Annotated in this window: 24 protein-coding genes; 14 read left to right on the plus strand and 10 right to left on the minus strand. The window is 71.6% G+C overall.

What is annotated here, in order from left to right:
* Nucleotides 1–117 precede the first annotated feature (117 nt).
* Nucleotides 118–777: a peroxiredoxin-like family protein gene (locus AB0I91_RS09960; RefSeq protein ID WP_499636340.1), complete on the minus strand. Its 660-nt coding sequence runs from the start codon at nt 775–777 to the stop codon at nt 118–120.
* A 214-nt stretch (nt 778–991) separates the two neighbouring features.
* Between AB0I91_RS09960 and AB0I91_RS09965 the strand changes: the two genes are divergently transcribed.
* From AB0I91_RS09965 to yhjD, 4 genes are all read left to right on the plus strand, one after another.
* The gene (locus tag AB0I91_RS09965; RefSeq protein WP_499636342.1) at nt 992–3,511 is read left to right on the plus strand and encodes a bifunctional FO biosynthesis protein CofGH; all 2,520 of its coding nucleotides are present in this window, start codon (nt 992–994) and stop codon (nt 3,509–3,511) included.
* 161 nt (nt 3,512–3,672) lie between these two features.
* On the plus strand, nt 3,673–3,960 hold the full coding sequence (locus AB0I91_RS09970) for a hypothetical protein (protein WP_498782028.1): 288 nt from the start codon (nt 3,673–3,675) through the stop codon (nt 3,958–3,960).
* A 63-nt stretch (nt 3,961–4,023) separates the two neighbouring features.
* Nucleotides 4,024–5,052 carry a tryptophan--tRNA ligase gene (gene trpS / locus AB0I91_RS09975; RefSeq protein WP_498782096.1) on the plus strand — a complete coding sequence of 343 codons (1,029 nt, stop codon included), beginning with the start codon at nt 4,024–4,026 and terminating at the stop codon, nt 5,050–5,052.
* A 25-nt stretch (nt 5,053–5,077) separates the two neighbouring features.
* Nucleotides 5,078–6,088, plus strand: a complete 1,011-nt coding sequence (yhjD, locus tag AB0I91_RS09980; RefSeq protein ID WP_498782026.1) for an inner membrane protein YhjD — start codon at nt 5,078–5,080, stop codon at nt 6,086–6,088.
* Between the two features lie 9 nt (nt 6,089–6,097).
* Here the strand turns inward: yhjD and AB0I91_RS09985 are convergent, their stop codons facing one another.
* Nucleotides 6,098–6,442, minus strand: a complete 345-nt coding sequence (locus tag AB0I91_RS09985) for a hypothetical protein (protein ID WP_498782024.1) — start codon at nt 6,440–6,442, stop codon at nt 6,098–6,100.
* A gap of 25 nt (nt 6,443–6,467) precedes the next feature.
* On the minus strand, nt 6,468–6,704 hold the full coding sequence (locus AB0I91_RS09990) for an SCO4848 family membrane protein (RefSeq protein WP_498782022.1): 237 nt from the start codon (nt 6,702–6,704) through the stop codon (nt 6,468–6,470).
* 300 nt (nt 6,705–7,004) lie between these two features.
* On the opposite strand from AB0I91_RS09990, the gene AB0I91_RS09995 reads away from it, so the two are divergent.
* Nucleotides 7,005–8,057 carry a D-alanyl-D-alanine carboxypeptidase family protein gene (locus tag AB0I91_RS09995; protein ID WP_499636344.1) on the plus strand — a complete coding sequence of 351 codons (1,053 nt, stop codon included), beginning with the start codon at nt 7,005–7,007 and terminating at the stop codon, nt 8,055–8,057.
* 189 nt (nt 8,058–8,246) lie between these two features.
* Here the strand turns inward: AB0I91_RS09995 and AB0I91_RS10000 are convergent, their stop codons facing one another.
* The 5 genes from AB0I91_RS10000 to AB0I91_RS10020 form a co-directional block, all read right to left on the minus strand.
* Nucleotides 8,247–9,029, minus strand: coding sequence for a succinate dehydrogenase iron-sulfur subunit (locus AB0I91_RS10000; protein ID WP_498782018.1), 783 nt, complete (start codon nt 9,027–9,029; stop codon nt 8,247–8,249).
* Nucleotides 9,029–10,780: a succinate dehydrogenase flavoprotein subunit gene (sdhA, locus tag AB0I91_RS10005; protein ID WP_498782016.1), complete on the minus strand. Its 1,752-nt coding sequence runs from the start codon at nt 10,778–10,780 to the stop codon at nt 9,029–9,031. The genes AB0I91_RS10000 and sdhA overlap by 1 nt, the downstream gene beginning before the upstream one ends.
* Nucleotides 10,781–10,805: 25 nt before the next feature.
* The gene (locus AB0I91_RS10010) at nt 10,806–11,216 is read right to left on the minus strand and encodes a succinate dehydrogenase hydrophobic membrane anchor subunit (RefSeq protein ID WP_123745404.1); all 411 of its coding nucleotides are present in this window, start codon (nt 11,214–11,216) and stop codon (nt 10,806–10,808) included.
* 2 nt (nt 11,217–11,218) lie between these two features.
* A complete protein-coding gene (gene sdhC, locus AB0I91_RS10015) occupies nt 11,219–11,644 on the minus strand; it encodes a succinate dehydrogenase, cytochrome b556 subunit (RefSeq protein ID WP_230570370.1) in 426 nt (141 codons plus the stop codon).
* Between the two features lie 239 nt (nt 11,645–11,883).
* Nucleotides 11,884–28,995 (minus strand): hypothetical protein, encoded by a 17,112-nt coding sequence (locus tag AB0I91_RS10020; protein WP_499636346.1) that lies wholly within the window; start codon nt 28,993–28,995, stop codon nt 11,884–11,886.
* A 652-nt stretch (nt 28,996–29,647) separates the two neighbouring features.
* Between AB0I91_RS10020 and AB0I91_RS10025 the strand changes: the two genes are divergently transcribed.
* From AB0I91_RS10025 to AB0I91_RS10035, 3 genes are all read left to right on the plus strand, one after another.
* Nucleotides 29,648–30,028 (plus strand): hypothetical protein, encoded by a 381-nt coding sequence (locus tag AB0I91_RS10025; RefSeq protein WP_499636348.1) that lies wholly within the window; start codon nt 29,648–29,650, stop codon nt 30,026–30,028.
* A gap of 12 nt (nt 30,029–30,040) precedes the next feature.
* Nucleotides 30,041–31,516 carry a hypothetical protein gene (locus AB0I91_RS10030; RefSeq protein ID WP_499636350.1) on the plus strand — a complete coding sequence of 492 codons (1,476 nt, stop codon included), beginning with the start codon at nt 30,041–30,043 and terminating at the stop codon, nt 31,514–31,516.
* 297 nt (nt 31,517–31,813) lie between these two features.
* Complete coding sequence (locus tag AB0I91_RS10035; protein WP_498782008.1) at nt 31,814–32,500, plus strand: hypothetical protein; 687 nt, start codon at nt 31,814–31,816, stop codon at nt 32,498–32,500.
* On the opposite strand, the gene AB0I91_RS10040 is transcribed toward AB0I91_RS10035, so the two are convergent.
* Entirely contained in the window at nt 32,497–34,128 is a 1,632-nt protein-coding gene (locus tag AB0I91_RS10040; protein ID WP_498782006.1) for a WXG100 family type VII secretion target, read from the minus strand. The two genes, AB0I91_RS10035 and AB0I91_RS10040, sit on opposite strands and share 4 nt — an antisense overlap.
* A gap of 17 nt (nt 34,129–34,145) precedes the next feature.
* Complete coding sequence (locus AB0I91_RS10045) at nt 34,146–34,673, minus strand: YbaB/EbfC family nucleoid-associated protein (RefSeq protein ID WP_498782004.1); 528 nt, start codon at nt 34,671–34,673, stop codon at nt 34,146–34,148.
* A gap of 372 nt (nt 34,674–35,045) precedes the next feature.
* On the opposite strand from AB0I91_RS10045, the gene AB0I91_RS10050 reads away from it, so the two are divergent.
* From AB0I91_RS10050 to AB0I91_RS10075, 6 genes are all read left to right on the plus strand, one after another.
* Nucleotides 35,046–36,176, plus strand: a complete 1,131-nt coding sequence (locus AB0I91_RS10050; RefSeq protein ID WP_498782094.1) for a BMP family lipoprotein — start codon at nt 35,046–35,048, stop codon at nt 36,174–36,176.
* Between the two features lie 98 nt (nt 36,177–36,274).
* Nucleotides 36,275–37,834 carry an ABC transporter ATP-binding protein gene (locus AB0I91_RS10055; RefSeq protein ID WP_499636352.1) on the plus strand — a complete coding sequence of 520 codons (1,560 nt, stop codon included), beginning with the start codon at nt 36,275–36,277 and terminating at the stop codon, nt 37,832–37,834.
* Nucleotides 37,834–38,904 (plus strand): ABC transporter permease, encoded by a 1,071-nt coding sequence (locus AB0I91_RS10060; protein WP_498782000.1) that lies wholly within the window; start codon nt 37,834–37,836, stop codon nt 38,902–38,904. The genes AB0I91_RS10055 and AB0I91_RS10060 overlap by 1 nt, the downstream gene beginning before the upstream one ends.
* Nucleotides 38,901–40,166 (plus strand): ABC transporter permease, encoded by a 1,266-nt coding sequence (locus AB0I91_RS10065; RefSeq protein WP_498781998.1) that lies wholly within the window; start codon nt 38,901–38,903, stop codon nt 40,164–40,166. The genes AB0I91_RS10060 and AB0I91_RS10065 overlap by 4 nt, the downstream gene beginning before the upstream one ends.
* Nucleotides 40,159–40,548, plus strand: a complete 390-nt coding sequence (locus AB0I91_RS10070) for a cytidine deaminase (protein WP_499636354.1) — start codon at nt 40,159–40,161, stop codon at nt 40,546–40,548. Before AB0I91_RS10065 ends, AB0I91_RS10070 begins: the two co-directional genes overlap by 8 nt.
* Nucleotides 40,549–40,627: 79 nt before the next feature.
* Nucleotides 40,628–41,902, plus strand: a complete 1,275-nt coding sequence (locus tag AB0I91_RS10075; RefSeq protein WP_498786927.1) for a thymidine phosphorylase — start codon at nt 40,628–40,630, stop codon at nt 41,900–41,902.
* Nucleotides 41,903–41,993: the final 91 nt, after the last annotated feature.

The following is a 41,993-nucleotide window of genomic DNA, read 5'->3' on the forward strand; positions in this document are numbered from 1 at the left end:
ATCACACCCTCAACGGTGCGGTATTTCGTATTCGTCGAAATCTTTTCCGGTAATTCGGGCATGCCGAATCCACGCCCTCCCGGAAATCGGAAGGCGTGGATTCGGTGTGAGTTCTCGTCAGTCGAGGGTGCCGAGCGCCGCCAGGATGTCGGTGGTCTCGGTGCGGGTGGTGTAGTCGGGCTGGATGTCGATCCACCGCAGCACGTGGTCGCGGTCGACCAGGAGCACCGCGGGCATCGGCAGGTTGGTGGAGCCGTCGCTGTTCAGCTTCGTCACGTCGTTGCCGAGCCGGACCAGGGTCGCCAGCGCGTCGGCGGTCGGCGTGGTGGCGAAGCCCAGCTCGGTGGCCAGCTTGTTGCCCGGGTCGGACAGCACGGGGAACGTCAGCGAGTTCTTGTCCCGCGTCGCGGCGGTGCCCTCGGGCTTCTGCGGGCTGAGGCCGATCAGGGCGATCCCCCGCTCGGCGAGCACCGGCAGCAACTCGGCCTGGTAGGCGTTCAGCGCCATGTTGCAGTACGGGCCCCAGGCGCCGCGGAACGTGACGATCACGGCGGGGCGGCCGTCGGCCACCTCGTACAGCGACGTCGCTTCCCCGTCCGCGTCCAGCAGTGCCACGTCGGGCACCTTCGCGCCCGGCTTCGCGGCCCCTGCCGGCACGCCCGCGGCCCTGAGCTGGGCCTGTTCGGCTTCGAACGGGGTGAGCAGGCCTTCCGGCGCCTGGCTGGTCATGGAGGCCGTCAGCGCTGCGCTCCGGGCGACGAGCGACTGGGTGTTCATGTGGTTCTCCTCGGTTCGGGTCCATCGGAGGCCCTGGCGGCACGGCCCGAGTCGGTCCGGGCACCGCCGGGGCGCTCCGATCTAGAGACCCGGTGCCGGGCGCAAAGGGATCGCTTGTGGCGAGCACGACGTGGACACGCCGATTCCTGTCCGGCCTCGCCGGGGTCATAGGTGACGACGGAGCGACCGTCCGAGACCGACGAGGGGTGCCTGTATGACCGTGGACATCTCGATCGCCCCGCCGGATCCGACGCCCAGTGGGTCGTCGATGCGACGTGCGTTGCGCCGTGCCGCCGATGGTGCGGTGTTGGACGTGACCGAGGCCGCGGTGCTGTTGCACGCGCGTGGTGAGGACCTGGAGGCGTTGCTGCGGGCGGCGGGTCGGGTGCGCGACGCGCATCTGGTGGCGGAGGGTCGGCCGGGGGTGGTGACCTACAGCCGCAACGCGTTCATCCCGCTGACGCGGTTGTGTCGGGACCGGTGTCATTACTGCACGTTCGCCACGGTGCCGCACAAGCTGCCGGCGGCGTTCCTGGAGCGCGACGAGGTGTTGGAGATCGCGCGTGCGGCGGCGGCGCAGGGCTGCAAGGAGGCTCTGTTCACGTTGGGCGACCGGCCGGAGGAGCGGTGGCCGCAGGCCAAGGAGTGGCTGGAGGCCCGCGGCTACTCCTCCACCCTGGACTACGTGCGGGCGTGTGCGATCGCGGTGTTGGAGGAGACCGGGCTGCTGCCGCACCTCAACCCGGGCGTGCTGAGCTGGGAGGAGTTGCAGCGGCTGCGTCCGGTGGCGGCGAGCATGGGCATGATGCTGGAGACCACGGCGGAGCGGTTGTGGTCGGAGAAGGGCGGCCCGCACTACGGCAGCCCGGACAAGGAGCCCGCGGTCCGGTTGCGGGTGCTCACGGACGCGGGTCGGGTGAACGTGCCGTTCACCACGGGGATTCTGATCGGGATCGGTGAGACGATCACCGAGCGCGCGGAGTCGTTGTTGGCGATGCGGGGGATCGCGCGGCAGTACGGGCACATCCAGGAAGTGATCATCCAGAACTTCCGGGCGAAGCCGGACACCGCGATGCGCGGCATGCCGGATGCGGACCTGCACGAACTGGCCGCCACGATCGCGGTCGCCCGACTGGTCATGCCCTCGTCGACGAGTGTGCAGGCCCCGCCGAACCTGGTCGGCGAGGAGTTCGCCCTCATGCTCCGCGCCGGTATCGACGACTGGGGTGGTGTGTCGCCGGTGACCCCGGACCACGTCAACCCCGAACGCCCGTGGCCCCACGTGGACGTCCTCGCCGAGCACACCCGCGCAGCGGGCTTCGACCTCCAGGAACGCCTCGCCGTCTACCCCCGCTACGTGACCGCGACGGCCGGTCAGTGGATCGACACCCGGCTCACCGCGCACGTCTCCGCCCTGTCCCGCGCGGACGGTCTGGCCGATCCGGACGCCCCGGTGGTGGGTCGTGAGTGGCAGGAACCCGATGGTGGTCTGGACACCTACGGCCGCGCGGACCTCAACACCGCCATCGACACCGAGGGTCGTACCGAGGACCGGCGTGGCGACTTCGACAGCGTCTACGGCGACTGGGCGTCACTCACCGTCCCCAAGGCGATCGAACGACTGCCGGAGGACACCGCCCGCGCGTTGCGGCTCGCCGCGGACAACCCGGCCGGGATCCTCGACGACACCGAGGCCGCGATGGCGCTGCTCACCGCCGACGGTGCGGCGTTGGAGACCATGACGAGGCTCGCGGACGAGTTGCGTGCCGAGGTGGTCGGCGACGATGTCACCTATGTGGTGAACCGGAACATCAACTTCTCGAATGTCTGTTATGTCGGGTGCCGGTTCTGTGCGTTCGCGCAGCGTGAGCGGGACGCGGACGCGTTCCGGCTCTCGATCGCCGAGGTCGCCGACCGGGCGCAGGAGGCGTGGGACGCGGGCGCGACCGAGGTCTGCATGCAGGGCGGCATCGACCCGAAACTCCCGGTCACCTACTACGCCGACGTCGTCCGCGCGATCAAGACCCGCGTCCCCGGCATGCACGTGCACGCGTTCAGCCCGATGGAGATCGTCGCCGCCGCCACCAAAGCCGGCGTCAGCGTCCGCGAATGGCTCACCGAACTGCGCGCCGCCGGCCTGGACACCATCCCCGGCACCGCCGCCGAGATCCTCGACGACGACGTCCGCTGGGTGCTGACCAAGGGCAAACTCCCCGCCGCCACCTGGCTCGACGTCGTCGCCACCGCGCACGAGGTCGGCATCCGGTCGTCCTCGACGATGATGTACGGCCATGTGGACCATCCCGGGCACTGGCTGGGGCATTTCCGGGCGTTGGCGGCGTTGCAGGACCGCGCCGGCGGCCTGACCGAGTTCGTCGGGTTGCCGTTCGTGCACCGCAACGCCCCCATCTACCTCGCCGGCGTCGCCCGCCCCGGCCCCACCCGGCGCGACAACCGGGCCGTGCACGCCTTCGCCCGCCTCGCCCTGCACGGCCGCGTCGACAACGTCCAGTGCTCCTGGGTCAAGCTCGGCGACGACGGCACCGCCGAAGTCCTCCGGGGCGGCGCCAACGACCTCGGCGGCACCCTCATGGAAGAGACCATCAGCCGCATGGCCGGCTCCGAACACGGCTCCGCCCGGACGGCCGTGGAGCTGCACGCGACGGCGGCGTTGGCCGGTCGCCCGGCCCGGCAGCGGACTACGACATATGGCCGAGTCGACGTCGTGAGGTAACCCCTGCGGGGACGGGTGAGGGCGGCTGTGGTTAGTCTGCCGCCGGTCGTGTTTACCTGAACCGAACACCCGAGCCCCACAGCTTCGGTAGGTTCGCGGCCGTCCGTCAACAAGGTTCACTCCTCGGTGGAGTGGCACGGTGTTGGTGAGGAGGCTGGGCGGTGCGCGGTCGCGGTGCGGTCCTGGGTCTGGTCCTGGGCGCGGCGTCTTCCCTGGTCGTCGAAGGTGTCGCGGTGGCGGCCGACGGCGCGGTGGCGGACCCCGTCTCCCTCGAAGCACCGGTCGGCATCGCCGCGGTGGCGCTCGGCGGGATCGGCCTCGTGGCCGGTCTGGTCCGGCGGCGGAGAACCGCGGTGGTCCGCACGGCGGCGAACCAGCCCGTCGCCACCACCCCGGCGGTCGACGGCGGGGACCCGGCCGAGGTGCGGCCCGCCACCACGGGGGTCTGATCGGCCTGGGAGAATCCTCCCGTGGCCGTCGAAAACTCTACGGAGAACGCCGCAGGCGAGGCCGTGGGCCAGCCTGTCGAGAACCCGGCTCCGGTGAGCCGCCCCCGCGTGCTGTCCGGCATCCAGCCGACCGCGGGCTCCTTCCACCTCGGCAACTACCTCGGCGCGCTCCGCCAGTGGGTGGCGCTGCAGGAGACGCACGACGCGTTCTACTGCGTCGTCGACCTGCACGCGATCACCGTCGAGCAGGACCCCAAGGTGCTCCGCCAGAACACCCGCGTGTCGGCCGCGCAGCTGCTCGCGCTCGGCATCGACCCGGACCGCTCGGCGCTGTTCGTGCAGTCGCACGTGCCGGAGCACGCCCAGCTCGGCTGGGTGCTGCAGTGCCTGACCGGTTTCGGCGAGGCCAGCCGGATGACCCAGTTCAAGGACAAGTCCGCGCGGCAGGAGTCGGCCATCGGCGTCGGCCTGTTCACGTACCCGATCCTGCAGGCCGCGGACATCCTGCTCTACCAGGCGCACCACGTGCCGGTCGGCGAGGACCAGCGGCAGCACCTCGAGCTGACCCGCGACCTGGCGCAGCGGTTCAACACCCGCTACGGCAAGACGTTCCGGCTGCCCGAGCCCTTCATCGTCAAGGACACCGCGAAGATCTACGACCTCCAGGACCCGACGTCGAAGATGTCGAAGTCCGTGCCGGCGGGCGTGGTGGAGCTGCTGGAGGACCCGAAGCGGTCGGCCAAGAAGATCAGGTCGGCGGTCACGGACACCGGCCGCGAGATCGTGTACGACCCCGAGCACAAGGCCGGCGTGAGCAACCTGCTGGTGATCTACTCGGCGTTGACCGGGCGGTCGATCGAGTCCCTGGTCGCGGACTACGACGGCAAGGGCTACGGGGACCTGAAGAAGGACCTCGGCGAGGTGTTCACCGAGTTCGTCACGCCGGTCCGGGCGCGGGTGGCCGAGTACCTGGACGACACCGCCGAGCTGGACAAGGTGCTGGCGCGCGGCGCGGAACGGGCGCGCGGCGTGGCCGCGAAGACGCTGGCGCGGGCCTACGACCGGATCGGCTTCCTGTCGAGTGGCGTGTGATCACCTGACGCATTAACTTTTCCGTGTGGCGGAAAAGGGTGGGACCGAGTCGAAGCTCGACCGGATGCGTCGTCAGCGGCCCTGGCTCGACCACCTGTTCCGGGCCGCCGAGCGGTACAGCGAGCAGTACGGGGCGCACTACGCGGCGGCGGTGACGTACTTCAGCGTGCTGTCGCTCGTGCCCATGCTGATGATCGGCTTCGCCGTCGCCGGTTTCGTGCTCGCCTCGGAGCCGGGCCTGCTCGACGAGCTGAAGGCCTCCATCGCGGAGGCGGTGCCGGGCACGCTCGGCAACACCATCAACGAGGTGGTCGAGCAGGCCATCGAGTCCAAGGGCACGGTCGGCGTGCTCGGCCTGCTGGCCGCCGCCTACTCCGGCCTCGGCTGGATGAGCAACCTGCGTGACGCGCTGACCGCGCAGTGGGGCCACGCGAAGGCCGACCGACCGTTCCTGAAGACGATCGCGAAGGACTTCCTGGCGCTGATCAGCCTCGGGCTGGCGCTGGTGGTGTCGTTCGGCCTGACGGCCGCGGGCAGCGGGTTCGCCGAGCTGGTGCTGCGGTGGGTCGGCCTGGACGGCGTCGGGTGGGCCGAGGCGATGCTGAAGATCGGCACGATCGCGCTGGCGCTGGTCGCGAACTGGCTGGTGTTCCTCTGGGTGCTGGCCAAGCTGCCGCGCGAGCCCGTCGGCTGGCGCAGCGCGGTCAAGGGCGCCGCGGCGGCGGCGATCGGGTTCGAGACCCTCAAGCAGGTCGCGACGATCTACCTGAGCAGCGTCACGAGCTCGCCGGCCGGTGCGGCGTTCGGGCCGGTCATCGGTGTGCTGGTGTTCGCGAACCTGGTGGCGCAGTTCCTGCTGTTCATCACCGCGTGGACGGCCACGGCGCGGGAGAACGCGGTCAAGGAGCCGCCGGCGGCGCCACCGCCGGCCGTGATCCGGCCCGTGGTGGAGGTGCGGTCCGGGCCCAGCCCCCGCGCCGCCGTCGGGCTGGTCGGCGCGGGGCTGCTGCTGGGTGCGTTGTTCCGGCGGCGTTGAGGTCCGCGCCTACGTCCAGAAGACGGCGATGCCGACGTTCACCACGACGAGGCCGGCCAGCACGGGCGTGAGCCAGGCGGCGGGCTTCTTCTTCAGGTTGAGCGCGACCAGCGCCGCGATGACGACCAGGACCAGCAGCTTCACGCCGATCTTGATGTCGTTGTAGTCCTGGTCGGTCACCGGGGCCAGGCCCATCAGCGCCAGGCCGGTGAGCAGCTGCAACGCGCTGCCGTGCAGCCAGCCGTTGTTCAGCGGGGCGTCGGCCCCGGACCGGCGCTGGACGAAGAACATCGCGATCAGCATGCCCATGCCGAGCAGGTGCAGGAACACCAGCAGTAGGCGCACGAACTCCACGGCGGAGCCTCCAGGTGTGGTGGGTTTACTCGCTCTTGGCGCTTCTGGCCGCCCGCAGCCCGCGCACGCCCAGCACACCGATGACCGTGCCGAATGTGAGCGACGCGACAACGAGCAGCAGGTGGACGGTGAAGAACGTGGTCGGGCCGCCGTCCCACGAACGGGGGTCCTTCCAGATGTTGCGCAGGAAGGTCGGCCAGATCACCCAGGACCACACCCCGAAGGCAAGCAGGAACACGGACATGCCGCGGGAGAGCTTCACCGGAGCAGTATCGGACGTGGCGGGTGCAGGTCACTCATCCGGGGTGGATAGCCTGGGCGGGTGCGTTCCTCCGCGTTCCGACGGCCCGTTGCCCTGGTCCTGGCTGCTTGTGCGCTGATGGCCGGCGCGTCGTTCGTGGCCGCACCGGTCGCGGCCGCACAGCCGGCCTGCGAGAACAAGGTGTCACCGCCCCCACCGGTCGACACCTCCGAACAGGTGGCGCCAGGCGAGAAGCCTCCACCACCGATCGAGGTACCGGAGAGCCCGATCGGGGGACAGCGCCTCGGTGAGTGCGGTCTCGTGCTGCCACCGAACGCGCCCGTGCCGCCGGACGGCATCACGGCCAAGAGCTGGCTGCTCGCCGACATGAACAACGGCGCCGTGCTCGCGGCCCTCGACCCGCACGGCCGGCAGCGGCCCGCGTCGGTGATCAAGGTGCTGCTGGCGATGGTGGTGGCCAAGGAGCTGGCGCCCGACGCCACGGTGGCGGCGACGCCGGAGGACCTCGCGCAGGAGTGCACCTGCATCGGGCTGCGCAACGGCGCCGAGTACAGCGTCGAGCAGATGCTCCAGGCGCTGGTCATGGCGTCGGGCAACGACGTGGCGCACGCGCTGGCCCGTCGGCTCGGCGGGGTGCCGTCCGCGATCCGGAAGATGAACGCCCTGGCGGCCGAGCTGGGCGCGCTGGACACGCGGGCCGTGACGCCGTCCGGGCTGGACGCGCCGGGCACGTCGACGTCGGCCTATGACGTGGCGTTGATCTACCGCGAGGCGATGAAGTACCCGGACTTCGTCAAGGCCGTGATGACGCAGCGGATCGACTTCCCGGCGGCCAACGGCAACGGGACCGTGCCGATCGTCAACGACAACCGGCTGCTGACCACGTACCAGGGTGCGTTGGGCGGCAAGTCCGGGTTCACCGACGACGCGCAGCACACCTACGTGGGTGCGGCCGAGCGCAACGGCAAGCGGCTCGTGGTCGTGCTGCTGCGGGGCCAGCAGCAGCCGGTCCGGATGACCGACCAGGCCGCCCGCCTGCTCGACTACGGCTTCGCCCTGGAACCCGCCGCGTCGGGCAACCCGGTCGGCAGGCTGGTCGAGGGCGCGCCCCAGGCGAAGAAGAAGACCACCGAGCCTCGGCCGACGCCGACCAGCGCCGGTGTCGGCGAGGTCGCCAACTCCAGCCCGGACGGCACCCAGCCCTCCGCCATGCAGACGGCGTTCGGCAACGTGGGCGGCCCGATCACCGCCGTCGCCGGCCTCGGCCTGCTCCTGGGCCTGGTGATGTACCTGCGCAACCGCCGCGCCAAAGCCGCCCGCGCCGCCCGCGCGGCCGCCCAGAACCAACCCTGACCGCGAGTCGAACGTTCCGGTCCCGCCTGTCGAACCTCCAGGACCGGTGAGTTCGACGCCCAGGACGGCACCAGGGCCGAAGTCCGCGCCGGGTGCCCGTCCTCGGCGTTGAACTCGGGGTACCCGGCCCACGGACGAGAGAAGGGCCCCCGAGGTGCTCGGGGGCCCTTCGCGTCGGGTGCGGTGGGGTCAGGTGCGCTTGAAGAGGAGGGCGCGCTTGACCTCCTGGATGGCCTTCGTGACCTGGATGCCGCGCGGGCACGCGTCGGTGCAGTTGAAGGTGGTCCGGCAGCGCCACACGCCGTCGACGTCGTTGAGGATGTCCAAGCGCTCCTCGGCGCCCTCGTCACGGCTGTCGAAGATGAACCGGTGCGCGTTCACGATCGCCGCCGGGCCGAAGTACGAGCCCTCGGTCCAGTACACGGGGCACGACGTGGTGCACGCCGCGCACAGGATGCACTTGGTGGTGTCGTCGAACCGCTCGCGGTCGGCGATGGACTGGACCCGCTCGCGCGTCGGCTCGTTGCCGTACGTGATGAGGTACGGCTTGACCGCCTTGAACGCCTCGAAGAACGGCTCCATGTCGACCAGCAGGTCCTTGTGGACCGGCAGCCCCTTGATGGGCTCGATGGTGATCGTGGTCGGCTTGCCGCCGCTCGCCAGCAGGTCCTTCAGCAGCACCTTGCACGCCAGCCGGTTCACGCCGTTGATGCGCATCGCGTCCGAGCCGCAGATGCCGTGCGCGCACGACCGGCGGAACGTCAGCGTCCCGTCGAGGTACCACTTCACGTAGTGCAGCAGGTTCAGCACGCGGTCCGACGGCAGGGCCGGGATCTCGAACGAGTCCCAGCGCGGCTCGTCGTCGAACTCCGGGTTGAACCGGCGCACCTTCAGGGTGACGGTGATCGCGCCGTCCGGCACGGGGGGCTGGTTCCCGCGCGAGCCGGTGGACACTTCAGCGGTAGCGGTCATCAGTACTTGCGCTCCATCGGCTGGTACCGGGTGAACGTCACGGGCTTGTAGTCGAGCCGGATGTCGGCCGCCAAGCCGTCGCCCTGCTTGTAGTACATGCTGTGGCGCATGAAGTTCGTGTCGTCGCGGTTCGGGTAGTCCTCGCGCGCGTGACCGCCGCGGGACTCCTTGCGCGCCAGCGCGCCCACGACGAGAACCTCGGCCAGCTCCAGGAGGAAGCCCAGCTCGACGGCTTCCAGGAGGTCGGTGTTGAACCGCTTCCCCTTGTCCTGCACGGTGATCCGCTGGTAGCGCTCCTTCAACGCCTGCACGTCGTGCAGCGCCGTCTTGAGCGTGTCCTCGGTGCGGTACACCGACGCGTTGGCGTCCATGGTGGCCTGCAGCTCGGTGCGGATGTCCGCCACCCGCTCCTCGCCGTGCTCGGACAGCACCAGCGCCACCTGCGCCTCGACCTGGGCCGCCGGGTTCTCGGGCAGCTCGACGTGGTCGTGCGCCAGCGCGTACTCGGCGGCGGCGATGCCCGCGCGGCGGCCGAACACGTTGATGTCCAGCAACGAGTTCGTGCCGAGCCGGTTCGCGCCGTGCACGGACACGCACGCGCACTCGCCGGCGGCGTAGAGGCCGGGCACGACGTTGTCGTTGTCCCGCAACACCTCGCCGTGCACGTTGGTCGGGATGCCACCCATCGCGTAGTGCGCGGTCGGGTAGACCGGCACCGGCTCCGTCACCGGGTCGACCGCGAGGTACGTGCGGGCGAACTCGGTGATGTCGGGGAGCTTCGTCTCCAGCACCTCGGCGCCCAGGTGGGTGCAGTCGAGGAGGACGTAGTCCTTGTTCGGGCCGGCGCCGCGGCCCTCCAGCACCTCCAGGGCCATCGAGCGGGCGACGATGTCGCGCGGCGCGAGGTCCTTGATGGTGGGGGCGTAGCGCTCCATGAACCGCTCGCCGGACGCGTTGCGCAGGATCGCGCCCTCGCCCCGGGCACCCTCGGTGAGGAGGATGCCGAGGCCCGCCAGACCGGTCGGGTGGAACTGGTAGAACTCCATGTCCTCCAGCGGCAGGCCCTTGCGGAACACGATGCCCATGCCGTCGCCGGTCAGCGTGTGCGCGTTGGAGGTGGTCTTGAAGACCTTGCCGAAGCCGCCGGTGGCGAACACCACGGACTTGGCCTGGAAGACGTGGATCTCGCCGGTCGCCAGCTCGTAGGCCACCGCGCCGGTGCACACCGGGCCGTCGGCGGTCTCGGTCATGCAGATGTCGAGCACGTAGAACTCGTTGAAGAACTCGATGCCGTGCTTGACGCAGTTCTGGTACAGCGTCTGCAGGATCATGTGGCCGGTGCGGTCGGCCGCGTAGCACGCCCGGCGCACGGCCGCCTCGCCGTGGTTGCGGGTGTGGCCGCCGAACCGCCGCTGGTCGATCTTGCCCTCGGGCGTGCGGTTGAACGGCAGGCCCATCTTCTCCAGGTCGAGGACCGCGTCGATGGCCTCCTTCGCCATGATCTCGGCGGCGTCCTGGTCGACCAGGTAGTCACCGCCCTTGATCGTGTCGAAGGTGTGCCACTCCCAGTTGTCCTCCTCCACGTTCGCCAGCGCGGCGCACATGCCGCCCTGCGCGGCGCCCGTGTGGGAACGCGTGGGGTAGAGCTTGGTGAGCACGGCCGTGCGGGCGCGCTGGCCGGACTCGATCGCCGCGCGCATCCCGGCGCCACCCGCGCCGATGATGACGACGTCGTACTTGTGGAACTGCATGGCTCTGAGCACTCCCCGCAGCGGGTCAGTCGGTGATGTTCGGGTCGAAGGTGAAGATCACGTACGTCCCGAGGGCGATGATCAGCACCATCGAGACGTAGAGCAGCACCTTGAGCCAGAACCGGGTCGCGTCCTTGCGGGCGTAGTCGTTGATCACGGTGCGCAGGCCGTTGCCGCCGTGGATCTGGGCCAGCCACAGCATGGCCAGGTCCCACATCTGCCAGAACGGCGAGGCCCAGCGGCCGGCGACGAAGCCGAAGTTGATGCGGTGCACGCCGCCGTCGAGGATGTTCATGATGAACAGGTGCCCGAGCACCAGCACCACCAGCGCGACACCCGAGATGCGCATGAACAGCCAGCTGTACAGCTCGAAGTTGCTGCGGCGGGCGGCGGGGCGGCGCGGTGCGCGCGGCTTGGCCAGGGTCAGTTCGCTCATGATCAGTGACCCCCACCGAGCAGGTCGGTAACCGTGCGGACCATCATGTAGTAGGTGCCGGGGATCATCACCAGCACCCAGATGCCGAGCACCACCCACAACATCTGCTTCTGGTAGCGCGCGCCCTTCTCCCAGAAGTCGACGAGCATCACGCGGATGCCGTTGAGCGCGTGGTAGAGGACCGCGCCGACCAGGCCGACCTCGAACAGGTTGACGATCGGGTTCTTGTAGGTCTCGATGACCTTGTCGTACGCGTCCGGCGACACCCGCACCAGCGCGGTGTCCAGGACGTGCGCGAACAGGAAGAAGAACGTCAACACACCGGTGATGCGGTGCGCGACCCAGGACCACATCCCCAGGTCGCCGCGGTAGAGCGTTCCGCCCCCTTTAGAGGTGCCCGCCCGCTCGGGTGCGGTGGTGCCGGCCATGCGCAACGGCCTCCAGCGTCAGTGGTGGACTGGTCTCCGGTACGTGCGTACGCGGACCTTGACCCCCGGATGCTAGACCCGCTCGAGCCACCCGACCCAACAGCCCGACCCGTCTGTGAGCGACGAGACACCCGACGGCTGCTGTATCGATTCGCCTCACGCCTCCAGGCACCCCGCTGTGCGGTGCAGGCCACTCGGAAGAGTGACCTGCGTCGTCCATTGCGGACCTTCAGTCCTGGTCAGCGGGGTCGGTAGGTAGCCACCCCGCCCACCACGACGAGGTCGACGTGCACCTCGGGCTGGACCGGGCCGGTGAATGGCGGCAGCCGCAGCGGCTGCGGCACACCGGGCAGGTGGATGACCAGGTTGACGCCCAACCGGGTTGCGATGAGCCGACCCGCGAGGTCGCGGGCATGACCCGCCCGGACGTTCTCCGCCGGATCCCTGAGCGCCCAGTTCACGTTCTCGACCAGCGCGCTGTACAGCTGGCTCTTGCGCATCGAGTGGGTGGCGGTGTAGTCCGCCACCTGCTCGACCTGGCCGATCGACGTGCTCACCACGTCGCGCCGGAGCGTCGCCGGTGGGATGGCGGTGACGTGACCGACCGCCGCGTACAGGCCGCCGGGAGTCGGCGGCGGCGCCGTCGCCAGGTCGTCGGCGGTGAACCGCAAGTGCCGCAGCGCCTCCTCGACGTGTCCGGACGTGACCGGCCCGTGCTCCGGCTGCCCGCCGCCCGTACCGTCGTGGAACGGCGTGGGTTCCGGGAGCGCCGGGTTCGGCGGGTTGCCGGGGACGGGGTCGCCCGACGTGCGGGCGGTGTCCGGAATGGACGGTGCGCTGCCGGTCGTCCGGAAGTCCGGGGAACCGTCGACCGGCGGCGCGGGCGGCGCCGGCCGGGTGGAGGTCGGGGTCGTCGTCGGGGGCACCGAGGACCGGGCGGTGGCGGACGCGTGGTCGGCAGGTGCTGGAACCGGCCGGGCTGCCGGTGGTGCGGCGTTGAAGGCGTCGACCCGCTGGTCCACCACGCTCTTGGCGTCCCACCAGGTCTGCTGCTTGGCGTCCGCCTCGCCGCGCTTGGCGTTCAGCTCCACCTCGGCTGCCGTGATGCGGGCCTCCTGCGCGTCACGGGCGGCGACCAGGGCGTCGTGCCGCTGCTGCGCGTCGGAGCGCGCCTTGGCCCCGTCGTGCACGATCTTCTTCTGCTCGCGCAGGTTGTGCTGGGCCTCGGTGAGGTTGTCGTTCGCGGTGGTGTAGCCGTCCTGCGCCAGGCGCAGGGCCTCGGTCGCCGCGTCCAGGGCCTCCTTGGCGCTGGTGGCGGCTTCCTTGGCGTCCTGCTGGTCCTCCAGGTCCTTCTTGTGCTGCTCGTGCGCCTCACCGAGTTCCTCGGCCAGCCTCTTGGCCTCGGTCTTGAGGCCGTCGCGGGCGGTGCGGGCCGAGTCGACCGCGCTCCGCAGGCCCTGCTCGACCGCGGGGTCCACCGGCGGCGCGTCCTCGGCGGGTGGCGTGGTCCAGTGCTGGGACAGGGCCTGCTCGGCGGTCAGCAGGGCGTCGTTCGCCGTGGTCAGCCGGTCACGGGTCGTCTTCAGTCGTTCTTTCAGGTCGGCGACGGCATCGGCGCTGTCGATGACGTCGCCGTTCCGGTCGCGGAGGACGTTGTTCGCCGTCAGCACCGCGTCCTGCAGCCCGGGAATCTTGCCGCTCAGGTCCTTGACCCGCTCCTCCGCCTTCGCCACGGCCTCGCGGGAGTCCTCGACGTCGGTCGTCAGGTCACCGACCTTGCCGGACGCGGTGAGGCCGGTCTCGATCGCGGTGTTGAGCTCGAGTTCGAGGTCGGTGAGCGTGCTGTCGGTCTTGGCGAGTTCGGCCGCCACCTCGTTGATGGTGTCCTGCGCGTCGTGACGGGCCTTGTCGACCGCGATCTCCGCGTCCCGCCACGCCTTCGCCGCGCTCTTCACGTCGTCCTGGGCGGCGCTGAGTTCCGGGTCGAACGCGTGACCGAGCACGGCCTCCGCCTCCGGGGCGGGCATCCGCACCGCGGCCGAGGCGGGCACCGCCAGGTCCACCACGCCGGTCTTGCCGCCGATGGTGGCGACCACCCGGTACTCGACGTCGAACTCGACGAGCCCGGACCGGCCCTGCGGCTTGAGGTTGTTGACCTTGTTGTCGGTCGCGCCGCCGGAGACGGCCTGCGAGTCCTCGCTCGCGTGCCGGACCTCCACACCGCCGGTGGTGAAGTTGAGGGTGTCGGCCGGGTCGTCGTTCCGCTTCACGGCGACGCTGCCCGTCGCCAGGCCCAGCGACACGTCGGCGTTCTGGCTGACCTTCGCCTCGCCGCTGGTCGTGCTCACGGTGGAGCGCGGGTTCTCCAGGTTCACGCCGTCGCTCAGCGCGCCGAGCCGCGGGTTGACGAGCTTCGCGTAGACCTTGACGTCGGCGTGCTGCCCGAACGTCAGCGCCGCCTCGTGCAGGCCGGGCACGTCCAGCGGACCGTCCAGCATCCCGGGCAGGTTCGGCTGGAGGTTCTCCGGGCTCAACGTCGACAGCAGCGTGTTCAGCGGCCCGGAGCCCTTGCCGGTGATGCCCTGGTTCGCGCCCGCCTCGGTCAACGCGCGCAGCGCCGCGTCCCGCAGGTCCTTCGTGCCGCGGAGGTTCTCCACCGATGCGCCCGGCGGCAGGGTGGCCGGGTCGTTCGTCCGCTGCCACGCCGTCGCGGCGCTCGGCACGCCGAAGTCGGGGCTGCGCTTGATCGCCGCCGCCATGTAGGGGTAGTTCGGCGTGGTGATGCCGTCGACCTTCAGGTTGTCCGCGTGCAGCCGGACGACCATGTCCTGCGCGGGGCTGGTCCTCGTGGCGACGACCCGAGCGCCCCTCTCCACCACCAGTTCGAATTCGACCGGCACGGTGTACTTCGCCGCCGGGCCGCCGCCCGCGCGCAGGTGGCCGAACTGCCGGGTGGTGGCGTCGGTGATCGAACTGCTCTGCGCGTGGTTGAAGCCGGCCGATGCGATCGCGCCCACCGTGCCGGACAGGTTCGGGTTCGCGCTGCTCGGCTGGAACAGGCCCGGCGCCTTGAACCCGACACCCCACCCCTTGCCCCGGCCCTGGCCGTCGGTGACCTTCTCCGCGGTGGCGGTGGTGTGCTCCATGTCGACGCCGTCGTTGACGACCCGGTCGAACCGCGGCTCGCCCGTCTTCGCGCGCAGCGTGACCTGGTACGTGTCGTTGCCGAACGTGCCCGGCTGGTGCACGAGCAGCGGCACGCCGCCGTCCAGCGCGCTGTCGATCATCGCCTTGACGCTGGTCGGCGAGCTGAAGTCGACCAGGCGCTGGAGGTTGTTCATCGAGTCCTTCAGCACCGAATCGGGCACCAGCGGGTCACCGAAGAGCTTTCCCGTCTTCTGGTTCACGTCCGCGATCAGGTCGGTCACCACGCCGTTCAGGTCCGGCACCTGCTCGACGGCGGACAGGCCGAGCGCGCCGGGCTCGTCGACGGCCAGCGTCCTCGGCGGCGCCATCGTCGGGAAGGAGGGCGTGCTGACGTCCGGTTTGACGTTCGGCAGCACGCCCATCTCACGTGCCACGTCCTCGCTGACCCGCACGAACACCGACTTCGGCAGCGTCACGGTGGAGCCCTCGACGTGCGGCGTGCCCCCGTGGAACACGTTGCCCGCCCGGCTCTCGGCGACGATCGTCACGTCCGCGTCCAACTGCACCAGCACGGTCCTGGCCGTGCCCGGTGTCACGACGTTGCGGTCGACGCTGCCGCTGATCTCCCGCGCCTCGGCCTTCGAGTCCGACCACGGGGTGTACTTGCCGATCCCGGCCACGCCGCCGGCACCGCTGGCCGGGGTCGGCTCGCCCGGGGGTGGCGCGGTGGGGGTCGGTTTGACCATGACGTTCACGCCACCGGTGATGTCGACCGACCGGCTCACCGACTTGGCGTCGCCCGCCTTGTAGCCGCCGGTGATCGCGTTCTCGGTGCCGGTGTCGTCGGAGATCGACACCAGCTTGGGGTTGCCGAGCTTCATCGACACGCCGACCGAACCGGTGCGGTCGGTGACCCGTCGGTCGTACCGGAGGCTCTGCTCCTGCATCCCGGTCTCGACCATCTTGCGCAGGTTGGCCTTCACGTTCTCCGGGCTGAACATGCGGTCGATCTGGTTGCGCGCCTCGGTGCCGGGCACGGTCAGCGCCGAGTCCTTGCCCGCTGCCCGGTTGAGCGCGTCGACTGCCGCGTCGCGCAGGGCAGTGGTGTTCGCCACCGCTTCGACGTGCAGGAACTCCGGCGACTTCGGCCCTGTCCGGGTGGTGAGCAGGTCCTTGACGGTGGGCGCTTCGGTCAGCGCGGTCACCACCGGGTCGCCGGGCCTGAAGCCGGACGGGTCCGACTTCATCGCCGAGCCGTCGGACACCCACAGGGTCGCCGCGCCGTGGATCTGCGGCAGGATTTGGGGGTTGTTCCGCGCGGTCGGGTCGATCGACGCGCCGACCGTGCGCGCCACCACGCGCGGCTGCGGCGCGTGCTGTCCGGGCAGGCCGGGTGTCACCCGCCGCAGCCACGACCGCGGCCGGGTGAACGTGGTGATCTCGACCTCGAACTCCACGTCGCTCGCGAACACCTGCGCGTTCGGGCTGCCGACGTTCAGCGAGGTGCTGTTCACCGTGGGGCCGCCGGTGTTCTTCGTCGTCCACGAGTGGTTGTACTTCACGCCGACCTGCGGCGTCGGGGTCACCGTGGTGGTGGCGCCCTTGACCGGGATGACGACCAGGCCCTCGACGCCGCCGCTCCAGCCCTTGGTGGTGGCGGTGGTGCTGTCCAGCTTCGGCCCGCTGGACGACGAGCCGCGCACGTTGCGCGCGTCCGCCTGCCCGAGGTGCCTGGTGTTGTCGATCTTCGCCTTGACCGTGATGTTGACGTAGGTGTCGGTGGTGGCGTCGGAGCTCTTCAGCTGGACCTGGACGCCCGGTCCGAGCAGACCGTCCATGTTGGACTTGAGCGCGGTCGGCGACAACTGGTCCAGCTTGCGCTGGTTGGCCAGTTGCCGTGACACGTCCCCGAAGCCCTGGCCCTTGCTGCTGCGCGGGTTCGCCTGGGGGTTGTTCCAGTTCGGCAGCAGGTCCGATAGGCCCTTGACGTTCTTCAGCGCCGCCTCGACCTGCGGCTGCACCCGGGAGGCGGGTTCGAAGTCGCCCACCTTCACGTTGCCCGCGGCGAACGCGCCGTCCACGTACGGCGGCGCCCACCGCGGTTGCGCCGTCGGCTTGGCGATGCCGGTGGGCGTGCCCTCCGGCACCGGCAGGTTCAGCGCCGCCGCTTCCGGCGTGCCGATGCGCATGTAGGTGGTCACCGGGACGATGACGTTGTCGCCGCTGGGTGTGCGCACCTCGACGTCGGCCGTCACCTTGTACAGGCCGGTCTGGCCCTTGAGCTGGATGCCGGTGCGGTTGCTGGTGTTCGTGCCCGCGTTCGAGGACTCCGCGGTGCGGGCCGAGTAGCCCACGGTGACGCCGCCCCGGCCGCCGACTTGGTTCGGCACGATGGCGCCGCCGCCGACACTCGCGTTGGCGTCGAACCCGGTCTTGGTCGTCGCGGTGACGCCAGTGCTGTACGACGTGGTCTCGTGCAGCCGCAGCTGGGTGGAGTCGTGCACGCCGACGAGTTCGGCGGTGCGCAGCGTCGCGTGCGCCTGGACCGCGGCGCCCTTGCTCGCGTGGGGGCTGACCAGGTCTGGCGAGGTCACCCAGCCGTTGAGCATCGCGCCGAGGTTGTCGCGGATCGTGGTCGGGCTCAGGAACGTCTGGAGCGCGGCGCGGCCGGGTGAGCCGATCTTCACGATGGACGGGTGCAGCTTGGCCGCCACGTCGGTGAACGCCTTGCCGGGGTCGGTGACCGCGACGGTCTCCGGCACCGGGTGCTCCAACCGCGCGCCCCAGTCGCCGGTGGGGGCGTTCGGGTTCTGGGCGAGGGTCGGGTTCGACTCCACGATGGTGGTGAGGTCGTCGGGGATCTGGAGCGTGACGTCGACCGGGTCGGCGGGGGTGGAGTCCACGGTGATCGGGGCCCGGGCGACGCCGTGGGCGTCGGTGAGCGTGATCTGGTAGCTGACCGGGACCTTGGCCTGCGTGGAGTACTCGCCCGAGCGGATCGCCCGTTGGTCCACTGTGGACGTCGAGCTGACGTGGGCGGTGGCGGGGGTGGCGAGCTGGGCCTTGCCGCCGAGCGAGCCGTACGGTCCGACCGCGACACCGGCCGTGGCGGCGCCGCCGACGTCGTTGGCGGTGGCCAGGGTGTTGGTCGTGGACGTGCTCGTGCCGCCCAGCGCGGTCATGTCCACCTTGGTGTTGGTGGACGGCGTTTCGACCGCGGTGGCCTGATCGGCCGGCGGGAGCATCGTGGCCTGCACGTGGGCCTCGTACCAGCGACCGCCGACCTTGACCTGGAAGTCGCGGCCGTGCCCGAGGAACGACTCGAAGTCGGAGCCGATCGCGGTCTCGATGCGGGCCGCGTCCTTGGCGTCGAGGCCGTCGATCGCGCCCGCGACCCTGGCGGCGCCCCGCACGTCGACCGGTGCGATCGAGCCGAGGCCCTGGTTGTGCTGGAAGAAGTCCGGCAGGTTGGTGGCGGTCAGCACCCAGCCCGGGGTGGGCGGGGTGATCCTGGCCAGGGGGATGACCGGGTTCGGGGTGGTGCGGCGGAACGGCAGGCGCGGCGCGTTCGGCGGCCGCACGTCGGCGTCCTGGGCGGGCGTGGTGCTCGGCGTGGTGGTCGGGGGCGTGCCCGGCGGGTTGAACGACTCCAGCGCGTGCATCCGGTTCTCGACCAGCCACAGGTTGCGCGGCTTGACGCTCGCGTCCGGGGCGTCGACGCCCGCCGTCATGGGCGCGTCGTCGTCGACGACGCGGCCCTTGCCGTCCTGGTGCTGGAAGATCGGCTTGACGTCGCCGGTCTCGAAGTACTCGTCGTGCAGGCCGAGGAAGTGGCCGACCTCGTGGCCGAGCGTGCGGGCGTCGGAGTCGACGGGCCAGTTCAGCTGGTTGGCGCGGCCCTCGGGGGCGGTCACGGTGATGCTGCCGTGCGCGTCGGCGGGGTCGTTCGTGAACTCGACGGTGACGTGGAACTGCTCGCCGCTGGGCAGCCGGCTGCCGTTGTTGAACAGCGCCTCGACGCCCTGCCTGGTGCGGTTGCGGACCTCGGAGACCTGGTCGGGGGTGGCGTTGCCGGCGGGGTCGAGGAAGACCTTGACGGTGAAGTCGCGCACCGGCACGCCGTTGACGTCCAGCACGCGGGTGTCGTAGGCGATCGGACCGCGCCACGCCTTCATGCTCACGCCGTCGGGACCGATGGTGGTGCTGTCCAGGACACCGCCGTCCTCGCCGCGGACGGTGCTGGTGACGGGGGCGTCCGCGCGCGCGGTCCGGATGTCGGCGGAGGTGGCGGCGTCCGGCTTCGGGTCGAACCAGTCGGCGCCGGGCGCGGTGCTGTGCCGCCAGTCCGGGTTGTCCAGGACCGGGTGCGGCCCCTGCGGCGCGGGTGAGGTGATGACGGTGTCGGTGACCTTCACGCCCTTGGGCGCTTCGGGCGGCGTCCAGCCGTCGGGGCGGCGCAGGTCGTGGTCCACGTGCACGTCGGTGGTGGTGCCGTTCGTGTCGCGGACGGTGGCGTCGATGCCCTTGGCCGTGAGCACGTCGGCGACGGCTCGGGCGTGGGGGCCGGAGACCTCGACCACGGCGGGCCGGTAGCCGTTGCGGTCGCGCATCGCGTTGGACTCGGCGAGGTCGGCGGCCAGGGCGTCGAGCCGGGCGACCTGCTCCGGTGACGGCGCTGAGGTCGGCGGGACGTCCAGGGACAGCTCGGGACGGGGACCGCCGGCGGCCCGCTCGGTCGGCTTGGCCGGTGCCGGTGCCGGTGCCGGTGCCGGTGCGGGTGTCTGCGGTGCGGTCGACGGGGTGGTCGGCGGTGCCGGTGCGTCCGTGGTGGATCGGGTGGTGTCGGGCGATCGGGGCGGTGCCGGTGGTGCGGTGGTGTCGGTCGTGGACGAGGGGGCGGGCTGCGTGCCGTTGGTCGTCGTGGACGAAGAGGCGGGCTGCGTCCCGTTCGTCGTCGTGTCGGCCGGCGGGGTGATGGTGATGACCGGCGTGCCGGCGGGCGGGGCGGGAGGCGCGGGAGGCGGGGTCGGGCGGTTGAAGTCGGCGATCCGCTGGTCGACCTCGATGCGGGCGTTCCACCAGTCGCGCTGGCGGGCGTCGGCCTCGGCGCGGCGCTTGTCGAGCTCCACCTCGGCCGTGGTGATCTCCGCTTCCAGTTCCGCGATGGTGCTCTCGACCTGGTGGTGGGCCAGCGCCGCGGACTGCTGCGCGCCCGCCGTGCGCTGAGCGGCGTCACGGCCGGTCTCCAGGCCGGTTTCGGCGTTGTCCAGCTCGCCCTGAGCGGTCTCCAGGGTGCCGTTGGCCCGGTCGAGGTCGATCCGCGCCTGCTCGGCGGCGGTCCGGGCCTGGTCGACCGCGACCTGCGCGGCGGCCCGCGCCTCGATCGCGCTGGTGTTCGCGGCCTGCGCCGCGTCGGCGACCTCGACCGCCGTCTCGACCTCGGTCGCCCGGGTGTCGCGCGCGGCACGGGCGTCGTCCACCTTGCCGACCAGGTCCTTGGCGACCTTGTCCTCGGCGATCGGCGGCGCGTCGTCGGGGCGGTTGTCGAGGTGCGCGTCGAGGTCGCCCTGGGCGACGTCCAACGCCGCCTGCGCGTCGTCCAGCCTGACCCGCGCCGCGTCCAGCTCAGTGTTCGCGTCCGCCAGGTCGCGCCCGGTGGAGCGCACCTCCGCGTCGGCGTCGGCCAGCGCGACCTGCGCGTCCCGGTGGGCCGAGTCGAGGCCCGGGATCCGGTCGCGCAGGTCCGCGACCACGTCGTTCGCCGCGTCGCGCCGGGTCTGCGCGTCCTGGACGGCCTGCTCCAGGGCGGGCACGCGGCCGGCCTCGGTCAGCTGGTGGCCGATCGCGTCGTTGTGGTCGACCTGCGAGCTCGTCAGGTCGCTCTGGAGCCGGGCGACGTCGGCGGCCACCCGGTTGATCACGGCCTGCGCGTCGTGCCGAGCCTTGTCGACCGCCAGCTCCGCGTCGCGCCACGCCTTGGCGGTGTCCTTGACCGCGGTCTGCGCGTTGCTCAGCCCGGCGTCGAAGTCACGCCCGAGCACGGTCTCGGCCTCGGTCGACGGCATCCGCACCGACGCCGAGCCCGGCACGCTCAGGTCGACCACGCTGGTCCGGCCGCCGACCGTGGCGACCACGCGGTACTCCACGTCGAAGTCGACCAGACCGGTGCGGCCCTGCGGCTTGAGGTTGTTGGTCTTGTTGGTCGCCGAGCCGCCGGACAGCGCCTCCGCGTCCTCGGCGGCGTGCCTGGTCTCGACGCCGCCGGTGGCGAAGTTCGCGGTGTCCTTCGGGTCCTGGCTCGGCGCGACCGCGGCGCTGCCGGTGGCCCAGCCCGCCGAGAGGTCGCCGGTCTCGCTGTGCTTGGCCTCGCCGGAGGTCGTGGTGACCGAGGACTTCGGGTTCTCCAGGTTCACGCCGTCGCTCAGGCCACCCAGCCTCGGGTTGACCAGCTTGGCGTAGACCTTCACGTCCGCGTGCTGCCCGAACGTCAACGCGGCCTCGTGCAGCCCCGGCACGTCCAACGGGCCGTCGAGCATCCCCGGCAGGCTCGGCTGGAGGTTCTCCGAGCTGAGCGTCGACAGCAGGGTGTTCAGCGGGCCGGTGCCCTTGCCGGTGATGCCCTCGTTCGCGCCCGCCGCGGTCAGCGCCCGGATCGCCGCGGCACGCAGGTCCTGGGCCCCGCGCAGGTTCTCCACCGACGCCTTGGCCGGCAGCGTGGCCGGTGAGCCGTTCTGCTGCCAGGTCGTCGCGGCCTGCGGCGTGCCCTGCGCGGCCGGTTGCCGGGTCGTGGTCGACGTGTAGCCGGTCGGTGGCGTGGCGGCCGGGGTGAACACCTTCTGGTTGTCCGCGTGCAGCCGCACCACGACGTCCTGCGGCGGGGCGGTGGCGCTGGTGACGACCTGGGTGCCCTTCTCCACCACCAGCTCGAACTCGAGGGGCACGGTGTACTTCACGGCCGGGCCGCCGCCGGCGCGCAGGTGGCCGAACTGCTCGGTGGTGGCCTTCGCGACGTTGCTGCTGTGCTGCTGGCCGACGTTCGCCGCGGCGATCACGCCGACGCCGCCGGACACGTTCGGGTTCGCGCTGCCCGGCTGGGCGAGGCCGGGCGACTTGAGGCCGACGCCCCACCCGGTCGACCGGCCGAGGCCGTCGGTCGCCTTCCGGGCGCCCGCGATGGTGTGCTCCATGTCGACGCCGTCGTTGACGACGCCGGAGAAGGCCGGCGCGCCCTTGACCTTCGCCTTGAGCGTGACCTGGTAGGTGTCCTTGCCGAACGTCCCCGGCTGGTGCAGCAGCAGCGGAACGCCGCCGTCCAGCGCGCTGTCGATCATCGCCTTGACGCTCGTCGGCGAGGTGAAGTCGACCAGCCGCTGGAAGTTGTTCATCGAGTCCTTGAGGACCGAGTCCGGCACCAGGTCGCTCTTGAACGGACCGCTGGTCCGCTGGTTGAGGTCGGTGATCAGGCCGGAGACCAGGCCCGACAGGTCCGGCGCGGTGTCCAGCGTGCTCAGGCCGAGCGAGCTGGGCCGGTCCGGCGTCAGCGTGGCCGGCGGCGCCATCGTGCCGAACGAGGGCGGCGGCGTCGTCGGCTGCACCTTCGGCAGCACGCCCAACTCGCGCGCCACGTCCTCGCTGACCCGCACGAACACGCCGCCGGGCAGGGTGACCTTGGCGCCTTCGACGCGCGGGGTGCCGCCGTAGACGACGTTGCCCGACCGGCTCTCGCCGACCACGGTGACGTCCGCGTCGAGCTGGATCAGCACGGTCCGCGCGCTGGGCGGGGTGACGTAGTTGCGGTCGACGCTGCCGCTGACCTCGGTCGCGCTGGTCTTCGACGACGAGTACGGCGTGATCTTGCCCGCCACGGCGACGCCGCCCGAGCCCGACGCGGGCTTCGGCTCGCCCGCGGGCTGCGGCGCCGCGTTCGGCTTGACCGGCAGGTTGACGCCGGCGGTGAGGTCGACGGTGTGGCTGCTGCTCTTCGCGTCACCGGCCTTGTAGCCGCCGGTGGTCGCGTTCTCCGTGCCGGTGCTGTCGGAGATCGACACCAGCTTCGGGTTGCCCAGCTCGATCGCCATGCCGATGGCGCCGGTGCGGTCGGTGACCCGGCGGCCGTACTTCAGGCCGTTCTCCTGCATGCCGGTCTCGGTCAGCTTGCGCAGGTTGGCCTTGATGCTCTCCGGGCTGAACAGCTTGTCGATCTGGTTGCGCGCCTCCGTGCCCGGCACGGTGAGCGACGAGTCGCCCTTCGCGGCCAGGTTGAGCGCCTCGATGGCCTGGTCGCGCACCGCCTCGGTGTTGACGACGGCCTCGACGTGCAGGAAGTCCGGCGCGGCGGGCCGCGGCGCGGGCGGGTTGAGCAGGTCCTTGATCGACGGCGGCCGGTCCAGCTTGGTGGCCACCGGCTTGCCCGGCTCGAAGCCGGACGGGTCGTGGTCCATCGCCGAGCTGTCCGACACCCACAGGTGCACCGGGCCGGAGATCTGCGGCAGGCTCACCACGCCGGGCTGGTTGGGGCCGCCGGTCCTGGCGACCGGCTTGGGGTCGGGCACCTGGAGGATCGGCGAGCCGGGCGTGACCCGCTTGACCCACGCCCGGTTGCGGCTGAACGTGGTGATCTCGACGATGAACTCCAGGTCCTGCGAGAACACCTGGGCGTCCGGGCTGCCGACGTTGAGCCCCGTGCTGGTGACCGTGGGTCCGCCGGTGTTCTTGGCGCCCCACCCGTAGGTGTACTTCGCGCCGACCTGCGGCGTCGGGGTGAGCGACGCGGCGCCGGTCTTGACCGGGAACACCGCCTTGCCCTCGACGCCGACGCTGACCGACTTCTGCGTGGCGGTGGTGCTGTCCAGCTTCGGCGCGGTGTTCGCCGAGCCGCGCACGTTGCGCGCGTCGACCTGGCCGAGGTGCCGGGTGCCCACCGGTCGGGCGCGGACGGTGACGTTGACGTACTCGTTGGTGCTCAGGCCGCGCTTCTTGAGCTGCACCTGCACACCGGGGCCGAGCAGGCTGTCCATCTTGGTCTTCAGCGCGGTCGGCGACAGCTCCGCGTCGAGCTTGCGCTGGTTCGCCATGGCCTCCGCGACGTCGGCCAGGCCCTGGCCCTTGCGCGCGCCGGTGTCCGGGTCGTTCCAGCCCGGCAGGAACTTGCCGAAGCCGGGCAGGTCGCGCAACGTGGCCTGGACCTGCGCCTGCACCTGCGCGCCGGGGCCGAACTCGCCGACCTTGACGTTGCCCGCCGCCAGGTCCGCGGCCAGGTAGGGCGGGAGGTGCTTGGTGCCCGCCGTGCCGGGCTTGGTCAGGCCGGCGTCGGTGCCCGGCGGCACCGGCAGGGTCAGCGAGGCGGCCTCGGGCAGGCCGACCCGCATGTAGGTGGTGACCGGCATGACGACGTCCGCGCCGTTGGGCGTGCGGACGTGGACGTTCGCCGTCACCTTGTAGAGGCCGGTGGCACCCTTGAGCTGGATGCCGGTGCGGGTGCTGCTGGTCGTGCCCGAGCTCGAGGTGTCCGAGGTGCGGGCCGAGTAGCCGGCCGTGACGCCGCCCGTGCCGCCGATCACGCCCGGCACGCCCACACCGCCGCCCACGCCGGCCGCGGCGTCGAAGCCGGTCTTGCTGGTGGCGGACAGGGAGCTGCCGGTGGACTGGGACTCGTGCAGCCGCAGCTGGGCGGCGTCGGTCGTGCCGACCAGTTCGGCGGTCAGCAGGGTGGCCTTCATCTGCACGGCGTTGGCCTTGCTGCCGTGCGGGCTGACCAGGTCCGGGGACGTGACCCAACCGCCGAGCATCGCGCCGAGGTTGTCGCGGACGGTGGTGGGGTTGAGGAAGTCCTGCAACGCGGTGCGGCCCGGCGCGCCGATCTTGGTGATCGACGGGTGCATCTTCGCGGCGACGTCGGTGAACGCCTGCTTCGCGTCGAAGTCCGTGACCGCTTCGGGCGTCGGGTGCTCCAGCTTCGCGCCCCAGCCCGGCGGCAGGGCCGCGGCTGGTTGGGCGTTGCCGGAGTTGGCCATCGTCTCCAGGTCGTTCGGCACGGCGAGGGTGACGCCGCCGTTGACCGCCTGGATCGGGCGCACGGTGCCGTTGGCGGCGGTGAGCGTGACCTGGAAGGAGACCGGGACGTCGACGTTCGTCGAGCTCTCGCCGCCGCGGATGAACCGCTGGTCCACCGTGCCGGAGGAGGTGTTCAGCGTGGTGGCGGGGGTGGCGAGCTGCGCCTTGCCGGCCAGCGAGCCGTACGGGCCGACGCCCGCGCTCGCCGCCGCGGCGAGGCCGATGTCGTTGGCGGTGGTGAGGTTGGTGGCGGTGCCCGTGTTGGCGGCGGACTGGGCGGCCATGTCCACCTTGGTGGTGGTGGACGGCGTGCTGGTGACCGCGGCGACGTCGGCCGGCGGGAGCATGGTGGCCTGGACGTTGGCCTCGTACCAGGTGCCGTCGATCTTGACCTGGAAGTCGCGGCCCTGGCCGAGGAACGACTCGAAGTTGTTCTCCAGCGCGCTTTCGATGACGGCGGCGTCGGCCGGCGTGATGCCGGTCATCGTGCCGGTGACGTGCTGGGCGCCCCGCACGTCGGTGGGCGCGATCGTGCCGAGTGCCTTGCCCTGCTGGAAGAAGTCCGGCAGGTTCCGCGACCCGAGCACGGGCCCCGGTGCGGGGTTCGGTGCCGGGGCGGGTGCCGCGGGGGCTGGTGCTGCCGGCGCGGGCGTGGCCGGGGTGGGCGTGGTGTCGGTGTTGCCGTTGGTGTTGGCGTTGGTGGGCGGCAGGTCGACCAGCGGGATCGGCGCGGAGATCGACGGCGGCGGTGGCGGGGGCGTGGAGCGGAACGGGTTGCGCCACGGTGCGTTCGGCGGCTGGACGTCCTGGTCGACGCCCCGCGTGGTCGGTGCGGTGCTCGGCGGCGCCGGACGCGTCCCGGACGTGGTGGCGGGTGGCGTCGTGCCGACGAAGTAGTCGCCGAGCATGGTCTGGAACGCCGGGCCGGGTTTGAAGCTGTCCCACTTGGACCGCGGCCGGTCGAACTCCCGGTTCAGCAGGTCGATGTTGGTCTGGTAGCGGACGTTGCCGTCCTCGAACTGGTTGTACTGGCTGGGTTTCCCGTTCCGCTCGGAGAGCGCGTCGGTGATGTTGCGGGCGAGCAGCTCGGTGACGGCTTCGTCGGGGTTCAGGTTCTTGTTGTAGACGCCGCCTTGCCCGTCGCGGTGCGCGAAGGTGACGTCGCTGCCGACGGAGTGCACGTGCATGAACTCGTGGGTCAGCAGGTGCTGGATGGCGTCGGCCTTGCGCGCGGGGTCGGTGGTGAGGCCGTCGAGGTGGTCGGTGTTGAGCAGGACGTGCCCGTTGATCGCCCGCGCCGGGTTGGTGAGCGTGCTCTCGACCAGGCTGTTCCGCGTCGCGACGACGTCGCCGGCGGGACCGGCCTTGGCCTGGGCGACCTGGTTCAGCAGGGTGTCGAGGCGTGCGGCGGCGGTGGGGTTGCCGTTGTTGAGCTGCCGCAGGAAGTCGGCGGACAGGATCTCGGCGCGGACCTGCGCCGGGTCGATGCCCTGCCCGTTGAGCTGACCGGTCGTGATGTCGGAGTCGCCCCGGTCGGTGGTCTTCAACGCCGTGTCCAGCTCCTGCTGGATGGCGAAGTGCTTGGCGAACGTCTGCTGGTCGAGCTGCACGACCAGGTCGGGGTTCACGTTCGGCGTGGTGGTGATGCCGAACTCGCCCAGCTTGCCGGACAGCGCGTCGAAACCGGCCCGCACCTGCCCGAGGTCGACCTGGACGCCCGCGACCTGCAGCGGCACCGGGGTGATCTGGGCGGGCAGCCTGGTCAGGATGCCGTTCTTCAGGTCGGCGTCCCGGACGTTCGAGTACGGGCCCGCCGGGGTGGCGGGCGCGTTCGCCGACGTGCCGGCCGTGTCGGGTCCGGGCGGTGGCGGCGGCGCCTGGGGCCCGGGCGGCGGTGGGGGCGCCTGAGGTCCGCGCGTCGTCCCCGGCGGGGGTGGCGGCGGCGGTGCCTGCGTCCCGAAGGCGGGCGGTGGCGGAGGCGGCGGCGGAACTGACGCGGGCTGCGTCGAGGTCACCGCGGGTGGGGGCGGTGGTGGAGGGGGTGCCTGCGTCCCGAAGGCCGGTGGCGGTGGGGGAGGCGGTGGCACCGCTGCTTGCTGCGTGGCGGTGGCCCCTGGCAGTGGCGGCGGGGGTGGTGGCGCGAGTGGGATGGCCGGCTGCGCGTCGGCCTCGGTGTCCGTGTCGGAGTCGCTGTCCGTGTCGCTGACCGGCCGGGGGTGGATGTCCGGCCGGGTGCCCTGGTCGGGCGGTCGCGGCGGCGGGGTCTGGCGGGGCGAGTCGGGGTCGTGCAGCGTGGCGTGGTCGGCGTCGGGCACCATCACCTGGCTGTCGGTGGTGCGCTCGATCGCCCACAGGTGCCGCGGCTTGATCGACGGGTCGCCGTGCACGCCCGCGCCCATCAGCCCGTCGTCGTTCACGACGAGGTTCGACTGGGTGTGCCCGGGCGGCAGCGGTTTGCCGTCGCTGTTGAAGATCCGGGCGTCCGGACCGGCCGCGTCCTTGTACTCGTCGGGCAGGCCGAAGTAGTGCGCCACCTCGTGGGCGAGCACGTTCTCCGAGGTCTGCACGCCCCAGTTGAGCTGGTCCGCGGTGGTGGACGTCTTCACGTCGACCGTGGTGTGCGCCTGCGCGGGGTCGGTGACGAACTCCACCCTGGCGTGGAACTGGTCGCCCGAGGGCAGCCGGTAGCCCTGGTTCAGCAACCGGTCGACGCCGTTGGTGGTCTTGTGGGCCACCGCGTCCACATCGGACTGGGTGACGCCCTCGCCGGGCTTGAGGTGGACCTTGAGGGTGTACTCCTTCACCCAGGTCCCGGGCGCGACCTCCATCCGGCGCACGTCGTGCTGGATCAGCCCGGTCAGGGAGTCGACCTTGCCCGGGGTGCTCGACCGCTGCACGTCGGCGACCTCGGTGTCGACCGTGCGCACGGGAGCCTTGTCCCGCACCGAGTCCCACGCCGCCGAGGGCTGCGGGTCCTTCGGCGCGAACCAGTCCGCGGTGCTCGCCGTGCTGTGCCGCCAGGACTCGTCGGCGGCGACGTCCTTGGCGTCCTTGTCCTTCGCCGGTGGCACGTCCGGGTCGGCTGCCGGTGGCGCGTCGATGTCGGCGGGTGGGGCGGAACGCGTCTGGGGCGGGCCGTCGGGCTCGGTGACACCGAAGTAGTCGTCGAGCATGTCCTGGAACGTCGCGTCGGGGTCGAACGGGGCCGCCCACCGGCCGCGGGGCTTGTCGAACTCGTTGTTGAGCAGGTCGATGTAGTTCTGGTAGCGGTTGGCGCCGTTCTCGTCCTGGTTGTACTGGCTGGGTTCGCCGAGGCGTTCGGAGAGGGCGTCGGTGATGTTGCGGGCGAGCAGTTCGGTGACGGCTTCGTCCGGGTTGACGTTCGTGCTGTAGACGCCGCCTTGGCCGTCGCGGTGGGCGAAGGTGACGTCGCTGCCGACGGAGTGCACGTGCATGAACTCGTGGGTCAGCAGGTGGCGGATCGCGTCGGCCTTGCGGGCGGGGTCGGTGGTGAGGCCGTCGAGGTGGCCGGTGTTGAGCAGCACGTGGCCGTTGATGGAGCGGGCCGGGTTGGTGCGGGTGCTGTCGACGAGCGCTTCCAGTGCCGCGTCGACGTTGCCGTTGGGGCCGACCTTGGCTTGGACGACGTCGTTCAGCAGCGCGTCCAGGTGCGCGACGGCGTCGGGGTTGCCGTCGTTGAGCTGGTGCAGGAAGTCGCCGGACACGATCTCGGCGCGGACCTGGCCCGCGTCGATGGTCCGGCCGTCGGGCAGCTGGATGACGGCGGGCTCGCCGGGGGCGGCGGTCTGCAACGCCGTGTCCAGTTCCTGCTGGAGGGCGAAGTGCTTGGCGAAGGTGTTCTCGTCGAACTGCACGACGAGGTCGGCGCTCACGTTCGGGGTGGTCGTGACGTTGTGGTTGGCGCGCAGGGTGTCGAACATCGCGTCGAACCCGGCTTGCACCTGGCCGAGGTTGATCTCGACGTCGGTGACCGTCAGGGGCACGTCGGGGAACACGGCCGGCAGCCCGTCGAGGGTGCCGTTCTTCAGCGTGGAGTCCCGCCGGGGCGAGAACGGGCCCGCCGGTGCGGTGGGCGGGTTGACCTGCGCGCCGGGCGCGCCGGGCGGCGGCGGGACCGGGATCCCGAACACCGCGCCGGGTACCTGCGCTCCGGGCGGCGGAGGCGGTGGCGGCACGGCGGCCCCGAACCCGGGCGGCGGGGGCGGAGGCGGCGGAACCGCGGCCCCGAACCCGGGCGGGGGCGGCGGAGGCGGCGGCACCACACCACCGAACCCCGGCGGCGGAGGCGGCGGTGGCGGCACGGTGGACCCGGTCCCGGGTGGCGGGGGTGGGGGTGGGGGAGCGGGTGTGTTGGTCTGCTGCCCGGGCGCCGTGGGGTCGGCGGCCGGTGCCGGCCGGGTAGCCGGTGGGTTGGTCGCCGGAGGGTTCGCTGCCGGTGGGGTGGTTGCCGGAGGGTTCGCTGCCGGTGGGTTTGCCGCCGGGGGCGCGGTGTCAGTGGGCGGTGCCGGCCGGGTGGCTGGGGGTGTGGTGGCCGGTGGGTTCGCGGCTGGCGGGTTTGCCGCCGGTGGCGCAGTGTCGGCGGGTGGTGCCGGTCGCGTGGCCGGTGGTGTGGGAGCCGGTGGGGTTGCCGCAGGGGGTGCGGTGTCGGCGGGTGGCGCCGGCCGGGTGGCCGGTGGTGTGGGGGCCGGTGGGTTCGTGGCTGGCGGGTTTGCCGCCGGTGGCGCGATGTCGGCCGGTGGTGCCGGTCGCGTGGCCGGCGGAGTGGTGGCCGGAGGTGGGGTGTTGACCGGTGGAGTGGTGTCGGTGGGTGGTGCCGGCCGGGTGGCCGGCGGAGTGGCAGCCGGCGGATTTGCGGCTGGTGGAGTGCTGGCCGGGGGCGTGGCGGCTGGCGGTGTGGTGGCTGGCGGCGTCGCGGCCGGTGGGGTGGCGACAGGGGGCGCGGTGACCGGCGGCGCGGTAGTCGGCGGGGTGGAGATGGGTGGGGTGGAGATGGGTGGTGGCGTGATGGTGACCGGCGGTGGTGTGGGCCTTGGGGTCGCCGGGGCAGGCGTCGGTGGGGTGGCCGGTGCCGGGGGCGCGGTGGTGGTTGGAGCGGTGGCGGTTGGTGGAGTGGTGGCCGGCGGGGTGGTGATCGGCGGGGCGGACGGCTTGGCCGGCGGCTGAGGTGCTGGAGGGGTGGAGGCGGTGGTGTCGGCCCGCGGGGTTGCCGGCGGCGGGGTCGGGGTTGCGGCGGGCGGGGTGGTGGCGGGCGGCGGGGTGGTGGGCTTGGGGGTGGTGATGTCGGCCGGTGGTGTGTTGATCGCGCTCGGGGCCGGCGGTGTGCTGATGGTGGGCTTCGGCGCTGGTGGCGGGGTGGAAGGCGAGGTGGCCGGGGCCTTGTTGATGTTGCCGTCGCCGGTGGGCGGTTTGGGCGTGTCGAACACGCCCTTGTCCGGCCCGCCCGTGAACTTGCTCGAACGGTCCGTCGACGGGCTCCCGCCCGGAGCCGCTGCGGGCGGTGGTGCTGCTACTGGCGGCACTGCCGGTGCGCTCACCGGAGGTGCGACGACAGGGGACGGCTTCGGGCCCGTCGCTGGTGGAGCGGTGGCGGTGGAGGCGCTGTTGGCAGGTGTGCCGGTGGCGGGGGTGCTCGGGGCCGGGGTGCTCGGGGCGGGGGTGCTGATCGGCGGGGCGGTGGGTGTGCTGATGGTCGGCTTCGGCGCTGGTGGCGGGGTGGAGGGCGAGGCAGCCGGGGCCTTGTTGATGTTGCCGTCGCCGGTGGGTGGCTTGGGTGCGTCGAAGACGTCCTTGCCCGGTCCGCCGGTGAACTTGCTCGAACGGTCGGACCCACCTGCCGCACCGGGAGCGGCGCCGGGGGCCATCGGCGCACCGGCCATCGGGGGCGCCACGGGAGCGCTCACCGAGGGCGCGGCGCCCGAGGCCGGCTTCGGACCGGTGGACGGCGGAGCGGTCGCGGTGCTCGGCGTGCCGCTGCCGGGTGCGTTGGCGCCGGGCGTGCCGGTGGTGGGTGCGCCGGTGGTCGGGGTGCTGATGGCGGGAGCACTCGGGATGCCCCCGCCGCCAGGGGTGCTGATGGTCGGCTTCGGCGCCGGTGGCGGGGTGGAGGGCGAGCTGGTCGGGGCCTTGTTGATGTTGCCGTCACCGGAGGGTGGCTTCGGTGCGTCGAAGACGCCCTTGCCGGGCCCACCCGTGAACTTGCTCGAACGGTCGGACCCACCTGCCGCACCGGGAGCGGCGCCGGGGGCCATCGGCGCACCCGCCATCGGGGGCGGCGTCACGCCGGGCGCACCGGACAGCGCGCCGCCGATGCTGCGGGCCGCCGTGCTCCCACCAGGCGCGGTGACGCCGGTCGCCGGGCCCGCACCCGGCGTCGGACCGCCCTTGGCCGTCGGACCACCGGACGTCGACGAACCGGGCGGCGTCACACCGGGCACACCGGGCACACCGGGCACACCGGGCACACCGGGCACACCGCCGCCGCCGCGCGTGCCACCCGTCGCACCGGGAGCGCCCGGAATGCCGGAGATCGGCCCCACCGCCGGCCCACCGGTGCCGCGCGAACCACCGGGCGGCGTCACGCCCGGCGCACTCGGCAGGTTCTTGATCGGCCCGACCGCGGGCCCACCGGGCGACTTGGACGTCCCACCCTGATTCGGGCCGGACGCACCGGGCACGTTCGTGATCGGTCCGATCGCGGGCCCACCGGTGCCACGAGGCCCACCGGGCGGCGTGACGCCGGGTGCACCAGGAAGGTTCTTGATCGGCCCGACCGCCGGCCCGCCGGACGTCTTCGGCGCTCCACCAGGCGGCGTCACGCCGGGCGCACTCGGCAGGTTCTTGATCGGCCCAACCGCCGGCCCACCGGTGCCACGAGGCCCACCGGGCGGCGTCACGCCCGGCGCACCAGGCAGGTTCTTCACCGGCCCGACCGCGGGCCCACCCGTCCCCTTGGGCCCACCGGTCCCGTTCGGCCCGGTCGCACCCGGCACGTTCTTCACCGGCGTGACGGACGGCCCACCCGTCCCCTTGGGCCCACCGGTCCCGTTCGGCCCCGACGCGCCCGGCACGTTGGTCACCGGCGTCACCGCCGGCCCACCAGGCCCCTTCACGCCGAGCGGTCCGTTGCCGGGTGAGCCGGGCGGCCGCTGGGCGTTCGAGTTCGGGTCGATCTTGGTGAACTGGTCGCGGCTGAACTGGTCGTTCTGCACGTGCGTCTGGAGCGTGGCCTTCAAGCCCGACTGGACGTTGCCCATCGCGCTGGACGCGTTGTTCGCCTGCTTCACCGAAGCGTCGTTCGAGCTGTTCAACGCGGGCACGGCGACGATGCCGATCGGGCCGAGCGCGTTGGGCGCGAGCTTGAGCCCCTGCAACCCGCTGGAGATCGCCGCGAGCCGGTCCCGCAGGCTGCCGGCCCGCTTGTCCAGGTCGGACATGGTCGACTCGTTCATGCCGAACCCGGAGTTGCCGGTCGGCCCGCCCGGTGACGGCGGTGGGGGCGACGGCGGCGGCGACGACGGGGTGCCCGAGGGACCCGGGGTGTTCGAGTCGACGCCGCCGCCACCGCGTGCCATGGCTGGTTCTCCGTGGTTCTTCCGGGGGTTCTGCCAGACCTGGGCCGAACCGGTTGAGGGCTAGCCCGCAGCGGGCTGGGAGTACTGCGACTGGAACGAGTCGTAGCTCGACTTCGCCGCCTCGCCCGCCGACTTCGCGTCGGCCGCCGCCTGCTCGACGCTCGTGCCCGCCTGCTCGGCCTTGCGCGACGCCTCCTCGGCGGCCTTGATGTCGGCCTCGCTGCCGGACGCGAACGCCTTGGCGTTCGCCTCGGCCGCCGCCGCGTTGGCCGCCGCGAAGTCCACGTTCGCCTGCTCGTAGGTGGCGTTCGCCGCCTTCGCCGCGTCGTTCTTGGCCGACATGTCGCTCTCGGCGGACGCGCGCGCCGGGTCGTCCTGGCCCGGGTTGTTGCGCTTGTACTCCTCGTACGCGGCCTTCGCGGCCTCGTCGGCGGGCTTCGCGTCGGCCAGCGCCTCGTTGCTCGCCTTGGCCGCGTCGGCGACGTCGCGGGCTTCCTTCGCCGCCTTCTCGGCCGCCTGCGCCGCCTCGCCGCGCGCCGCGTCCGCCTCGACCTTGGCCGCCTCGTACTTGGCCATGGCCGCGTCCCGGCCCGCCTGGTCACCACGCGCGGCGGCGGCGTTCGCCTCCTCGACGAACGCGTTGGCCTTGGCGTTGGCCTCGCTCGCCCTGGTGGCCGCCGCGTTCACGTCCTCGTTGGCCTTCTTGGCCTCCTCGGCGGCCGCCGCCTCCTCTTCCTTGGCCTTGCCGTACCGCTCGTTGGCCTCCTCCGCCTTCTTGTTGGCGTCGGTGACCTTGTCGTCCTGCACGTCCTTGGCCAGCGCCTTGTCGATCTCGCGGTCGACGCCCTTCTGCGCCTTCCACGACTCGTAGCCGACCTCGGCCACGTCGGCGATGTTCTCGAACCGGTTCCAGCCCTTGCCGACGTTCTCGGTGATCTCGTCGAGGTTCTTGATCCGGCCCATCTGCCTGCCCAGCGCCGCGGTCAGCCGGGCGATCCGGGACGCGATGTTCACGCCGAGCGCGACGGCCTTGCCGACCGCGAAGCCGATGTAGGCCGCGATCGACGCGCCGAAGGTGATGACCGCGGTGGCGGCGGCGATCAGCGCGCCCGCCAGCAGCGACCCGAGCAGCTGGGCGATCAGGTCGCGCACGATGTCGCGCAGCACCGACACCAGCACGCCGCAGATCGCGACGATCTTGGCCTTCTGCTCGACGGCGTTGGCCAGCGCGTCCAGCTCCTGGCCCATCGACTCCATGTTCTTCTGGAACGCCTCGGACGACGCGCCGGTCCACCCGTCGAACGTGGCCAGCTCGCGCCGGTGGTCCTCGGCCAGCACGCGCAGCTCGGCGGCCTGCTTCTTGGTCGCCTCGACGTTGGCCTCGATCTCGTCGGGGTCGCCCATGAGCTGGTCGAGCGGTTCCTTCAGGAACGACACGTGCTCGATCAGCCAGCCGATGCCCGCGCCGAGGATCGTGCCGAACGGGTCGACCGCCAGCATGGCCATGGACGACGCCGTGCCGATCGCGGCGAACGTGATGTCCAGCGCCTTCTCGGTCTCGGTCTCCGCGTCCTTGCCGATCGTGGTGATCATCTCGTCCCAGGCCGAGATGAACAGCGAGCCCTTGAACTTGTTCTTCTCGGTGATCTCCATGCCCGGCGGCGAGGCGATCGGGGTGTCGGGGGCGGTCATCGCTCAGGGTCTCCTCGTCACCAGGGCTGGTTGTCGTCGTCCTCGTCGTCACCGGGGCGCGAGGGGCGCGCCGGTCGCGACGGCATCTGCGGCTGCCTGCTCGCCGGGGCCGGGGCCGGGGCGTAGGCCGGGGGTGGCGGCGGCGCGGGCGCGGCCTCCGGCTCGGCGTAGTCGGGCTCCGCGTAGTCGGCCTCGTCGGCCTCGACCTCGTCGTCCGGGATGGCGTCGCTGACCATGCGCATGGCCTCGGTGCCCTCGCCGAGCGGCTCGAACGCCGCCATCACCTGCTGCGCGGCCTGCTTCTGCGCGACCTTGGCCGTCTGCATGATCACGGCGGTGAGGCGGGCGGAGCCGAGCTCGGTCGCCCGGTGGCCCAGCTGGATGTTCAGCAGCCCGCCGTTCGGGCCGACGGTGATGGTCACCGCGCCGTCCGGGCTGGAAGCCGTGGCCTGCGAGTTCTCGAAGTTCTCCTGGAGGTCGGCCGACTTCCGCTGCAGATCGGCCAGCTTTGCCTCGAAGTTGTCGAGCCACTGCTGGGGGTCCAACTCAACCTCCTAGGGGGGATATCGGTGCAGCGTGGAGTGCACCGGACCTCGCCAACGCCGCCCCAACGCCTCACCAACGGGTTAACCCTGCGGGCCTCCGAACCTTGATCGGCCCACGGTCACCGGACGGCCACTTCACCCGGTCCGCGTATTGACAGTGAGTAATCGGCTACGACGCGGGGAAGTCGCGCTATCACTACGAGTGGCGGAGTCGCCTGATGGCACCAACGATTAGGTCACGTGCGGACCGGTACGTACGCGGGTGTCATTACTACGGGGTACGGTTCGCCACTCGGAAGCCCCGACGGCCCAGCCGCCGGGATTTGTCTGCTCCTAGACGAGCAGGGAGGGAGACGAGCCGTGCGTCGTCGAATGCGTGGCCTCGCGGTGGCCGCGATCGCGCTGACCAGCGTTCTCACGATGGCCGCCTGCGCCAAGGACACCGGTGGGAACAACACCGGGTCCGGGTCGACCAACACCGCCGGTGGCTGCAAGCTGGCTGACAAGCCGCCGGCCGCCACCGCGACCTCCAGCAGCGCCGCGTCGGGCGAGAAGGTCGACGGCAGCGCGCTGAAGGTGGGCCTGGCCTACGACATCGGCGGTCGGGGCGACGCGTCGTTCAACGACTCCGCCGCGGCGGGCCTGGACAAGGCCAAGGCCGACTTCGGCGTCGCCGAGGTCAAGGAGCTGACCGCCGCGCCGAACGAGCCGGAGGACGCCAAGCAGACCCGGCTGCGCCAGCTCGCGAGCGAGGGCTTCAACCCGATCATCGGTGTCGGCTTCGCCTACGCCGAGTCCCTGAAGGTCGTCGCGCCGGAGTTCCCGAACGTCAAGTTCGCGATCGTCGACGGCGCGGTCGAGGGTGCGGCGAACGTCACGCCGCTGCTGTTCGCCGAGGAGCAGGGCTCCTTCCTGGCCGGCGTCATCGCCGCCTACAAGTCGAAGGCGTGCCACATCGGCTTCGTCGGCGGCGTGGAGATCCCGCTGATCCAGAAGTTCGACGCGGGCTACGCCCAGGGCGCCAAGACCGCCGCGCCGGACATCAAGATCGAGACCAAGTACCTGACCCCGGCGGGCGACTTCACCGGTTTCCAGGACCCGACCAAGGGCCAGGAGGCCGCGACCGGCCAGATCGAGGCCGGCGCCGACGTGCTCTACCACGCCGCGGGCGCGTCCGGCAAGGGCGTGTTCTCGGCCGCGAAGACGGGCAACGCGCTGGCCATCGGCGTCGACTCCGACCAGTACAACCAGAAGACGGTCGAGGAGTCGAAGGACGTCATCGTCTCGTCGATGCTCAAGCGGGTCGACGTCGCGGTGTACGACTTCGTCAAGGCGGTCGCCAAGAACGACCTGGCGAGCCTGCCGAAGGTGTTCGACCTGTCCGTGGACGGCGTCGGCTACTCCACCTCCGGTGGCAAGATCGACGACAACTTGAAGGCGGTCCTCGAGGGCTACAAGGCCCAGATCATCGCGGGCAAGATCAAGGTCGAGTCCACGCCGTAACCCCATCCGGCCTCCGGCGCACTGGGCCCTGCGAGCCACCCTCGCGGGGCCCAGTGCGTGGTTAGCCCCGGCGCAGCCGGAGATCAGACGGAGCTTCCATGAGCACACCCACCCCTGCCGTCGTCCTGTCGGGCATCACCAAGCGCTTCCCGGGTGTCGTCGCCAACAGCGACGTCCACCTCAGCGTGCAGGTCGGCGAGGTGCACGCGCTGTGCGGTGAGAACGGCGCCGGCAAGTCCACCCTGATGAAGATCCTGTACGGGATGCAGCAGCCCGACGAGGGCACCATCGAGGTGGCGGGCGAGCAGGTCCGGTTCCGCACGCCCGCCGACGCGATCAAGGTCGGCATCGGCATGGTGCACCAGCACTTCATGCTCGCCGACAACCTGACCGTGCAGGAGAACGTCGTCCTGGGCGCGGAGTCCCTGCACGGCATCGGCGGCAAGGCGCGCAAGCGCATCCTGGAGCTGGCCGACGCCACCGGCCTGACCGTCGACCCCGGCGTGCTCGTCGAGCGCCTCGGCGTGGCCGACCGGCAGCGGGTGGAGATCCTCAAGGTGCTCTACCGGGGCGCCAAGGTGATCATCCTGGACGAGCCGACCGCGGTGCTCGTGCCGCAGGAGGTGGACGAGCTGTTCGCCACCCTGCGCGGCATGCAGCAGCAGGGCTTCACGTTCCTGTTCATCTCGCACAAGCTGGACGAGGTGCGCTCGATCGCCGACTCCGTCACGATCATCCGCCGCGGCACCACGGTCGGCACCGCCGACCCGAAGGCCGTCAGCTCGCGCCAGCTGGCCGAGATGATGGTCGGCAGCGAGCTGCCCAGCCCGGAGACCCGCGAGTCCACCGTCACCGAGCGCGTCGTGCTCCAGGTGGAGAACCTGGGCCTGGTCGCCGCGGAGGGCACCCGGCCGGTGCTCGACAACATCGACCTGGTCGTGCGCGCGGGCGAGATCGTCGGCATCGCGGGCGTCGAGGGCAACGGGCAGACCGAGCTCGTCGAGACGATCATGGGCATGCGCAGGGCGCACCACGGCCGCGTGCTGCTCGGCGACCGCGACCTGACCCGGCTCGGCACGCTCGCCCGCCGCGAAGCGGGCATCGGCTACATCCCCGAGGACCGGCACCGCCAGGGCCTGCTGCTCACCCAGCCGCTGTGGGCCAACCGCATCCTCGGCCACCAGACCCGCCGCCCCGTGTCGAAGGGCCAGTGGCTCGACCTCGCGGGCGCGAAGAAGGACACCGAGCGCATCGTCGAGGACTTCGACGTGCGCACGCCGGGCATCGACGTGGCCGCCGTCGCGCTGTCCGGCGGCAACCAGCAGAAGCTCGTGGTCGGCCGCGAGCTGTCCGGCGACCCGGTGCTGCTCATCGCGTCGCACCCGACCCGCGGCGTCGACGTCGGCGCGCAGGCGTTGATCTGGGACGAGATCCGCAACGCTCGCGCCCGCGGCCTGGCCGTGCTGCTGATCTCGGCGGACCTGGACGAGCTGATCGGCTTGTCCGACACCATCCGGGTGATGCTGCGCGGTCGGCTGGTGGCGGACGCCGACCCGGCCACGGTCACCCCGGAAGACCTCGGCAGTGCGATGACGGGCGCCACGAGCGCCGAGCACGCCACTGGCGCCTCTCCGGCGTCGGAATCGGAAGGCGAGTAATGGGAATCTTGCGCGGCAAACTGCTGCCGCCCGTGCTGGCGATCCTGTTCTCCGCCCTGCTGTGCGGTATCGCGCTGGTGGTGTCCGACGCGAACCCGCTGCAGGCGTTCGGGGTGATGTTCGCGCAGGTCGGCGAGGGCACCACCGCGGTCGACATCATCAACAGCACCGGCACCTACTACATCGCGGCGCTGGCGGTGGCGATCGGGTTCCAGATGAACCTGTTCAACATCGGCGTCGAGGGCCAGTACCGGGTCGCGGCGGTCGTCGCGGCCGTGGTCGGCGGCTCGATCGCCCTGCCGCCCGGCCTGCACGCCCTGGTGATCATCCTGACGGCCGCCGTCGCGGGCGCGCTGTGGGCCGCGATCCCGGCGATCCTCAAGGTGACGCGCGGCGTCAACGAGGTCATCTCCACGATCATGATGAACGGCCTGGCGCTCGGCCTGGCCGCGTACCTGATCGGCGCGGACGTGTTCGGCGAGCTGCGCGGCAACAACATCCGCACGCCGGAGATCCCGGAGAGCGGCTGGGTGCCCGGCATCCCGCTCGGCTCGTCCGGCACGGTGTTCGGCCTGGTGTTCCTGGCCGCGCTGCTGGGCATCGGCTACTGGGTGATGATGAACCGCACCCGGTTCGGCTTCGAGCTGCGGGCCTCCGGCGAGTCGTCCACGGCCGCCGCCGCGGGTGGCGTGAACGCCAAGAAGATGGTGCTGATCGCCATGCTGCTCTCGGGCGGCATCGCGGGCCTGGTCTCCATGCCGGAGATCCTGGGCCGCGACCACACCTACAACCTGAACTTCCCGGCCGGGATCGGCTTCTCCGGCATCGCGATCGCGCTGCTCGGGCGCAACCACCCCGGCGGCATCGCGTTCGGCGCGCTGCTGTGGGCGTTCCTGGACAAGTCGGGCCTGGCGCTGGACAACGTGGGCGTGCCCCGCGAGATCGTGACGATCATGCAGGGGGCGATCGTGCTGTCGGTCGTCGTCGCGTACGAGGTGGTCCGCCGGTTCGAGCTGGCCGCGCAGCAGCGGCAGGTCGGCCGGCAGCTGGGAACGGTGGATGCGGCATGAGCACTTCATTGATGAACCCGTCCGAGGCGCCCGCCACCGTTCCGCCGCCGCGCAAGTCGCGGCGGATCCCCGGCTGGGCCGTCGGCGCGCTGGGCGTCGCGGGCGCGGTCGTGCTGCTGTCCACCACGTCGTACCTGACCGGTGTGCCGCAGCTGACGTCCACCGGCACCATCCAGACCGCGGTGCGGTTGGCGTTGCCGATCCTCCTGGCCGCCCTCGGCGGTCTCTGGGCGGAACGCGCGGGCGTGGTGAACATCGGCCTCGAAGGCATGATGATCATGGGCACGTGGGGCGCCGCCTGGGCCGGCTACCAGTGGGGCCCGTGGGCGGCGCTCGTCTCGGCCGCCGTGTTCGGCGCGCTGGGCGGTCTCCTGCACGCCATCGCCACCGTGACGTTCGGCGTGAACCACATCGTCTCCGGCGTGGCGATCAACCTGCTCGGCGCGGGCCTGACCAAGTACCTCTCCACGCTGATCTTCTTCCCGCTCTCGAACAACCCCCGGGAATCGCCCGCCGTCCCGAAGTTCGACACCTACTCCGCCTCCGGCCTCTCGGACTGGCTCGGCGAGCTCGAAGCGCAGCAGCGGGTGGGCCTGTCCGACGTCGCCGGCATCCTGCGCGGCCTCGTCACCGGCGTGTCCCCGTTGACCATGCTGGCGATCCTGCTGGTGATCGGCAGCTACCTGGTGCTGTGGCGGACCCGGTTCGGCCTGCGGCTGCGGTCGTGCGGCGAGAACCCGGTGGCCGCGGAGTCCCTCGGCGTCAACGTCTACCTCTACAAGTACGTCGCCGTGATCTCGTCGGGTGCGCTCGCCGGCATCGGCGGCGCGGCCCTCGTGCTCAACCCCGGCCAGCCCGGTTACCTCGAAGGCCAGACCAACGGCCGCGGGTTCATCGGCCTCGCCGCGATGATCTTCGGCAACTGGCGGCCCGGCGGCCTGCTCGGCGGCGCGGCGCTGTTCGGCTACGCCGACGGCCTGCAACTGCGCTCGGGCGGCAAGACGTTCCTCGCCCTGGTCTACGGCGCGGTCCTGCTGCTGGTCGTCATCGTGATCTGGCAGCTGATCCGCCGCCGCTGGTTCGCCGCCGCGTTCGGCATCCTGGCCGCCGGCCTGCTCTACGCCGTGTACTACTCGGTGGACGAGGTGCCGAGCGAGCTGACCACCTACGCGCCGCACCTGGTCACCCTGGTCGTCCTCGCGGTCGCCTCCCAACGATTGCGCATGCCCGCGGCGGACGGCGTGGTGTACCGCCGTGGTTGACATCGACTGGGACGTCCTGCGAACCCGCGCCGTCGAGGCCGCGCGGTCCGCCTACTGCCCGTACTCCGGGCTCCAGGTGGGCGCGGCGGCCCTGTGCGACGACGGCCGGGTCGTCGTCGGCTGCAACGTCGAGAACGCCGCCTACGGCGTCGGCCTCTGCGCCGAGTGCACGCTGGCCGGCCAGTTCATGCTCACCGGTGGCGGCAGGCTGGTCGCCCTCGCCTGCCGCAGCGGCGCCGGTGACCTGCTGATGCCGTGCGGCCGGTGCCGTCAGGTGATCTACGAGCTGGGCGGCGCACCGTGCCTGATCGACACCCCGTCCGGCATCCTGCCGATGAGCGAGGTGCTGCCCGACGCGTTCGGCCCGGAGGACCTGCCATGACACCGGGCCGTCACCCCGACTTCCGCCTGGTTCCTACCACAAGCGCCACCCAGGCGCCCGCACGGAAGAGGGTGCACTAGTGACCCACACCGCCGTGGACGTGATCCGGGCCAAGCGCGACGGCGCCCGCCTGACCGACGACCAGATCGACTGGGTCGTCGACGCCTACACCCGCGGGCACGTGGCCGACGAGCAGATGTCGGCCCTGGCCATGGCGATCTTCCTGAACGGCATGGACCCGGCCGAAACCGCCCGCTGGACCCACGCCATGATCGAGTCGGGCGACCGGCTGACCCTCGACGTCGGCCGCCCCACCGTCGACAAGCACTCCACCGGCGGCGTCGGCGACAAGATCACCCTGCCCCTGGCGCCCCTCGTGGCCGCCTGCGGCGCCGCCGTGCCCCAACTCTCCGGCCGCGGCCTCGGCCACACCGGTGGCACGCTGGACAAGCTCGAAGCCATCCCCGGCTGGCGCGCGCAGCTCTCCGTGGACGAGGTCGTCGCACAACTGCGCTCCGTGGGCGCCGTCATCTGCGCCGCCACCTCCGGCCTCGCCCCGGCCGACAAGAAGCTCTACGCCCTGCGCGACGTGACCGGAACCGTCGAGGCGATCCCGCTGATCGCCTCGTCGATCATGTCGAAGAAGATCGCCGAGGGCGCGGAAGCACTGGTCCTGGACGTCAAGGTGGGCTCCGGCGCGTTCATGAAGTCCCTCGACCAGGCCCGCGCACTGGCCACGGCCCTGGTCTCGATCGGCGTCGACCACGGCCTGCGCGTCTCCGCGCTCCTCACCGACATGTCGGTCCCCCTGGGCCGCGCCGTCGGCAACGCCGTGGAAGTCGCCGAGTCGATCGAAGTCCTCCAGGGCAACGGCCCCTCCGACGTCGTCGACCTGACCGTCGCCCTGGCCGAGGAAATGCTCTCCCGAGCCGGCATCTCCGCCTCCCCCCGCGACGTCCTCGCCTCCGGCGAGGCCTACGAGACCTGGGCGAGGATGATCAGGGCCCAAGGCGGCGACCCGGACGCCCCACTACCGACCGGCCGCCACAAGCACGTCGTCACCGCCCCGTCCGACGGCTACCTGACCACCCTCGACGCCTACGCGGTGGGCGTCGCCGCCTGGCGCCTGGGCGCCGGCCGCGCCCGCAAGGAAGACCCGGTCCAAGCGGGCGCCGGCATCCTCTGCCTGGCCAAACCAGGCGACCGGATCGCCAAGGACCAACCACTGCTCGAACTGCACACCGACACCCCCGACGCCATCCCCGCCGCCCTGGAATCCCTCTCCACCGGCTACGAGATCGGCGACAACCCACCCCCGACCACACCACTGGTCATCGACACCATCCGGGGCTAGCGCCTGTTTCACAAGTCCGTGTTCGCGATAGTCGGGCCTGAGGCGGCTCCCGGGGGCACGGCCGAATGGGCCACATACAACAGCGGTATGC

This window comes from Actinosynnema sp. NPDC049800, assembly GCF_040656635.1.
Classification (GTDB): domain Bacteria; phylum Actinomycetota; class Actinomycetes; order Mycobacteriales; family Pseudonocardiaceae; genus Actinosynnema.

Coding starts and splice junctions, on each gene's coding strand:
- AB0I91_RS10010 (WP_123745404.1), bottom strand. CDS start 11,216: ATGAGCGAACTGACCCTGGCCAAGCCGCGCGCACCGCGCCGCCCCGCC.
- sdhA (WP_498782016.1), bottom strand. CDS start 10,780: ATGCAGTTCCACAAGTACGACGTCGTCATCATCGGCGCGGGTGGCGCC.
- AB0I91_RS10060 (WP_498782000.1), top strand. CDS start 37,834: ATGGGAATCTTGCGCGGCAAACTGCTGCCGCCCGTGCTGGCGATCCTG.
- AB0I91_RS10050 (WP_498782094.1), top strand. CDS start 35,046: ATGCGTGGCCTCGCGGTGGCCGCGATCGCGCTGACCAGCGTTCTCACG.
- AB0I91_RS09960 (WP_499636340.1), bottom strand. CDS start 777: ATGAACACCCAGTCGCTCGTCGCCCGGAGCGCAGCGCTGACGGCCTCC.
- AB0I91_RS09965 (WP_499636342.1), top strand. CDS start 992: ATGACCGTGGACATCTCGATCGCCCCGCCGGATCCGACGCCCAGTGGG.
- AB0I91_RS10055 (WP_499636352.1), top strand. CDS start 36,275: ATGAGCACACCCACCCCTGCCGTCGTCCTGTCGGGCATCACCAAGCGC.
- sdhC (WP_230570370.1), bottom strand. CDS start 11,644: ATGGCCGGCACCACCGCACCCGAGCGGGCGGGCACCTCTAAAGGGGGC.
- AB0I91_RS10040 (WP_498782006.1), bottom strand. CDS start 34,128: ATGACCGCCCCCGACACCCCGATCGCCTCGCCGCCGGGCATGGAGATC.
- AB0I91_RS10000 (WP_498782018.1), bottom strand. CDS start 9,029: ATGACCGCTACCGCTGAAGTGTCCACCGGCTCGCGCGGGAACCAGCCC.
- AB0I91_RS10065 (WP_498781998.1), top strand. CDS start 38,901: ATGAGCACTTCATTGATGAACCCGTCCGAGGCGCCCGCCACCGTTCCG.